We start from the raw sequence: 55,785 nt of genomic DNA on the forward strand, positions 1-55,785 counted from the left end.
GCGATGCCGACCATCATGGCCGGCGTCAACCAGGTCATCATGCTCGCCCTGTCGATGGCGGTCATCGCCGGAATGGCGGGTGCCGACGGCCTCGGGAAGATGGTGGTCGAGGCGATCTCGACGATCAACATCCCCAAGGGTGTCGAGGCCGGTCTCGGTGTCGTGCTGATCGCCGTCTTCCTCGATCGGGTCACCGCCGCACTGGGCGCCCCGGGCGAGAACCGCTCGTCGCTGCTCGGCATGATCGAGCGGCGCCGCAAGCCGCACGGCGGCGGTGGTGGAGCAGCATCCACCCCCGCAGCCGAGGCGCCCTTGGCGCAGGATGCCGACCCGGCACTCGTGCACTGAGTTTCACCCCTACGGAACAACACCCATACGGAACTGAGAGAGAGAAATCACATGAAGAAGAAGATCCTCGCGATCACCGCCCTCGGCGCCGCAGCGGCGCTCACCCTCGCGGGTTGCAGCAGCGATGGCGCCGGCGGCACGGGCGGCGGCGACAGCAACGCCGACGACAAGGGCACCATCACCCTGGGCTTCCTGCCCTCGTGGACCGACGGCCTGAGCACCGCGTACCTGCTGCAGGACCAGCTCGAGAAGATCGGCTACACGGTCGAAATGAAGACCCTCACCGAGGCGGGCCCGCTGTACACGGGTCTCGCGCAGGGTGACGTCGACATGTACCCGTCGGCCTGGCCCGAGCTCACGCACGCCGAGTACATGGAGAAGTACGGCGACGACATCGAAGACCTGGGCAAGTACTACGAGAACGCCAAGCTCACCCTCGCGGTGCCGGAGTACTCGGAGCTCACCTCGATCGAGGACCTCAAGGGCAAGGCGGCCGACTTCGACGGCAAGATCTACGGGATCGAGCCGGGTGCCGGCCTCACCGCCCAGACCCAGAAGATGATGCCCGAGTACGGACTCGACAGCGAGTACGAGCTCGTCACCTCGTCGACCGCGGCCATGCTCACCGAGCTGAAGACCGCGACCGACAAGCAGGAGGACATCGTCGTCACGCTGTGGCGTCCGTTCTGGGCCAACGACGCCTTCCCCGTGAAGGACCTCGAAGACCCCAAGGGCGCCATGGGCAAGGCCGAGGGCCTGCACTTCCTGGGCACCAAGGGCTTCGCCGAGGAGTTCCCCGAGGCGGCTGAGCTGATCGAGCAGATCAAGCTCGACGACGAGCAGTACGGTGCACTCGAAGACCTCGTGGTCAACGAGTACGGCGAGGGCAAGGAAGCGGATGCCGTCGACGCATGGCTCGAGGAGTACGGCGACCAGTTCGACTGGACCGTCACCAGCTGACCTGAGCTCACACCGGCTCTGAGGCGCAGCATCCGCTCGGAGTCGGCACGCGATACGAAGGAGATCTCACCCTTCGAAGGCCCTGTTCGCGCAGGGGCTCCTTCGTCGGGTGAGATCTCCTTCGTCGTGTGTGCGGGGGACCCGTGCGCAAGCCCCTTCCCCGCGGCTACCGGCGGCGTAGCCTGTGGGCGTGGACGGGTTCGCGGCGGTCGACTTCGGGTTTGCGCGCGAGGTGCTGCAGCGGGGCATCGCGGCGCTGTACCTCGTCGCGTTCCTGTCGAGCCTGAACCAGTTCCGACCGCTGCTCGGTGAGCACGGTCTGCTCCCGGCGCCGGCCCTCCTCGAGTGGGTCGGCCAGAAGGCGGAGCGGCGGCGGATGCTGCATCCGACCCTGTTCTCGCGCATCCGTTACTCCGACCGCCGGCTCGTCGCGCTGTGTGTGGCGGGGATCGTGGTCGCGGCCGTACTCGTCGTGGGCATTCCGCAGTGGGGTCCGCCGTGGGGGCCGATGCTGTGCTTCCTCGCGCTGTGGCTCGGCTACATGTCGATCGTCAGCATCGGGCAGACCTTCTACTCGTTCGGCTGGGAGATGCTGCTGCTGGAGGCCGGGTTCCTCGCGGCTTTCCTCGGCTCGAACGATCAGCCGCCGCCCACGGTCGTGATCGTGCTGTTCTGGTGGCTGGTCTTCCGGCTGGAGTTCGGTGCCGGGATGATCAAGATCCGCGGCGGCCGTGAGTGGCGTGATCTGACGGCTCTCATGTATCACCACGAGACGCAGCCGATGCCGGGGCCGCTCAGTCGGCAGGCGCATCTGCTGCCGCGCTGGTTCCATCGCGGCGAGGTGGTGGGCAATCACTTCGCGCAGCTCGTGGTGCCGTTCTTCCTGTTCGCCCCGCTGCTGTCGCTGTGGGTGGATGGCCCGGTGCCGCAGATCGTGGGCGCGGTCGCGGCATCCATCGTGATCCTGACGCAGGCCTGGCTGGTGCTCACGGGGAACTTCGCGTGGCTGAACTGGGCGACGATGGTCATCGCCTTCTCGGTGATCGGGCTGCCGGGGGTGGGGGCGGCCGAGGCTACGCCGCCGACCGACGCGCCGTGGGTCCTCTCCGGCCTCCCGCTCTTCTGGGTGATCATCACCTCGGCCGTCGGGCTGCTGTACGTCGTGGTGAGCGCGCCGGCGATGCGCAACCTGTTCGCGCGGCGGCAGCTCATGAACGCGAGCTTCAACCGCTGGCAGCTCGCCAACGCCTACGGCGCCTTCGGCACGGTCACGAAGGAGCGCATCGAGATCGTGGTCGAGGGGTCAGCCGATGAGGAGGGCGTCGAGTGGCGGGAGTATGAGTTCCGGGGCAAGCCCGGGGACGTGCGACGGATGCCGCGGCAGTTCGCTCCATACCATCTGCGCCTCGACTGGCTGATGTGGTTCCTGCCGCTCGGGCACTCGTTCGACGACTGGTTCACGGCGTTCCTCGTCCGACTGCTCGAAGCGGATGCTCCGACACTCGCGCTGATCCGGGTCGATCCCTTCGACGGCGAGCGGCCGCGGTGGGTGCGCGCCGTTTCGTACCGCTACCGCTTCGCGACCCGCGCCGAGAAGCGCGCCGACGGTGTGATCTGGGTGCGGAGTCGTCGCCGCGTGGTGCTCGGCCCATTCGGGCTGCGGTGAGCGGGTGCCCCTACCCGCTTCGTGCAGCATCCGTCCCGCATCCGTCCCGCCCACCCAACGCGAAGGAGATCTCACGTTCTGAAGGAACCTTTCCGCACACGGCTCCTTCAGAACAGGAGATCTCCTTCAGAACACGTGGGTCGGATCAAGCGACTCCCGCCGAGCGCGGCGCCAAGGATTGGGCTTGCCAGGCCGGGGCGCCGATTGACAACCAGATCCATAGCTCCTATAAGGGCTACATGTCCGATCCGCGAGCGTCTGTCCGACACATGATGACTGACTTCTCATGACCGAGACGAGCCAGTGGGGGGCGATCCAGCGCATGCCGCGGCGACGTTACGTCGCCGCGGGGCTCTGGGCGTTGGCTCAGATCACAGTTGCCTGCGGTGGCATCCTTCTCGTCGATCTCACTGCGATGCGAATGGATGGGTGTGCATCTTCCTGCAGGGACGATGTCGCCAACCTGGCGATCGACGGTCTGAGAGTGGCGCTCATCGTCATCCTCGTCGCACACCTCGCCCTGCTCGTCATCGCACTCGTCAAGAGGAGATCGCCGCACGTGATCGGTGGTGTGGCAATCGGTCTGAGCCTCGTGGCCATCGCCGTCGCCTATGTGCTCATCGTTGCCGCGTACCCGGTTCCCACGTGACGTGAAGGAGATCTCACGCTTCGAAGGAGCCTTTCCGTACACAGCTCCTTCAGAGCGTGAGATCTCCTTCACAACGCGCGACGCGCAACGCCGAACCACCGCCGAGCGCGGCGAAACGCCCCGGCCGGGTCGAGTGACCCGGTCGGAGCGTCCCGTCTCGCTGGGCGAAGATCAGCTGACCTTCTTCCGGTAGGCGATGATCGCGAACACGTAGGCGACCACGAGGATGCCGACGCACCAGGCGAGGGCGACCCAGATGTCGCTGCCGACGGGCTGTTCGGCGAACAGCGCCTGGATGGTGTTGACGATCGAGGTGACGGGCTGATTCTCGGCGAACCACTGCACCGGTCCCGGCATCGTCTCGGTCGGCACGAAGGCCGAGCTGATGAACGGCAGGAAGATCAGCGGGTACGAGAACGCGGTCGCCCCGTCGATCGTCTTCGCGCTGAGCCCCGCGATGATCGCGAGCCACGTGAGGGCTAGCGTGAACAGCAGCAGGATGCCGATGACTCCGAGCCAGGCGAGCGGGCTCGCCCCGGTGCGGAAGCCCATCAGGAATCCGACGCCGAAGATGATCGCCAGGGTGATGGCATTCGCCGTGAGGGAGGTGAGCACGTGGGCCCACAGCACGCTCGATCGGGCGATCGGCATGGAGTGGAACCGCTCGAAGATTCCGCTCTGCAGGTCGTTGAAGAGTCGGAACGCCGTGTAGGCGATGCCGGATGCGACGGCGATGAGCAGGATGCCGGGGAGCAGGTAGTTCACGTAGTTCTCGGCGCCGGTGCTCTGCTGCAGTGCTCCGCCGAAGACGTACACGAACAGGAGCATCAGCGCGATCGGGGTGACCGCCGTGGTGATGATCGTGTCGGGGCTGCGGAAGATGTGCCGCATGGAGCGGCCGGTGAGTGTCGCCGTATCGGCGGCGAAGTGCGTGCTCATGCTGCGTTCTCCTTTCCGGGGGCCTGGGGGCCGATGAGGGTGAGGAAGATCTCCTCGAGGGTGGGCTGCTTCTCGACGTACTCGACCTTGGCGGCCGGCAGCAGGCGCTTGAGGCCGGCCAGCGTGTCGTTGGCGATGATGCGGCCCTCGTGCAGGATCGCGATGCGGTCGGCCAGCTGCTCCGCCTCGTCGAGGTACTGCGTGGTGAGCAGCACCGTGGTGCCGGTGTTCGCGAGTTCCTTGACCACGTCCCACACCTCGATGCGGGCTTCGGGGTCGAGGCCGGTGGTCGGCTCGTCGAGGTAGATGACCTCGGGGTGACCGACCAGGCTCATCGCGATGTCGAGCCGGCGACGCATGCCGCCGGAGTAGGTGCCGGCCTTGCGGGCTCCGGCATCCGTCAGGCGGAACTTCGCCAGCAGGTCGTCGGCGATGTTCCCGGCGTCGGGCAGGTGCCGCAGCTTTGCGACGAGCACGAGGTTCTCGCGTCCGGTGAGGATCTCGTCGACCGCGGCGAACTGCCCGGTGAGGCTGATCACCTCGCGGACGCCGACGGGGTTCGCGGCGACATCCACTCCCTGCACGGTCGCCGTACCGGCATCCGCCTTCAGCAGGGTGGAGAGGATGCGCACCACCGTGGTCTTGCCGGCGCCGTTCGAGCCGAGGAGGGCGAAGATGCTGCCCTTCTCGACCTCGAAGTCGACGCCGCGCAGCACGTGCAGATCTTTGTACGACTTCTCGATGCCGCGCACCGAGATGGCTGCATTCGTCATGACTCCTCCTTCTTCTTCGCGTCGTCGAACGCCTTGATGAGGCGCGAGCGCTCCTTGTCGATCCACTGGCGTCCGCCGTACGCGGCGGCGTAGTTCTCGGCGAACTCCACGGGGTCGTCGCCGACGATGGCGCTGACCGGGGTGCCGTCGAGCGCGGCGCGCTCCCAGAGGTCGGCGATGTCGAGGAACATCTTCACGATGGTGTCGCCGTCGGTGACTCCGCCGTAGTACATGTTGTAGCGCTGCTGCGCCTTCGCGACCTCGCGGTACGGCTCGGGGAGCGCGTTAATGCGGGCCTGCGCCTGCTTGTAGAGCTTCTTCTCTTCGAGGGATCCGGTGATCGCTTCGATCCACTTCGCGGCCATGGTCAGTTCTCCTTGTTCTCGGTGTTGCGCTTTTCCAGCTGTTCGATGTGCGTCTTGAGGAAGCTCCAGGTGGTCCAGAACTCCTCGAGCTCCTGCCGGCCCTGGGCATTCAGGGTGTACACCTTGCGGGGCGGACCCTTCTCGCTCGGAACCTTCTCGACGTCGACGAGGTTCTTCTGCTCGATGCGCACGAGGAGTGCGTAGATCGTGCCCTCGGCGATGTCGGTGAATCCGTGGTCGCGGATGCGTGTGGTGATCTCGTACCCGTACGCCGGCTGCTCGGCGAGGAGGGCCAGAACGATGCCCTCCAGAGTGCCCTTGAGCATCTCGGTCATCTGCTTGCCCATCAGGTCCTCCTTTCGTTTCGGTTGGTACTCAGTGTTGCTGGGTACCGGTACAAAGTAACACTGAGTACCGGTACTTAGCAACACCGAATACCGAACTTTTTCGGAGAGGTTCGGGAGGGGTTTCCGGGCGCGCGGGAACGACCGCCGACGTACCGGCGGGGAGAGCGCCTGCTGCTACGGGAACATGCGGCGGAGCAGCGGCAGGTCCTCGTCGCTCAGCGCCTGCGTGATCACGGCCGCCGTCTCCGGGGGCATGTCCTTCTCCAGGCGCTGCCACAGGAACCGCGCGGCACCCAGGTCTGCGGTGGCGACGGCGGTCGAGAACGCCGCCACACCGTCGTAGTACGGGATGGTCGACGACCCGGGTGCGGCGTTGTACGGCGAGTAGATGTCGACGAACGGAAGCGTCGGATCCGGGCGCAGGTAGAGGACGTCCCCGGGTGCGATCGGCTCAAAGCCGCGCACATGGTTGAAGCTGCCGACGGTGACGTAGTCGACGCAGAAGCGCTCGCCGATCGCGATGAGGCTGTCGCCGGCCTGCACCTCGTAGGAGAAGATCTCGCCGTCGGCATCGAGGGTCACGGGTCCGCTCGCCAGCTCCGACTCGCCCATCTCGACGAGTTCGCCCAGGAGCTTGGCATGCATCGTTTCGCCGTCGTCGCTTCCGATGTTGATGAACGCGTTGGTGGTGCAGTCGCCGGGACCGCCGGCGGGAACGCTGATGCCGTCGCCGAGAGAGACGAGGCTCTCTTGGGCCGGATCCTCGGGCGCCGGCGTCGGGGCCGTGGAGGGTTCGGCGGCGAAGCGCTCCGACGCCCAGGAGGCGACGCCGAACACCGCGGGGGCGGCGCTGACCACGGCAGGGGCCGCGGCGGCGAACAGCCCGGCGACGGCCACGACGACGACGGCGGTGGTGATCTTGGTGGAGCGTTTCATCCCCGTCAGCATGGCATCGAAGCGCGCCTGAGCGCCAGGGCGGATGCCGTCAGGTGCGGAGGTACGCGAGCACGGCCAGCACGCGCCGGTGCCCGCTGTCGCTGGACGCGAGCCCGAGCTTGCCGAAGATGTTGCCGATGTGCTTGCTCACCGCGGTCTCGGTCACGAAGAGTCGCCCGGCGATGGTGCCGTTGTCGAGCCCCTCGGCCATGAGCCCGAGCACCTCGCGCTCGCGCGGGGTGAGCGTCTGCACCGGATCGTCGGCGCGACGGCGGCTCATCAGCTGCGAGATCACCTCGGGGTCCATCACCGTGCCCCCGGCGGCCACGCGGTTCAGGGCATCGATGAACGAGGCGACCTTGCCCACGCGCTCCTTCAAGAGGTAGCCGAGACCATCGGCGCCGGCTGCGAGGAGTTCGCCGGCATAGCGGTCCTCGACATAGGCCGACAGCACCAGCACGGGGAAGCCGGGTCGGCGGGCGCGCGCCTCGGCGGCGGCCTTCAACCCCTCGCTCGTGAAGGTCGGCGGCATCCGCACGTCGACCACCGCGGCATCCGCCTCGTCGAGTCGCTCCAGGAACCCTTCGGCGTTGTCGACCGCGGCCACCACGTCGAAGCCCTCGCTGCGCAGCAGCAGTGCCAGGCCCTCTCGAAGGAGGGTGTCGTCTTCGGCGATCACGATCCGCATGGCAGCTCCGCTCTCAGGATGGTGGGCCCGCCGGCCGGGCTCGTGAGCTCCAGCGTGCCCTCGAAGGCTTCGATGCGACGACGGATGCCGGCGATACCGCCGCCCGGACGCTCCGCGGCTCCGCCCCCACCGTCGTCCTCGACCGTGATGAGCAGCACCTCGCCCTCGCGGGCGACCTCGACGGAGGCCCGTGTCGCCGCGCTGTACTTGCTGACGTTGGTGAGGGCCTCGGCCACGACGAAGTAGCTGGCCGACTCGACCGCCGCCGGCACACGCCCGACATCGGCCGCCTCGATCGTGCAGGGAACGACGCTGCGCCCGGCGAGCGAGGCCAGCGCGCCTTCCAGCCCGAGCTCGTCGAGGATCGGCGGGTAGATGTCGTGCACGGTGCGGCGGAGTCCGGCGAGGGCGTCGGTCGCGGCATCCTGCGCTCGCCGCAGCGGTCCGAGCACGTCGCCCCCGGTCTCCTGCGCCCGCTCGGCGATCCCGAGCATCATGACGACGTTCACCAGGCGGTTCTGGGCCCCGTCGTGCAGGTCGCGCTCGATGCGGCGGAGTTCGGCGGCGTGCGCGTCGAGGGCGGCGGCCCGGCTGAGCGTGAGGGCGTCGACTCGGGCGGCGAGGCGCGACTTCTCGGGAGTCGCGAGCAGCTGGGCGGAGACGAATGAGACCAGCCGCGCGACGGCCGGGATCAGGAACACGGCGAGGATCGCATACGCCAGAGCGACGAGCGGCATCGTCGCCGCGAGCTCCCACGACGTGACCGGATACACGGAGCTGACGGGGTCGTCGGCGGGCGCGAACTGCCAGTAGTAGGTGATGGCGAGCGAGTTGACCGCCGCTACCGGGAGCGAGATCGTCAGCATGGAGAGGAACAGCACGGGGATCCCCTGCACCGCCAGCCACAGGAGGTCGCGACCCGTGGCGCGCGAGAACGCGAAGCGCAGACGGTCGTCGATGGTCGATGCGGGCGGCAGCACGTGGCCGATCGGCGGCAGCTCCTCGCCCCGGTAGGCGCCGACGCGACGGCGGTTCACATCCGTCCACCCGTGCAGGCCGCGGACCGCCTCGGGCATCAGCAGCACGCCGCCGGTGATGATCATGAGGGGGAGCAGGGCGAGCCCGAGGCTGAGGAACACCACGGACGCGATCGAGACTCCGGCCTCGACGGCCAGGTATCCCCAGGCGCGCAGCCAGCGTCGCATCCGTCCGTCCTTCACTCTCACAGTCTGCCGGAGGGGTCGGCCGAGCACGGTATAGCCAGCACCACCATCGATGCGGCAGCGGGCGGGATGGGATGCCGGATCGGCCGTCCCTAGCGTCGAATCATGACCTCCACACCACTCGCCCCCGCCGTCGATGCGGGCCCCGCCGAAGCGCTGCGCCTGCAGTCCGTCGTCAAGACCTACGGCGCAGGCGCCAGCCGCGTCACCGCCCTCCGCGGCGTGAACCTCGCCATCGCGAAGGGCACCTTCACCGCGATCATGGGCCCCTCCGGCTCGGGCAAGAGCACGTTGCTGCACAGTGCTGCGGGACTCGACCGGCCCAGCAGCGGCACCGTCCACCTCGGCGGAACCGAGATCTCGAGCCTGAAGGCACGTCAGCTCACGGCCTTCCGGCGCGACCACGTGGGCTTCGTGTTCCAGGCGTACAACCTGCTGCCGGCTCTGAACGTCGAGGACAACATCACCCTCCCGCTGCGGCTCGGCGGCCGGAGCCTCGAGGCGCGGTGGCTCGACTTCCTGCTCGACGCGGTGGGGCTCGCGGAGTTCCGTCACCGCCGCCCCTCCGAACTCTCCGGTGGCCAGCAGCAGCGGGTGGCGATCGCGCGCGCCCTCATCACCCGGCCGCACGTCGTGTTCGGCGACGAGCCGACCGGCGCGCTCGACTCGCGCTCGGGCAAGCAGGTGCTCGATCTGCTCGCTCACACGGCTCGGGAGCTGAACCAGACCGTCGTGGTCGTGACGCACGATCCCGTCGTGGCATCGCACGCCGATCGCGTGATCTTCCTCGCCGACGGCGCCTTCGCGGGATACCTCGACGGCGCCGACCCCGCGCAGATCAACGACCGCATGAGCGCATTGGGGGAGTGGTGATGTCGGGGCCGCTGGGTTTGGGCCGACTCGTCCGGGCGGATCTTCGCCACCACCGCCGGAGTTTCATCGGAGTCGCGGTCGCCGTGTTCGTCGCGAGCGCTCTGGTGACGGGCCTCGGCGTGCTCGTCGAATCCGGCATGCGCGGCGGGCTCGCCCCCGAACGCTATGCCGCGGTGGATGTGGTCGTGGGTGCGCCGCAGCAGGTGGATGTGCCGGAGGACCTCCCCGTTCCGTTGCGGGAGCGCGCGTCGCTGCCCGCCGACGCGGCGCGTGACATCGCCGCGCTGCCGGGGGTCGACCGCGTCGTGGCCGACGTGACCGTTCCGCTCGTGCTGCAGGGCGCAGGTACGGATGCGGATGCCGATGGCGCCGCGCCCGTCGTCGTCGAAGCACACCCGTGGGAGGCCACGGCGCTGACCGGTTTCGAACTGCGCGAGGGGCGGGAACCCGCGGCGGCCGACGAGGTCGTCGTCACTACGGGCAGCGGCCAGGCCGTGGGTGGCACGGTCGTCCTAGCTCACGGCGGCATCCCCTCGGAGTACCGCGTCGTCGGTGAGGTCACAGCCCCCGCGGCACCCGAGCGGAGCGCACACGTGTTCCTCACGGAGCAGCGCATCGGCCGACTCGACCCCCACGACGGTGCCGCGCAGGCGCTGGGTGTCTTCGTCGCCGGGAACGACCCCGAGCAGACGGCCACCGCGATCCGCGAGGCTTTCCCCGAGCTCGTCGCCCGCACGGGAGACGCCCGTGGCGATGTGGAGTTCCTCGACTCGGGGGCGGCGCGTTCGATGCTTGTCGCCATCGGCAGCGCCTTCGTGGGCACCTGCATCCTCGTGGCGATGTTCATCGTGGCGGGCACGTTGTCGCTGTCGGTGCAGTCGCGCCGCCGCGACTATGCGCTGTTGCGGGCGGTCGGCGCGAGTCCGTCGCAGGTGCATTCGCTCGTGGCCCGCGAGGTGCTGTGGGTGTCGGCGGTCGCCGCGCTGCTGGGCATCGCGCCCGGATACCTGCTGTCGACCGTGCTGCAGTCGGCGTTCGTCACGGGAGGCGTCATCCCCGGCGACTTCGCCCTCGCCTTCAGTCCGCTTCCCGCGGTCGGCGCGGTGCTGCTCGTACTCGCCGCCGCCTGGGGTGCGGCGCGCATCGCGGCCTCGAGGGTCGCGAAGCTCGACCCGGTCGAGGCGCTGCGCGAGTCGGCGACGGGTGCTCCCGCGATCGGTCTGACGCGGATCATCATCGGGATCGTGCTCGCCGCTGCCGGCATCTCGGTGTCGACGGTGCCGCTCGTGCTGCGTGGACAGATCGCGGCGGGCGCCGCGGCCGGTGCGGTGATGCTGCTCATCATCGCGCTCGCCATGCTCGGCCCGTGGCTCGTGTCGCTGAGCATGCGCCTGATCGGCAGCGTGCTGCGGCGGCTGTCGTCCGCGGGCTTCCTGGCTTCGGCGAATGCCGCGGCGAACAGTCGGCGTCTGGCCTCGGCCATCCTGCCGATCGCTCTTGGCATCGGGCTGGGACTCGTGCAGATCGGGGCCCCGTCGATCATCGCCGCCGAGGCCGCGACGCAGGCCACCGCCGGAGTCATCGCCGACCTGCGGGTGACGGCGCCGACCGGGCTCACGCCGGAGGCGGTCGAGGTGATCCGCGAGACCCCGGGCGTGACCGAGGCGTCGGGCGTCGCGCTCAGCGCCGCAGTGATCGATTCCTACGATTTCGAGGGGAAACTCGAGCGCGACGAGCACGTGCTGCAGGGCATCGATCCGGAGCGAGCGGCGCAGAGCCTCGACCTGCGCGTGCGTGAGGGGGCGCTCACCGACCTCGACGGCGCCACGACGGTGGCCGTGAGCACGGATGCCGCCCAGAGCCTCGGGCTCGACATCGGCAGCACGGTCACCGGCCACCTCGGCGACGGTTCGCCGTGGGAGGCCACGGTCGTCGCGGTCTACGAGCGCGGTCTCGGATTCGGGGACCTCACCATGGCCGCCGACGAGGTCAGCGCGCACACCACGGCCGGCCTGGATGCGTTCGCGCTCGCGACGGTCGATCCGGGTGCCCTCGATGACGTGCGTGCGGCGCTGACCGAGCGCGGTTTCGTCGTGAGCGACGGGTCGGGCCAGGAGGCAGCCGGTGCGGGTGCGCAGTCGCAGCAGGGGTGGGTGAACCTCATCGCGCTGCTGGTGATCCTCGGTTACATCGCGATCGCCGTAGTGAACACGCTCGTGATGGCGACCGGAGAGCGCTCGCGGGAGTTCGCCCTGATGCAGCTGATCGGCTCGTCCCGTGGTCAGGTGCGTTCGATGATGCGGATCGAAGCCGTGCTGGTGGCCGCGATCGGCATGGTGTTCGGCGTCGTGGTCGCGATCCCTCCGCTCATCGGAGTGAGCATGGGCATCTCGGGTCGGCCGATTCCCGCGCTGCCGGTGCTCGGGTCGCTGGCGATCATCGGTGCGATGGGAGCTCTCGCGCTCGTGGCGCTGTGGGCGGGAACCACCGCCGCCATGCGCACCCGTCCGATCGACGAGATCGGGTCGCGGCAGTAGGGCACCCAGGCCCCGGGGCGGTGTCGAGACCCCCTCCTCCCGATGTCAGGAGCCGGGGGTTTCGACGTAAGCGGGAATCTCGAGGATGGGAGTCTGGGTCTTCTGTTTCTCTCTTTAGAGCGTTTTATTGATATCTAATAAAGCGAGATCGCTCAGGAGCGTGAACGAGGAATCGCCATCCTGATCGACGAGGTTCAATTCCTCAGCACTCGGCAACTCGAGGCCCTCATCCAGGCTGTGCATAAGACCGTGCAACGGAAACTGCCGATCACCTTCGTGGGGGCAGGGCTGCCGCAGATCGCAGAGCTTGCCGGCGATGCCAAGTCCTACGCCGAACGCCTCTTTCAGTTTCCGAAGATCGACTCCCTCAACGAGCCTGACGCACGTCAAGCACTGATCGAACCGTCCCGAGCGGAGGGAGTCACTTTCGAGAGCGGCGCCATCACTCTTGCGCTCGAGATCTCCCAGGGATATCCGTACTTCATTCAAGAACTCGGGTTCCAGGTGTGGGAGATTGTGGAAAGCTCTCCGATCACTCGAGACGACGTCGAAACGGCTCGGGAGGGCTACGAGGCAAAACTCGACAGCTCGTTCTTCCGAGTCAGACTCGACCGCGCAACGCCGCTCCAAACCGCCTACATGCGTGCCATGGCCGAGCTCGGGCCTGAGGCTCAGAAGGCTTCCGACGTCGCCAAGGTCATGGGGCGAGAGTCGACCCAGCTCGGCCCCACCCGGGCCGAGCTCATCGACATGGGACTCCTCTATACGCCAGAGCACGGCTACGCCGCATTCACCGTGCCCGACTTCGACAAGTTCATGATGCGCGCAGTACCTACCCTGGTTGTTCCTGAACTGCAGAAGAGAACACGAAAGAAGAAGCAGGACTGAATCGGCAAAGGTGTCCGCGTCGCCTACCTCCGGCGATCCGCCCGGTTCCGGCCCAGCCGCCGCAACGGGGCAGTGACCCGCGACCAGAAGCTCGGCTCCCTCTCCGCTTCCGGTGCGGGCAGCGCCACGGCGAACTGCACGAACTCCTCGGCCCCGTGGTGCACGACGCGATACAGCGCGGTGCCGATCAGCACACCGAGGGCGATCGACATGATCGAGGTGAGCGCCGCCGTGAAGTCGGCGAGCCCGTTGTCGGTCGCGAACGCCTCGGTGAGACCCACGAGCCCGGCAGCACCCGGCACGAGCAGCCAGAACGCCGGGAGGAAGGTGAGTTGCGACGGAGCCCCGTGGCGCAGTCCGGCGATCCAGAACACGACCGGGGTGACGGCGACGGCGCCCACGAAGCCGCCGATCGTGGGGTCGATGAACTCGCTGCCGACCCACTGGCCGACGTACGCGACCAGGAGCGCGATGAGTACCCATCCGAACGTCGAGGCGGGAGCGGAGAAGTGCAGGTAGTTCCCCACCGCGAACACGAGTACGCCGAGCAGGCCGACCCACCAGGGCAGGAAGGAGGAAGCGGCAAGCGGCTCATACGACCGGGACTCCACGCCCACGATCGCACCGGCGGCGAGGATCCCGAAGGCCAGCAGCGCGAGCTGCACGAAGCCGTAGACGAGCCGCGCGGCCCCCGAGATCATCTGCCCTGCGGCGAGTTCGACCGTCGCGGTGGTGAGCACGCCTCCGGGCAGGAAGGTCACCAGCGGTGCGATCAGCAGTCGGATGGGGTCGCCGATCTCGATCACCTCCGCGAGCAGGAAGACCGCGCCCGCACACACGAAGGCGGCGGCGATGGGCAGGATCAGCTGCAGAGTCGGGGAGCGCACGAGCTTGAGGAGTCCGATCCCGAAGCCGAGGACGAACGCGACGATCACGCCCTGCCAGGTGGGGGCCAGCAGCAGCGCCAGACCGGCCGTGAGCACGCCGTGCCCGAGCGTCCGGGTGAACCAGCCCAGCCGCGGCCGCATCGCCCCGATCTCGTTCAGCCGTCGTATGCCGTCGAGCGGCGGGACGGCACCGGTCCGTGCTTCCCCGATCAGGTCGTACAGTGCGGCGATCTGATCGAACCGGAAGGAGGCGTTGGTCGCCGAGCGGATGGCGACCCGGGACTCATCCGATTCGCCGGTCTCGACGAGGATGATGGTCGGCAGCACGACGAAGTCGGTGTCGTCTCCGCCGTAGGCCCGAGCGACGTCGGCGAGGGTGTCGCGGATGCGGTCGACGGACTCCGCCGAGGCGTTCATCCCCTGGGCCAGCCCGAGCAGGAACTGGCGGAGCGCCGAACGGTCGACGGTGTCGGTCATGTCAGCTGATCAGGAAGGAGAGGCCCACCCCGACGACGATGGCGACGCCCACGTAGACGAGGTTCGGCAGCTGGAACGAGTGGTCGAAGACGTACTTGCCCATCTTCGTCGTGCCGGTCTGGTCGAAGGCGACGGTGGCGACCTGGCTGCCGTTGGCGGGCAGGGTGTAGATGCCCATCGTCGACGGCCACAGTCCCACCAGCAGCGGCGCCGGGAGCCCGATCGTGATGCCGATCGGGACGATCGCATTGGTCGCACTCGATTGGCTGGTGGTGAGCATCGCGACCGCGAACAGCGCCATCGCGAAGAGCAGTGCCCCGAGGAACGCCGACGATCCGGAGACGACGGATCCGAGCCCGTCGACGATGAGCGTCTGGTTCGCCGCGACGAACGTGTTGGCGAGCCACGCGATACCGAAGAGGGCGATCGCGCCGACGATGCCGGCGGGGAACGTGGGCTGCTTGGGGACGTCGGCGGCCTTGACCTTGCAGAAGACGAAGATCAGGGCGGCGATGATGCCCATCGTGACCTCGATGATAACGGTCACGCTGAGACGCACCGGGTCGCCGGCGTCGTCGGTGCCGATCACGGGACGCAGCCCTTCGAACAGGCCGAAGAACACGATCACCCCGACGCCGATGAGGAAGAGCGTGGCCGAGAGCACGGCGGTCTTCGGAAGCTTGTTCTCGTGCGCGTCGGTCTGCGGCGGCTTGATCTGCCCCTCCTTCAGACGGCGCTGGAACTCCGGGTCGTCCTCGAGGTCCTTGCCGTGGCGCATCATGACGAGCGCGGCGACGAACAGCCCGGCGATGGAGGCCGGCCACATGATGAGCAGCAACTGGCCGAGGTCGACGCCCTGCGGCGCGAGCAGCACGACCATCGAGGCGGTAGCTGCCGAGACGGGAGAGCACAGGATGCCGACCTGCGAGGCGACGGCCGAGACCGACAGGGCGCGCTCGGGGCGGATCTTCTGCTGGTACGAGACGTCATAGATCACGGGCAGCAGCGGGTAGAAGATGTTCCCCGTACCGGCGCCGACCGTGAAGAGGAACGACATCGCCGGGGCGAGGAACACGACCGATTTCGGCTTGCGTCTGATCACCTTCGCCGCGACCGACACCATCCAGTCGATGCCGCCGGCCGCTTGCATGGTGGATGCCGCGGTGATGACCGTGATGACGATGAAGACCGCGTCGACCGGGGCGTTGCCCGGCGCTTCGCCGAACACGAAGATGAGCACGGCCACGCCGACCAGGCCCCAGACGCCGAGGCCGATCCCGCTCGTGCGGGTGCCCATGTAGATCGCGCCGATGACGACGATCAGCTGCGCGATGAGGATCCACACGTTGTCGTTCATGACGACGGCCCCTTCACGATCGGGGCGTTCCCCGTGAGTACCTTCGTCGCGAGCTGCGTCTCGACGATCTTCCCGTCGATCGCCTCGACCCGCAGCGCGAGAGCATCTTCGACCGGGCTGATCGCGGTGACGAACTCGGAGTTCTCGAAGTGCAGCGACTGCAGGTTTCCGACCGCGTATCCAGTCGAGAGCTCGCCGCTCAACAGCGAGGCGTGGAAGAGGGGGCGCCGCTGATCCTCGGCGTCGTAGTGCGGGCAGAAGCTGCCGTGCAGGAAGCCGAGCCCCTCGGGCAAGACCTGCAGGGTCGGCCCGTAGCTGTCGGTCGTGCCGCCCTCGAACCAGCAGATGCCGCCGGCGCTGCCTCCGGTGAACACGACGTTCGAGTCGGGGTCCTCCCACATCTCGCGCATGATCTCGTCCAGGCCCTGCCGCTTCCACACGTCGAGCATGTTCGCGGTGTTGCCGCCGCCGACGTGGATCACGTCGAAGCCCTTCACGAAGCCCGCGAGGTCGTCGACCGCGCGATGGAACAGCGGCAGATGGTGCGGCGCGCACCGGTCCGAGTCGTACGTGGAATAGAAGCTCAGGATGTACGCGGCGTCATCGCCGGTCGCCGTGCCGACGAAGAGGACCCGGGGTCGCTCCTTGCCGGTCAGCTCGAGGATGTAGTCGTGCGTCGGATCGTTCCGACGCTCCATCATGGCCTTGCCGGCCCCGGTTGCCACCACGTGAGACATGCCCCCACCTCTCGACGACTGCGAATGCGCTCAACCTAGTGGCGCACCGAGGCCAGCGTCCAGAGTGCTTTCACCCCGGAAGGGCGACCCGTCGGCCGGGGTGTTCAGCCGTTGACGCGCGCGGTGGCGACGAGGCCTTCGAGGAGGGCGTGCGTGCGCGCCCGAGGCCCGTCGGGGCGCAGGCCGAGCACGTTCGCGAGTTCGAGGGCCAGGGCGGCGTGTCCGGTCGCGCTCGGGTGGAACGGGTCGTTCATGAGCCCCCAGGGGACTCCGCCCGCGCCGAGCTCGGCGAAGCGCGCGAACTGGTCGACGAGGATCACGTCTTCGCTCGCGGCGACCTCGCGCACGGCCTGGGCGAACTCGCCGATCCGCGCGCGCTCCGGGGCATTGCGGGTGTCGATCGCCGGCGGGGTCTGCAGCACGGGGATCGCCCCGAGCGCGCGCACCCGCGCCACGAAGTCCCGCAGCGATGCGGCGTAGTCCGCCGCCGAGATCACCTCGCGGGGGCCGCCCTCCGAGGCGTCGTTGGTGCCGATCATGAGGGTGACCACATCCGGCCGCCAGGACGCGACGCGGCGGTCCCAGTCATCGAGCAGGTCGACGATGCGGTTGCCGCTGATCGCCGTGTTCAGCACGATGTCGCGCACGCGCTCCAGCTCACCGCGGATCAGCTCGTGCAGGTGCTCCGGATAGCTGCGTCCGCCCTGGGTGTGCACCAGGCCGTGCGTGATCGAGTCGCCCGTGATGATCCAGTTCAGCGGAGCCGGATCGGCCAGTGCGGCGGCGAGGCGACCGAGGTCGGAGGCGGCGGATGCGGGGGCGGAGGATGCGGCGTTCGACACGGCTCGAGCCTATCGGCGCAGCAGCTCCCGTCGACGAATGCCGGAACGTCGATATACGTGCCCGGATCCACGCGCTCGGCGGACGCGGCGACACGTACTGTCGGTGCGGACCCACCGGAAATCACTCATCATGTCGGCCACGGGAAGCCTCCCGGGGGCCGATCGAGGTACCCATGAACAAGTGCTCGACACCGACCGCACCCGCCCACCTGCCGAAGTCCTCGGTGATGATCGTGTTCGGAACCCGTCCCGAGATCGTCAAGCTCGCCCCGCTGGTCCGCAGCCTCGGCGATGCCGCTTACGTCGTCCACACCGGTCAGCACTATGACCGCGACATGTCGGCCGTGTTCCTGAAATCGTGCGGAATCACGCGGGTGCACCGCCAGCTTCGCGTGGGCGGGCTCCCGCGGGCCGCGCAGATCGGCCGCGGGGCCGAGTAGATCGCGCAGGCGATCGACGAGGTCGAGCCGAGCTACGTCGTCGTGCAGGGAGACACGAATGCCACGATCGCGGCCGCGCTCGCCGCGAACGCCTCGGGTGTGCGGCTCGGGCACGTCGAAGCGGGGCTGCGCGCCAACGATCGCCGGATGCCCGAAGAGCACAACCGGATCATGGTCGACCACATCGCCGACGACCTGTTCGCGGCGACCCAGGCGAACCGCGCCAACCTGCTCGCGGAGGGCATCGACGAGGAGCGCATCCATGTGACCGGGAATCCCGTGGTCGAAGCCGTCCGCACGCAGCGCGCCGCCGCCGGCTCCGACGTCGACGAGCTGGAGCGCATCGATGTCGAGCCTGCGGAATACGTGCTCGCGACCCTGCACCGGCAGGAGAACGTCGATTCTGCGGACAACCTCTTCGCGACGCTGCACGCACTCAACGACATCGCCGCATCGGGGTGGCCGGTCGTCTTCCCCGTGCACCCGCGGACCCGGGCGATGCTGAGGGCACTCGACGCGGAGCACCTGCTCGACGCGCTGATCGCCGAAGAGCCGTACACCTACGAGCGATTCCTCGCGCTCGCTTCGCACGCCGCCGTGCTGGTCTCCGATTCCGGCGGCATCCAGGAGGAGGCGACGGTGCTCGGGCGCCCGGTCCTCGTGGTCCGGGACTCGACCGAACGTCCCGAGGCGCTCGGTTCCTTCACCCGTCTGGTCACCCCGCAGACCCTCGCGACAGAGACCTCCGCCCTGCTCTCGACGGTGACCCGCACCCTCGCCGACCTCGATGCCCTGCCGTCGCCGTTCGGCGACGGCCATGCCACGGAGCGCATCGCGGAGCACATCCGATCCGCCGTCTCGACCGCCCGTGACGAGAGCGCATGATGCGTCGTCGGCTATCCGCCGCTGTTCGAGGTCGCGATGCTCGTCGCCGCTAGCGCCATATCGTTCATCGTCACGCTGACGTTCCTCGTCTACGTCTTCATGATCATCGTTCCCTTCCTCCGCCGCACTCCGGACCCCGATGGCCGCGTGGATGCCTTCGCATGGCACGTCTTCGTGCCGTGCCGGGATGAGGAGGTCGTCATCTCGCGAACCATCCGGATGCTCCGCTCCACGGTGCCGGAGGCGCACGTCTGGGTGATCGACGACGACAGCGACGACCGCACCGCGTCGATCGTCCAGTCGGCCGCCGAGGCGGACTCCTTCGTGCATCTCGTCCAGCGCCGGCGCCCCGAGGCGAGGACCGGCAAAGGGGATGCGCTCAATGCCGCGTACTTCGCGCTGAACGCGTTCCTTCCCGCCGACGCCGACCGTTCGCGCGTCGTCGTGTGCGTCGTCGATGCGGATGGCGAGGTGGCCGAGAACATCCTCCGCAAGGCCGCCTCGCCCCACGCGTTCGGCGATCCCGAAGTCGGGGCGGCGCAGGTCACCGTCTACATGAAGAACCGCGACGATCGGCGCCCGGTCCCGGACGCCGGGTGGGCCCGCAACACGTTCGGACGATTCCTCATCCGGATGCAGGACCTCGAGTTCCGCGGGCCGATCGCCGCGATCCAGTCCCTCCGCGGCTGGACCGAGACCGTGGGCCTCGGCGGCAACGGCCAGTTCACGCGCCTGTCGGTTCTGGACGACATCGCCGCGAGATCCGACAGGCCGTGGCACGGCTCTCTTCTGGAGGACTACGAGCTGGGCATCCACGTGCTGCTGGCGGGGCATAAGAACCGTCACCTGCACGACACCTACGTCGCCCAGGAGGCGCTGCACGATTTCCGACGGTTCACGGTCCAACGCACGCGCTGGGCACAGGGGAACATGCAGTGCATCCGATACATCCCCGAGATCGTCCGATCTCCCGTGCTCACGAACGCCGGCATTCTCGAGATCTGCTACTACCTGCTTCTCCCGGTCTTCCAGGTGGTGGCCAGCCTCGCCGCTGCGACCCTGGTCGTCGGGGCGATCGTGGGAGTGGTCTCCGGGGCATTCGCCCTCCCCTGGGGCTTCCTGCCCGTCCTCGCCATCCTCTTCCTCCTCTTCGGCATCGGCCCCTTCTTCATCTGGGGGCCGCTCTACCGCCGGTACAGCGAGCCCGATGCCGGATTCTGGACGGGCGTCCTCTGGGGATTCGGGATGTGGGTGTACGACTACTACGTCTATCTGACGGGTGCCCGCGCGCTCTATCGGATCGTCCGGGGCCGGAACGGGTGGGCGAAGACCCGCCGCAACGCGGAGATCGATGTGGCCGGTCCGATCGCGAATGACGCCTGATGTCACGCACCGCTTCGCTGCCTCCCCCCGTTCGCGTCTGGACTCCTCGCCGCTCTTCGCTCTCGATGAAGGTACGGCTGTTCGTGGGAGTGGGGTTGATCGCCGCCGCTGTCGTGCTCGTCTTCCTGGTGCCGCAGGTCGTCTCTCTGGAAACGGAGGTCGCTCGCCTCTGGCTGCCCACGATCACCCCTGGCGCGTTCACCGCGGCGGTCGAGTCCCCGGTGGTTTTCCTCGCCGCGCCGCTGTGGGGGCTCGGGGGTGTGATCCTGGCGGCGACCCGCGTCAGCGGGGTGCGGGTGTGCGTGTCGGTGGTCCTCTCCACCGTGCTGATCCTGGTGACGAACCAGGTGCGACTCGGCGTCTTCGCACGGGCAGCGGTGACGGCGGGATCCGCTGAGGGTTACGAGGTCGCCCTGCGTCTGGGTGGGTCCGTACTGAGCATCGTCGGATTCAGCGCCGCCTACCTGGTCTTCGTGATCGTGATCGCCGACCTGCCCCTGTTCGGCCGGAGGCGGATGCCGACAGGCTGAGCCTCGTCGGATACGCTGGGCGGGTGAGCCCTGAGTCGGATAGACGCTAGATCGCGGGTGTGAGCACACGTCGTGTGCTCCCCGCATCCTCGTCGACCTCACTCACCCGCCGCTCGGCGCGTTTCGCAGCGCCCGCGGCTCTGCGCGTCTGGATGCTCCATGCCGTTCCTCATCCCCGTCCTCGCTCTGGCGATCTTCGCCCAGGGCACCAGCGAGTTCATGCTCGCCGGTCTTCTCCTCCCCCTGTCCGCCGATCTCGACGTCGACCCTCCGACCGCCGCCCTGCTGACCTCCGCCTTCGCGGTGGGCATGGTGGTGGGCGCGCCGCTGATGGCGGTGTTCGCCAGCCGCTGGCGTCCGCGGCAGACCCTCGTGCTGCTCCTCGTGATCTTCATCGCCGCGCACGTGGTCGGCGCGATGGCCTCGTCGTTCTCGCTGCTGCTCCTCACCCGGGTGCTCGCCGCCCTGGCGAACGCCGGCTTCCTGGCGATCGCGCTGGCCACCGTGCGGGGCATCGTCGCGCCGGCGCAGACGACCAGGGCCGTCGCGGTCCTGCTCGCGGGCACGACGCTCGCGACGATCGTTGGCGTCCCCGCCGGCGCGATGCTCGCGAACGCCTTCGGATGGCCTTCCACCTTCTGGGCCGTGGTGCTGCTCTGCCTCCCGGCCGTCGTCGCGCTGCTCTTGGACCGCACGCTCGGCGCCGTTCCGCGCTCGCCGCGGATCGACGTGCGCGCCGAGGTCGCCGAGCTGCGTCGGCGACCGGTTCTCGTGGCCGTGGTGCTCGCCGTGCTCGTGAACGCCGCGACCTTCGGGGTGTTCACGTTCCTCGCCGTCGTCGGCGCGGATGCCGGGATCGATGCCGCCTGGATCCCGCTGCTCCTCGCCGTGTTCGGAATCGGCGCCTTCCTCGGGGTGGCCGCCACCGGTCGATGGGGTGCCCGCTGGGCGCGCACATGGATCGTGGTCGGTGCCGCGGCCACGACCGTCGTCTGGGTGGTCTTCGGCCTCGCTGTCGCGTCGGTGCCGGCCGTGTTCCTCGGGGCGCTGATCGGCGGGCTGCTGTCGTTCGCGGTCGGCTCCGCCCTGATCGCGCGCATCGTCGGTGAGGCCGAAGGTGCACCGGTGCTCGGCGGTGCCTATGCCACGGCGGCGTTGAACCTCGGCGCGGTCGGTGGTCCGGTGCTCGCCGGGATCGGGTACTCCGGTGTCGGCACTCCGGGCGTGCTGTTCGTCGCGGCGGGGATCACCGCCGTCAGCGTCGTGCTCACGCCGTTGCTGAGACGATGATCGCCCCGTAGCGCAATGGATGCGAAAGACTGGGGGCATGACTTCGCCTGTGCTCGACTCGCTCCTCGCCCGCATCGTCGAGAGCGGGCTGCTCGAAGACCCGATCGCCGAGAACGGTCTCGTCTACGGACGGGCGAGCATCGATGCGGCCGGCACCGTCGTGAACGTGAACGTCGACCCGGAACTCGACGAGCACCCGGAGGACGTCGATCACGAGGCGCTGATCGCGGCGGTGTCGCGCATCCTCTCGGTCGGCGAGTCCCGGTGGCGGGCCATCGTCGACGAGGTCGCCACCGACATCGATGACGCCGTCGACGACGAGCCCGTCATCGAGCAGATCGATCTGCGCGACGACCTCGAGGCGACATCGGTCGTCGTCTTCGCCGATGCCGTGCTGCTCGCGTTCCTCGCGCCGAAGCAGTTCCCGGACTCGCGGATCCTCGTGCAGCTCGACGAGGAGCTCGAGGTCGAGGGCGTCGAGGTGCGCGAGCTCGACGGCACCGAGACCGTCGACTTCGACACCCTCGACGAACTCCTCGATCACATCAGCCGCGCCGACGACTGATCTCGTCGCGTGGAAGACATCGCCGCTTCTCGCTCGGCCTCACCGCCTACATCTCGCCGGCCGGGACGCGGGAGCATCCTGCTGTCCGCGATCGGCGCGGCGGCGGTCGGCGTCGTGGTGACCTGGTGGATCACGACCGCGCAACGCGTGTCCGTGGCATCCGATGCCGACCTCTCATCCGTGCCGTTCGGCTTTCCGCTGCCCTGGATCACGCAGGACCACTCGTCGAACCCCTTCACGGCGTATCCGGCCGACGTCGCCCTACGGCTCACCGGTCGCACCGGCATCCCCTATCCGACCTCGTACGAGTGGCTGCCCTTCATCGGCGATGCGTTGATCTGGGGCGCGGCGGCCTGGGTGCTCGGGATGGTCATGCTTCCGGCCGTGGTGCGTACGATGCGCGCGAGGTCAGGCCGTCAGCTTCGATCCTTGAAGTAGACGAAAAAATGGTGCTGCCGGATCGCCGCCGCCATCGCCCATGCCCCCGCGATGCAGCCGGCGAGGACGGCGACCGCGCCTTTGCCACCTTCAGCGATCAGTGCGAACTGATCCGCCGGTCGCCCGCTGTGGTCAGTGGCGCACTCGAACACGTGGCGTAGAGGTCGGGGCCTTCATCGGTGAGGAAGGGGAATGCGAATTCTGGATTGTCGCGAAGATAATTCTCCAGAGAGTATGACGGATCGAGAGCGCCTAAGCGGATGAGGCAGTCGTAGATGAGTTCATTGGGGTCGCGGTTGCTCGGATTCTGCCGCTGGCTGTGCCACAGGCGGCCGAGTACCGTCTCGCCGGAATCGCCTTCGCATTCCGTCATCGCGTCCTGCACGCGTTCGTCCGAGAGACCGGCGCCGCGTTCGACACCGTAGGCGCCGTCCTCTTCGTACTCCACGAGTTCGATGTCGTGCTCATCGAGGCAATCGTCGAAGCGCTTGACCACCTCCGCCCACTCTTGTTCGGTGATCTCCTCATCGCGGATCACATCGCGGACAAAGCCGATATCGGCACTCAGCCACGTCTCTCGGTACTCGTCCGCATAGGTGCCCGTGAAGCGCGGAACGTCCCCTTCGGCGATGGAGGCGTCGGGTGTTGACCCACCAGGCGAGCAGGCGGTCAATGACGCCAGGCTGAGCGCGACACAAGCAGCAGCCATGCTCAATCTGGGAATGCCTGACATCACGACTTCGAACCTCACCCTGGGGTCAGTAGGAGCGCCAGCGATCCCTGGCGCTCCTCGAAGCTAGCCCGACGTGCGCTATTGAACCAGTGTGCTGAGAGCCGCAATATCAATACTCTGAGATGCGCCACACAGGTGAATGTGTTGCAGCTCGGATGCAGGCGGAGAACTCCGCGTCGGGCGGAAGAATGCACCTGGATCCTCCGCCCGACGGCGAGTTCTCCGCCCGTCGCGGTGGCGCTACAGCCACTTCTTGTAGCGGAAGACCCCGTAGAGCGCGACGGCGAACGCGGCCATCGCACCGATAGCCATCGGATACCCGAAGGCCCAGTGCAGCTCGGGCATCACGTCGAAGTTCATGCCGTACACCGTGCCGACCAGTGTGGGCGCGAAGATGATCGCCGCCCAGGAGGAGATCTTCTTGATCTCGTCGTTCTGTGCGAGCCCGGCCTCGGTCTGGCGGCGGGCGACGAGCGCGGAGTGCACGGTCAGCGCGTTCTCGAGGATCGCCCGGAACGAGTCGACCCGCTCGTTCACGCGGATCGTGTGGTCGAGCACATCGCGCAGCGACCGCTGCAGCTCTTCGTCGATGCGGTACTTCTCCGACCCGCGGCGCAGCCACTCCAGCATCCCGCTCAGGGGGTGCACGGCGCGCTGGAAGTTGATGACCTCGCGGGAGAGCTCGTAGATACGGCGGGAGAGCGCGCTGTCGTCGTCGCCGTCGCCGAAGAGCTGATCCTCGATCTCGTCGATGTCGTTCAGCAGGCCCGCCACGATCGGCTCGTACCCGTCGACGACCTCATCGAGGATCGCGTAGAGCACCGCCTCGGGGCCCATCGCGAGCAGCTCGGGGTTGGCCTCCATGCGCATCCGCACGGCGGCGAGGTTCGGCGACTCGGCATGGCGGATCGTCACCACGAAGTCGGGGCCGACGAACAGGTGCAGCTCGCCGAACTCGATCGACTCCTCCTTGTCGCGGTAGCGCGCCGGCCGCAGCACCGCGAACAGGGTGTCGCCGTAGCGCTCCACCTTCGAGCGCTGGTGCCCCGAGAGCGCATCCTCGACCGCGAGGGGGTGCAGGTCGAACTCCCGCGCGACGGACGCGACCTCTTCCGGGCTGGGTCGATACAGGCCGATCCAGGCGATGCCGCCGGCGGCATCCAGCATCCGGTAGGTCTCGTCCAGGTTCTTCGGGGTCTCCACGCGACGTCCGTGGACGTACACGCCGTTGTCGATGAGCGCCATGATGCGGCTCCGTTCTCGCAGGTGCACGGCAGCAGAAGCTCCGTGCGCGGATTCGTCAGGGGGCGGATGACGCCGCCGACGGCTGCGGGAAGGACGTGCGAGAGTGGACCCGAGGGTCAACGCGTGAACGCAGGGAGTCTCGACGCAGCGAGGGCGGCGTCGTAACTATCACCGGACATCGCCATCACCGCCTTTCGGGACTCATTCGGGTCGAGCGACCCAACGGGCCAGCATACCCCTGTCGCCTGGGAAGACGCGCCTGCCGCGAGTGCGGGGGGCGGAGCACCGGTCGGACGGATGCACGCGTGCAGGCCCGACGAGCGGCGTGTCTCCCGACATCCGTCCGTTCTCCCGACATCCGTACCGCGGAGCCCGGAGGAGGTGCACACCCGGGCGGGTGACACCGGCGAACATAGGCTTTTGCTGGATGAATCCTATGTATATGCTGCACGCGGGGGAGCAGGATGACCAGGAGGAATCATGGTACGAACTGTTCTGGAGGGGCCCGAGCGCGCTGCTCAGACCCGGAGAAAGATCTACGCCGTCCTCGCCGGTGGGCTCGTCGTCGGCGTGGGATCCGCGCTGACACTCGCCGCGTGGAACGACTCGGAGTTCGCGACGAGCGACTTCGCCGCAGGAACCTTCGAATTCCAGGGATCGACCGACGGTGCGGCCTGGGCCGACCACGCCGTGGAGGGCGACGCGGCGGTGCTGACGTTCAGCACCGGCTTCGACAACCTCGCGCCGGACGACGTCGTGTACGCGCCCTTCGCGCTGCAACTGACCGCGGCCAGCACGTCTCCCGCGGGACTCACCGCCGTCGCGCCCGTCGTGACGGGCGACCTCGCCGGTCAGCTGACGTTCGGCGCAGTGTCCACGACGACCTTCGGATGCGATGAGACCGCGTTCGCCGGGGGGACGGCCGTGCCCGCCACCATGGATCCGGGCGACATCGTCTACCTGTGCCTGCAGGTCACCGCCGGTGCGACGATCACGCAGGGCGACACCGGCACCGCGGTCTGGCAGTGGGACGCCGTCTCGCAGTAGTCACCTCGGCACAGCCATCGTGGTCCGACAGGCGCGGGTTCGCGGCCTGAAGACGCTCACGCGTGTTCAGGCGCTGCTCGCGTGCGCGCTCCTGCTCGGCGTGGGCGCAGCGGGGAGCCTCGCCTCCTGGTCGGACAGCGAGCTGGCGGGCTCGCCGTTCACGGCGGGCAGTTTCGCCCTCGCATCGCGGACGGATGCCGGTGCCTTCGCCGCGCACCCCGAGGATGCTGCCGCGGCGCTCAGCTGGACGCTGTCGCCGCTCTTCCCGGGGGAGAGTGCGGCCGCATGGGTGCAGGTCCAGGCGACCGGATCGGTGGACGGAGAGGTGCTTCTCAGCGGGGTGTCGCTCGCGACCGAGCCCGCCGCGGGCAGCCCGGAGGAGGCGCTCCGGGATGCGCTCGTGGTCAGGGCATCGGTGACCTCGTCGACCGATCCCGCTCCGCCCGAGTGCACCGTGAGCACACCGGGGGTCGAGGTGACGGGGCTCACCCAGATCCCGGTGCTCCCCGCGCAGCAGGTCGAACCGGCCGGCGGCTCCACCGTGACGTACTGCATCGTCCTGACGCTCCCGCCCGATGCGCCGGCGGCCGCCCAGGGCGCACAGCTCACGCCGACCTGGGTCCTCACGGGGAGCACGGGATGACGGCCTTCTCGCGCGGTGCTGCACGGGCGGGCCGCCTCGTCCGGGACATCCTGCTGGCCGCGGCGGCCGTCGGCGGAGCGGCCTGCCTCGTGTTCGCCCTGCTCGCCTTCACGGGCGGGTACTCGCTGATGATGTTCAAGACCGGCTCGATGTCGCCCACGATCCCGGCGGGTTCGGTCGCACTGGTCCAGCAGATCCCCGCGTCCGAGATCGTCGTCGGCGACGTCGTCACGGTCGACCGGGCAGGGACGCTGCCGATCACGCACCGGGTCACGAGCGTCGGCGAGGGGAGCGACGCAGCGGAACGCGTGATCACGATGCGCGGAGATGCCAACGCCGTAGACGATCCGATGCCGTACACGCTCACCGAGGCACGGATCGTGCGCGGGTCGGTGCCGTATCTCGCACCGGTGATCGCACAGTTCGGCAACCCCTGGGTGCTCGGATCGCTCACCCTCGCCACCGCGTTCCTCGTCGGCTGGGCCTTCTGGCCGAGGCGGCCGCGGACTGACGACGCAGAAGCCCCGCCCCCGGATCCTGCCGACCCACTGGACCCGCCCGGCGACGGCGAGAGCGCGGGCCGCGCGGCGACGGGAGCGCGCGTGCTGACGGCGCTCTTCGTGCTCGCGGTCTGCGCGTCGAGCACGGCTCTCGCTCCGGCGCCGGCATCCGCGGCGACCGGTTCGGACTACCTCACCGTGCGCTCCGACCTCGCCGGTGCCGGTGTGCAGGCGCTCGACCCGCTGGTCCCGCTGCGCTGGCACCTCGATGTGGATGCGTCGAGGGCACCCGCCGACGGCGACCTGGCCATCGCCATCTCGTCGGCGGGCGACTCGGAGTTCGGACTGCGGGCCGAGGTCCGCGCCTGCGCGCAGCCCTGGGGCCCCGACGGTACGTGCCCCGCGGGAGAGCGGATGCTGCGGCCGGAGGGGCCGCTGCCGGTGGACGGCGTCTGGCAGGAGCTGCTCTCCGCCGTGACGCCCGCCGTCGTCTATGTGCAGGTCGCTCTCACGGCGCAGCCGCAGTCTCCCGAAGCCGGCGCGGCGGGCGCCTCGGTCACGGTGCGGGCCACCGCGGCGGGCGACACCGTCGACACGGGGATCGACGGCGAATCGGAGCTGCCTCCGACCGGTGGCTCCGGCCTGGCGCTGCTCGCCGCGCCCGCTGCGGTGCTGGTCGGCATCGGCATCGCGCTCCTCGCCCGCCGGCGCCCGGACCCGAGGGGGCGGCGATGAAGGCGCTCCGCAGGTTCCTCGTCCTGGTCACGGCCGCCTGCCTCGTCGCGATGACCTTCACCGCATCGCCGGCCGCGGTGCGTGGTGACGCGCTGCTCGGGATCACGGAGGCGGCGTGGGTCGACGCGCAGTACGCGCGCGGACCCGTCGAGGCCGGCACCCTTGACGTTCCTGTCATCACCGCCTGCACGACGGAGAACGAGGGAACGAACGGCGCGATGAGCGGCGTCACGCTGACGTGGACGTCGGTGCTCGACGACCCGGCGCGGATGCTGCTCGCCTTCTCGGTGACGGCGGGAACCGTCTTCGAAGCGCCGACCGATCGCATCGTGGTGACCGGGCCGGCCGCCGGCCTCTACACGTTCACGTTCACCGCGACGGCGTCGGAACTCGACGCCGCGCTGGGGCCACTCGCGGGCGCGAGCGTGGGGGCGGCGGTGTCCACGCGTGCCGGGACGGAATGGCGATCGGATGTCGCGACGCGAACCGTCTCGGTCGGGACACTCAGCGGAGGGCTCGGCTCGGCGACCTGCGACCTGGGTCACACCGTCACGCTGACCGGGTTGACCGCGGCAACGCTGCCGATCTCCCGCGTGATCCCCGTCGGCACCTCCGCCACGTCGTCGCTGCCGCCGGCGCTGCAGGACCGCCGACGCACGCCGGTGTACACGGTCACCGTCCGCGACATCGCCTCGAATGCGGTCGTCCCGAACGCCGAGGTGACGATCGTGCTCCCGGATGGCCTGGCGTTCGAATCGGGCACGTTCGCCGACCTCGGGGAAGGCACATTCACCACCAGCGCGACCGGAACCGTCGACTTCCGCGTCGTCGCCAACCGCTCCGAGCCCGCGCAGGGAGCGGTGCGGGTCGAGTCCCCTCGCGCTTTCACGATCCTCTCCGGCCAACCCGTCACTTCGGTGCCGCTCGTGGCGTGGGGATACTCGGTGGAGGGCCAGACGGGCTCGGACAACCTCACTGTGGCACGCACCAGCGCCGTGCCCCTCTGGGACAACCTCGCCATCACCGGCGCGACCGCGGTCGGGTCCAGCTATGCCACGATGCTGTACGCCGATCAGGACGGCAACATGTGGGGGCGAGGGTACAACGCCTCCGGAATCATCGGAGACGGCACAGTCACGACCCGCACGAGTGTCGTCGCCGGGCTCACCGCGCCCGGCGTCCAGCTGGCGAACATCACCCACATCGGCACGGGCACGGAACAGCTCTCCTCCGTCGCGGTGGACTCTTCGGGCGGGGTGTGGGCGACCGGCGACAACGAGCTGAGCGGCTTCGGAGCGGCCTACGCGAACACCCGGTACTGGCAGCGGGTGAGCAACAACTACACGATGCCCGCCGGCGCTCTCACCGCCGAGGTCAATCCCTGGGGCGCCGTGATGATGGTGCTGAACAACGGGCAGGCGATGGTCGCGGGAGCCGACAGCTACGGGTACTCCGCGCAGGGGAGTGCGGTCAGTGCCGCCGCCGGATCAGCGGGACTCCTCATGGTCACCGCGCCCGGCACGCCCATCACGGGTGTCGTCTCGGGAGGGATCGGCTGGCAGTCGTCCGCCGTCGTCACCGGCGACGGGCGGCTGTTCACGGCGGGCGCGTCGGCCTACGGCGGCAGCGGCAACTTCTATCTCACCGAGAAGGCGCTCCCCGCGGGGAAGACCGCCGCGAAGGTGGTCGTCCGCCAGTACCGGATGCTGGTGATCATGACCGACGGATCGGTCTACGCCCTCGGCGCCAACACGAGCAGCGCCCAGGGCATCGGAAGCACGGCCACGCCGGGTGCCACCCTGACGCCGGTCGTGATGCCGGTGGGCGCCGTCGTGACCGACGTGACGATGGGGAACGACACGACGCTGTTCCTCCTCGAGTCGGGTGCGGTCTACTTCGCCGGTCTCAACGACACCGGTGGTGCGGGCGCCGGTGCGACCGGAGGGGCGATCAGCACTCCCGTACGGGTGCCGCTCGCGCACACCGCAACCAAGATCATCGCGTCCTGGTACGACAGTTTCATCGCGGTGCTCGGATGAGCCCTGCGCGTTCGGGCGGAGGCGGCGTCGCGTCAGGGGACGATCGAGTCGATGTAGCCGCCGTCGACCCGGACGGCGGCGCCGGTCGTCGCGGAGGCGAGCGGTGAGGCCAGGTAGACGACCATGTTCGCGATCTCCTCGGGTTCGATGAGCCGCTGCAGCAGCGACTGCGGGCGGTGGAGCCGCATGAACTCGCGCTGCGCCTCGTCCCACGGGAGCTTCGGGTCGACGAGCTCGTACACGAAGTCCTCGACGCCGCCGGTGTGGGTCGGACCCGCGAGTACCGAGTTGACGGTCACCCCGGTGCCCGCCGCCTCCTTCGCGAATCCGCGGGACACCGCGAGAAGGGCCGTCTTCGACATGCCGTAGTGGATCATCTCGGCGGGGATCACCACGGCCGAGTCGCTGGCGATGTCGAGCACCCGACCCCAGCCGCGCGCGGTCATGCCCGGGAGCGTCGCGCGGATGAGGCGGACCGCAGCCAGCACGTTCACGTCGAAGTAGCGGCGCCACACGTCGTCGGTGATCTCGAGTGCGGGCGTCGCGCCGAAGATCCCCAGGTTGTTGACGAGGATGTCGACGTCGCCGGTCGCGGCCAGCACCGCATCCGCTCCGCCCTGATCGGTGACGTCACCTGCCGCGGCGACGAGATCGCGGTCCGGGTTCTGGGCCTGCATCTCGGAGATGACGGAGGCGACCGTGTCGGGCCTGCGTCCGTTGATCGCCACGCGGGCGCCCGCGTCGGCCAGTGCTGCGGCGATCGCCCGCCCGATGCCCTGCGTGGAGCCGGTGACGAGCGCGGTCCTGCCCGTGAGATCGATGCGCATGGTGGTTCCCTCCGTGACGGATGCTGCCTGCTGATGCAACGGTAGTCGCGACGATTCCATGCCCGTGGGGTCGAATGTGTGACGTTCCGAGGGTCTGCGGACACTATGGAGTATGGGATCAGTGGATGATCGGAGCGCCTGGCATCGAGTGCTCTCGGGCGACAGCGATGCGTTCGGGGTCGTGTGGGATCGGCATCGCGACCGCGTCTTCCGTCGACTGCTCAGCGCGGGGAACACCTCCGCCGACGCCGAGGATCTGACCGCGGCTGTGTTCCTGGAGCTCTGGCGCAAGCGGGCCACGGTCCGGTTCGTCGACGGATCGTTGTTGCCCTGGCTCCTGGTGACCGCGCAGAACGTGCACCTGAACGCCAGCCGCGCCCGGCGCCGCCACCGCAAGTTCCTCGAGCGCATTCCTCGCCCCGAAGCCGCACCCGACCCCGCGGACCTGGTAGCCGAGCGGGACTCCGCCCGTAGCCGGCGCGTGCGGGAGGTGCTCGGCCGAGCCCGCGAGCAGGACCGCCATCTGGCCGTTCTGACAGCGCTCGAAGGGTTCACCGTCCGCGAGGCCGCCGAGGCCATCGGCATCAGTGAACCGGCGGCGAAGATGCGGTTGTCCCGGCTCCGGGCCCGTCTCTCGGCCTCCACGCCCGATCTGACATCGACGGAAGGAAGCGCATCATGACTCCCTCGTTCTCCCCCGAGCGTTCCGAGGCTATTCGTGCGGAGTTGATCACGACGGTGGCGCGCACGCGACCGGGCAGGAGCCGGGGTCTCTGGGCTGCCGTCCTCGTGCTCGCCGGCACTCTCGCGGGTGCCGGCATCTCTACAGCTGCCTTCGCGGCCACCGGGTCGTTCTCCCCGACGCCGACCCCCGTAGATCAGCCTGCTGTCGACTCTGGAGAGGGCATCATCGCCCCGCCAGGGACCGAGCCGGGGAGCCCGGTGATCTCGCTGCTCGGCACCCCGCAGAGTCTTGTCGTGGAAGACGACGTCGATGTCGCCCTCGACCGACCGCCCCGTGAGGCCACGCACGTGCGGGTGACGGTCACTATGACATCTCCGGGCACCGTGACGTGGGGCCCGGATCCTGAGGGGAACAACCCTTCGTCGCACGCCTCGACCGCGGACATCGGGGTCACGACCGCCGTTGCGTGGTACGACTTCCCCCTCGACGGCACCGCGATGCGGCTGTACTTCCAGGCGGCGGCCGGTGCGTCGGCGACCGCCGTTCTGCAATACCTGAACCAGGTGCCGACACGTCTGGGGGTGAACGAACACGGAGACACCTTCGGCGTCGAGGGCGGGCCGGACGGAACGCCTGATCTCGTGCGGGTCACCGGCGTCGCGGACGACGGACGCGAGGTCGAGGGGTATGCCTGGGCCTCGAAGCTCTCTGCCTTCTCGCCGGAACACGATGCTCAGCCGTCCACCCCGAAAGAGGCCGTCGAGTGGCAGGAGGAGCGCGACGAGAAGTACCCATCCGGTTGGGACATCCGCGTCTTCGAGAGTGATGGGCGAACGGGCATCGGCACCTTCCACGTCGGTTAGCGGGCGGAGGGCTGAGCAAGCGCTCCCACTTCGGCCGAGCGAAACCTGGACAAAGGTAAAACGTTAGCTGGTCGAATGTCATATAGGGTGGAGTCATCGTCGTTCGAGCACGGCCCTGGGGAAAGGCCGGATCGAACGAGACGCGGATCTCGATCCACTCGAGACTCCGCGACGGACCGCGGCGAAAGCCGCTTGTTCTCGGTGCGCCTCCCCCTCCCGCACCGGGCTGCGCCCCCCGACGTGGGCCTGTGAGGGTTCACGCCGGGGGGACGTGCGAACGCGGGGGCACCGCCCCCGCGTTCGCCTCGTCTCGTCTCGTTGAGCCTCGACGGACCAACGTGTAACATTTCACAGGGCGGGGATGGGTGCGGCAATGGATTGCGGGGGCTTCATGGACGACGATGCGGATCGGACAGAGCGACTGCGGGCCCGCCTGCGATGGCTCGCCGGATGCTCCGCGGTCGCGATCATGCTGATCGTCGGATGGTTCGCCTACGGCGCCATCGTTCGGTCGCCCGTGATGATGACGGCCGCAGCCGGAGGATTCGCGGCCGTCGTGACCGGATGGAGCAGCCTGCACGCGTCCCTCACGACACAGCTCGACCTGATCGCCGCACAGGCTGACCTCGTCATCGACGCACCCGGCCTGTTCTCCGGGCCGCGCACCGACAGACGTACCGACATCCGGAACTTCCCCATCGGCTGACCGTCGCGCATCGGGTGTGCGCGCGGCGTCAGGTGAGCATGACGGCGGCGTTGCCGGACGCGATCGCCCGCATCGCCGGTCCAGGAAGCGCGGAGGCTGCGAGCTGCAGCGCCGTGGCCTCCGGGACCTGCACGGGGAAGCCGCTGCCGAAAACCCAGCGCTCCGGATCGGCGCCGAGACCATCGGCGACACCGGTGGGGCCGTTCACATGCCAGAGGTCGAGCCGCAGCCACTCGGGCGCGGCGTCGCCGAGATGCCGCTTCAGCTCGATCCCATCCGCGCGGTTGAGGCCGCTCAGCAGCAGCGGAGCAGCCGGACTCTCGCGCACGAGGTCGGCGATCCGGTGCGCCTCGAGGTCGACGGCGGGGGAGAACGGATGCCGCACCCTGGCGTCGTCGAGCCGGGCGATCAGCTGCACGGGGAGCCCGCGGTCGGCGCACGCGTCGAGGACCGGGCGCACGGCGGAGACCTCGTACCGATGGAAGCCCGGGGCGACACGCACTCCACGCGCGCCGGCGGACACGGCATCGTCGAGCTCTTCGCGCCAGGTCGGGTCGCGCGGATCGATCGTCGCGAACACGCGGAAGAGCGGGTCATCGGCACACGCGGCGAGCGCGGCCTCGTTGCCGGTTCGGGTGTCGAACCCGAACAGGGATGCCAGGTGCGAGACCCAGACGGAGCGCAGGCCGAGGCGTTCGGCGTGGGCGTGCAGGGTGTCGGCATCCGCGGCGGCGGAGAGCCGGTGGGGCCATTGTCCGAGGAAGCACGTGGTGTCGGTCGCACCGAGGTCGGCGAACGCGCGGAGCGTCCGTCGCGCCTGGGCGGTCATGCCGCCACCTCCGCAAGCCAGCGGGCGACCGTGCCGCCGAACACCCGCTCCTCGGCATCGGGGTCGAGCCCTGCACCGAGCACCTTGCCGACGTTGGCCGCGAGGTCGATGTGGGGCAGGTCGGATCCGAACACCACCCGGTCGGGGCCGAGGCGCTCCACGGCGAGTGCCACTTCTCCGGCGCCGATGATGGTGCCCGAGGTGTCGACGGCGATGTTCGGCACGGAGCCGACCGTGTTCACGGCCGACTCAGGCTGGCCGCCGAGGTGCGCCATCAGGAAGCGCACGTCGGGATGACGGCGGGCTGCGGCGGCGATGTGGTCGGCCGTCGACTCGTAGGGGAACTGCCCGACGGTCTTGCGCCACGCATGCGCGAGCACGATCAGCCGGTGCTCGGCGGCGTACTCGAGGATCGGATCGCTCAGTGGATCGTCGGCCAGAGTCGCGATCCAGAGCTTGATGCCGATCATCCCGCGGTCCTCGACGTTGCGGCGCAGATCGTCGAGACTGTCGCGGCCGAAGCGCGGATTGACGTAGCAGTAGCCGCGCAGGCGGTCGGGGTATCGGCGCAGCTCGCCGGCCAGCACGTCGTTCATCTCCCGCACTTCATCGAGGCTCGGGTGGGCCTGGAAGCTTCCGAGGTTGCTGCACAGGAACAGCTCGATGCCCAGGCGGTCACCGGCCTCGAAGACCGCGGGGTCGAAGCGCCCTTCGTCGAGGTGCGTGTGCGCGTCGATGCCGGTCATGCCGTCGCCTCACGCACGGCGAACGCCGCGCGGCGCAGAGTCTCGTCGATGTCGGCTTCGGTGTGCGCGGCGTTGACGTAGACGACCCGATAGAAGGAGAGTCCGTGGCGGAACGCCGCCCGTAGGAAGGCCTGGACCTCGGCGTCGGCGCCGACGAACTGCGGGCACGCCGGGTGCCCCACGAGCCGGATGCCGGAGCCGGCCTCGGCGAACACCGCGTTCAGGCCGTTCTGCAGTCGGGTGCCGGAAGCGAGCAGTCGCGCGATCACGTCGCGGTCGCGCATGGCGGTCATCGTCGCGGTGGCGGCTGCGAGCGACAGCGTCTCACCGCCGTAGGTCGACGTGACGACCACCTCGCCGCGGTCGAGCACGCCGAGCACCTCCCGGCGCCCGCAGTAGACCGCGAGGGGCATGCCGTTCGCGATCCCCTTGCCGAAGACCGACAGGTCGGGGAGCACGCCGGTCGCCTCGGCCATCCCGCCGATCGCCACTCGGAAGCCGGTGACCATCTCGTCGTAGGCCAGCAGGGCGCCGTGCCGGTCGGCGAGGTCGCGCAGGTAACGGTAGAAGCCGGCCGCCTCGGGAATGGCCGGGTAGTCGGCGGCGATGAGGATGAGCGCGATCTCCGAACCCCGGGTGAGGAACAGGCGGTCGAGGGTGGCACGGTCTTCCCACTCGACCGCGTGGTGCAGGGCCGCGAGGGCTGCCGGAACGCCGGGCACGGCATCCGTCGTCGCCCCGGGCAGCACCCGCGCGCCCGCCGCGAGCGAGTTGAGCCAGCCGTTGTAACCGATCTGCACGACCCGGTCGCGACCGGTGTGCGCGCGGGCGATGCGGATCACGGCTGCCAGCGCCTCGCCGCCGGTCTTCAGGAAGCGCGCAGCCTCGGCACCGGGCACGAGGGAGCAGAACAGCTCGGCCGTCGTCGTCTCGAGCGGATGCGGGTGGCCGAACAGGATGCCGTCGTCGAGCTGGGCGCGGATCGCGGCGTCGACGGTCGGATCCGCATAGCCCAGAGTCACGGGTCCGAGCGCGCAGCGGTAGTCGAGGAACTCACGGCCCCGGTCATCCCACACCCGGCATCCGTGCCCGCGAACGATGACCTCGGGCTCCTCCGGCAGCAGCGTCGGCGCCTTGGAGTTGGTGCTCGACCCGACCGGCATCACGGCCAGCGCGCGCTGTCGCCATCCGGTGGTGCTGTGCGCGGTGTGCATGCTGGCCTCTCTGCCGTGCGGATCCTGCGGTGCGGTGTCTAGCCGAGGGTGATGACCTCGCCGGCGCGGGCCGCGGAGAGCTGGGCGGCCTTGGCGATCTCGACCGTGCGGATGCCGACGCCGGCATCGGGCTGCGGCTGCCGGCCCTCGCGCACGGCGCGGACGAACTCCTCGAGCAGCAGAGCGTCGAGGTCCGCCCCGACGGGACTCCACGTCTCGCCGAGCGCATCATGCCCGGCCACACCCTTCGCGAAGGGGCTGACCGTGACGGTGCCGCGCTCGGCCACGACCTGCAGCGTGAGGCCGCCCCAGGTCGCCGAGCTCATCGGCCAGCTCCACGAGCAGTCGATCGTGGCGATCACCCCGCTCGGGTACTGGATGGTGACGAGTCCGCCGGTCTCGACCGCGAGCTCGCGCTGCGCGTGCAGGATGCTGTTCGACATCGCGCGGACCGACTGCGCCCGCTCGCCCAGGAGCTCGTCGAGCAGGTCGGCGCAGTGCACGACGTGGTCGACGAGAGCGCCGCCGCCCGCCAGCTCGGGATCGGTGAACCAGGCGCGATCCTCCGGGAGCTTGCCGTTGTTGATGCCGGTGACCCCGAGGACCTTGCCGAGACGGCCGCTCTGCAGCTCGGCGATCGCGTCGCGCACGCTCGGCGCGAAACGCACCGGGTAGGCGACCATCAGGATCACTCCGGCCTGCTCGCACGCCTCGCGCATCGCGATCGCGTCGTCGACGGTCGTGGCCAGCGGCTTCTCGCACAGCACGTGCACCCCGGCGGCGGCCGCGCGCTCGACGAGGGCACGGTGCCGGGAGTTCTCGGCGGCGATCACGACGGCATCCGGGTTCCAGGCGAACGCCTCGTCGTAGGTGTCGACGTACGCGACACCCAGCTCCGCAGCCAGTGCGGCGCCGCGGGGGGCGTCGTCCGGAGCCGTGGCGCCGTCGGGGTCGGCGGCGATCAGCTCGACGCCCGGCATGTCCTTCAGCGCGTGCACGTAGCTCAGGGCGTGCGTGTGCGCGAACGACAGCACGGCGATCCGCAGCGGGGTGGGGGCGGTCATCGGACGGCCTCCTCGGCCTCGGTGCGGTCGGGGGTGGGGAGCGCGACGGGGGCGCCGGCGGCGATCGAGGCATAGGCGGCCTCGGCGACCGCGACGGCTTCGATGCCATCCGCCGGGGTCACCCTGGCGTCGCGGCCTTCGCGCAGCGCGGCCACGAAGTCGACGATCTCGGCGTAGTAGGGGCTCTCTTCGGGCGACATCGGCGGCAGGTAGTCGGTGGCTCCGGCGTCGAGCACGGCATCCGTGCGCAGCGACGCGTCTTCGGCGCTGTCGTATCGCAGCCGGCCCTCGGAGCCCGCGACCTCGACGCTCGTGCGGAACGGCATTCCCGAAGCGACCCAGCTGGCGTGCAGGTGGCTGATCACGCCGCTGCGGTGCGTCAGCACGACGTGCGCGGTGACGGGTGCCGGAACCCGGTCGTCGACGGTCGGCGGGTTCTGCACCGCGAAGACCATGGCGACGGGGCCGGCGAACCAGACCGCCTGATCGATGTCGTGGATCATCAGGTCGCGGATGACCCCGCCACCGGTGCTCTCCGAGAAGAACCAGGGCGTCTGCGGGGCGGAGCCGGCGCGGCTGAACCGCTGCACCGCGAGGGTGCCGATGCGCCCGGCGTCGATGCCGGCCTTGATCTGCGCGTACTCGCCCATGTACCGGACGACGTGGGCGGGGAAGAGTCGCACACCGGCATCCTCGGCTGCTCGGGCCACCGTCGCCGCGGCCTCGGCGGTCGCCGCCAGCGGCTTCTCGCAGATGACGTCGCGCCCGCGCTCGATGGCCCGCAGGGCGAAGTCGGCGTGGGTGCTGCTGGGGGTCACGATGTCGACGATGTCGACCAGCCCGATGAGCGTGTCGACGTCGGAGACGAGCTCGAAGCCGTACTCCTCGGCGATCTCCTCGGCACCGGCCAGAGAGGTGACGTACCCCTCGGCGCCCAGCGCCCGCCAGGCGTCGGCGTGCACGCGCGAGATGCCGCCGGCTCCGATGAGTCCGACCTTCAACGTGCTCACTGCTTCTCCTCGGTGCTCTCGGCGGTCGTGTTCTCGGTGGTGGTGTCGTCCGCCCCAGCCGACTCGACCGGCAGCGGGGTGATGGGCGGGGCCGGCATGTCGTCGATGCCGTAGATCTCGGCGGCGTGCCGCTGGAACGCGTGCACGACCGCGCCGTGCGCCGCGGCCTCCGCGCCCAGGCGGGCCTCGGCGAGCGGCACCTGGAACGGCAGCCCGAGGTGTCCGGGGAGCGCTGCCCGCAGCGGGTCGAGCAGCTGCTCGTGTGCGGCGGAGAGTCCGCCGCCGATCACGATCATCGCGGGGTCGACCGTCATCGTCAGGGTCGCGATCCCGTGGGCGAGTTCGTCGATGAAGCCGTCGAGCTCCTGCTGCGCTGCGGCGTCTCCGCCACGTGCCTTCGCGAAGACCTCGGCGGCGGTCGGGGCGGTGCGCCACGAGATCTGTCCGGTCTCGGTGTTCAGCCCGCGGAAGGCGAGGCGGCCGATGTCGCCGGCGGCGTTGTGGATGCCGCGCCGCGGGCGACCGCCGAGGATGAGGCCCATCGCGATGCGGTTGCCGACCGAGAGGTAGATGACGTCGTCGACGAGCTGTGCGACACCCAGGTGGTGTTCCGCCACGGCGGCGAGGCGCACGCCGTTGTCGACCGCGACGGGGCAGCCGAACGCCTGCCGCAGCTGCGATCCGATGTCGATGCCCGACCACTCGGGGATGACGACCGAGGTGGTCACGCGCCCGGCGTCATCGACGATGCCGGGGAGGGAGACGCCGACCGCGCGCAGCTTCGACGCGGGGATCCCGGCGTCGGACAGGGTGCGGCGCACGTCGTCGATGACGGCGGCGAGTTTGGAGGCGCCGTCGGGCTGCTCGGCGACGCCGGGGTAGCTGCGCTGCACGATCACGGCTCCAGCCAGGTCGGCCAGCACGACGCGCACGCTGGCGACGCCGATGTCGACGCCGACCACGGTGCCGGCGGCCGCGTGGAACGAGTAGCGGCGGGCGGGTCGACCGGCTCCGCCGCCGTTCTGCGCGGGGGCGTCGACGATCAGTCCGGAGTCGCCCAGGGCGGTCACCGCGTTCTCGACCGAGGTGCGCGAGATCTCGAGCGAACGGGAGAGGTCGTTGACGGTCGCGGGGCCCGCGTCGCGCAGCTGCAGAGCCGATCGCGCGACGATCGAGCGTGGACTGTTCACGGCCATGTGCTGCCCCCTCTTCTTCTCCATCGTCGGGTGCGATCAAATTAGCACACCGAATTCTCAGATCAAGCTTTGTTGTTCTCGAACGGGAAACACGCCTGAAACAACCGTCTGGGAACTTGTACTTGACGAATTATCCCATCCCAGTGTCATAATGAACCGTACTCAGCACGGTTCAAGCAAAGGAGCACCATGCGCGTCAGCAAGTTCATCGGCGTCGCCGCGGGAGTCGCGGCCGCCACCCTGTTGGCCGGATGTTCGGCCGGCGGAGGCAACACCGCAGAGGGTGAGCAGGACATCACGGTCTGGCTCTACCCGGTCATCGCCGACGAGGCGGTGCACAAGGACTTCTGGGACTCGACGATCGCCGACTTCGAGAAGAAGAACGAGAACATCAACGTCAAGTACGAGATCTTCCCGTGGGCCAACCGCGACGAGGCCCTCCAGACGGCGATCGCGGCCGGCAAGGGTCCGGATGTCGTCTACCTCATCCCCGACCAGCTCGCGGCGTACCAGAAGTCGATCGCGCCGCTCAACGACCTGCTGAGCGAGGAGCGTCAGGGCGACCTGCTGCCGAACGTGAAGAAGTCGGTCACGCTCGACGGCGACATCCTCGGGGCTCCGCTGCTCACCAGCGCGCAGCCTCTCCTCTGCAACGCGGCCGCGTTCGAGGCCGCCGGCGTCACCGAGTACCCCGAGACGTGGGACGACATCGCCGAGATGGCGCCGAAGTTCACGGAGAAGGGGATGTACGCCCTCAACTACCCGGCATCCGCCGAGAACACCCTGAACCTCACCTACTACCCGCTGCTGTGGCAGGCCGGTGGCGAGGTCTACACGAAGGACGGCGACATCGGCTTCGACAGCAAGGAAGGCGAGAAGGCGCTCACCTTCCTCACCGACCTGGCCGATGCCGGAGCACTCGACCCCGAGGCCCTCACCACCAACGTCCCGCTCGAGCAGACGGCCGTCGCTCAGGGCAAGGTCGCCTGCACGTGGAACAACGCGGTCCCCGAGGTCCTGCCCTTCTGGGGCGAGGAGAACGTCAAGGTCCTCGCTCCGCTGACCGAGAAGGAGACCGTCGCCTACGGCACGGTCGGATCGCTCTCGGTGCTCAAGGGCTCCAAGGCGCAGGATGCCGCGGCGAAGTTCGCGGAGTACGCGACCGGCGCCGACGTCATCGAGCCGTACCTGAAGGCCGCCGGCTTCTTCTCGGCGCTCAGCACCACCGAGCCGCTGTACGCGGATGACCCGCTGCTCGGCGAGGTCGAGAAGTACGTGCCCGACACCACGGTCGGCGAGCTCAACGCCTCGTCGCGTGCGCTGATGGGTGTGCTCGCTCCCGAGATCCAGGCGGCATTGCTCGGGGACAAGTCCCCGGAGGATGCTCTGAAGGATGCCGCGACCGCTGCGGCACCGCTCATCAAGAAGTAAGCAGCACCGGGGGCGTGCGGAGCCCGAACTCCGCACGCCCCCGTTCCCTTCACTCCCCCACGTGAGGAATCACTGATGACGACGGCAACCACGGCCAAGAGGCCCGCAGGGCGGGTCGCACGGGTGCTCGCACGGCGAGAGGCACGCATCGCGTTCCTGTTCGTGCTGCCCGCGTTCCTCCTCTTCATCGCCTTCCGCTTCGGCCCCAGCATCGTCGGCGTCGCCCTGAGCTTCTTCGACTACGACATCACCGGCGAGATCTCGTGGCGCGGGCTCGACCACTTCCAGCGCATGATCGCCGACCCGCTGTTCTGGCGGGCGATGGGCACCACGCTGATCTACACCGTGTTCGCGGTGCCGATCGCCCTCGTGCTCTCCACCGTGATGGCGCTCGGCGTGCGCCGCGCCTTCCGGGGCGCACGCTTCTTCCGCTCGATCTTCTTCCTCCCCGTCATCACCTCGCTGGTGCTGGCCGGCTCGATCTTCGTCTGGATCTTCTCCGCCAACGGTCCCTGGTCGGCACTGATGACCCCGCTGGGTCTCGGCGGATCCTGGCTGGGCAGCACCGTGCTCGTCATCCCGGCCATCGTCGTCGTCGGCGTCTGGTCGCGATTCGGCTACGGGATGATGATCCTCATCGCCGCGCTGCAGGACGTGCCGCGCGAGCTCGAGGAGGCCGCGCTGGTCGACGGGGCCAACGCCTGGCAGCGGTTCCGGTACATCATCATGCCGGTGCTGCGCCCGACCTTCTTCTTCCTCGCGGTGATCGAGACGACCGCCGCGTTCCAGGTCTTCGACGTCATCTACGTGATGACCCAGGGTGGTCCGGCGAACGCCAGCTACTCACTCGTCTACATGCTCTACGACCAGGGCTTCCGCTACTTCGACTACGGCTACGCGGCCGCCATCGGTGTGGCCCTGTTCATCATGACCCTCGTCGTCGCGCTCATCCAGCGCCTGGTGATCGGAAAGCAGAAATGACCGCTCTGTTGCAGCCTCCGACACAGCCGCCGACGCAGTCGCCGGTGATGCCGCCGAAGATGTCGACCAAGCAGCGCCGCGCCTACCGCGCGCTCCAGCCCACCGGCTGGGGGATCGTCGGGCGATGGATCTGGCTGAGCCTGGCCGGCATCCTCAGCTTCTTCCCCTTCTACGCGATGGTCGTGCTGAGCCTGAAGCCGGGCATGGTCGTCGAGCTCCCCGGCTCGCTGCTGCCCTTCCAGGACATCTCGTTCGAGGCCTACGAGCAGGTGCTCGCCGGGCAGAACATCCTCGGCTGGCTCGGCAACACGCTCATCTACTCGCTCGTCTCGGTCGTCGCCGTCCTGTTCCTCTCGGCGCTCGCCGGCTACGCCTTCGCCAAGAAGCGCTTCCGCGGCAAGGAGGTGATGTTCTGGTCGTTCCTCGCGATGGTGATGGTCCCGTTCCACGTCACCCTCATCCCGACGTTCATCCTCATGGCGAACCTCGGCGGCGTCGACACGTACTGGGGCCTGATCCTGCCCTCGCTCGCGAACGCCCAGGCCGTGTTCCTGATGCGGCAGTTCATCTCGGGCCTCCCGGACGAGCTGTTCGAAGCCGCCCGCATCGACGGTGCGGGTGAGTTCCGCATCTTCCTGCGGATCGTGCTGCCGCTGTGCAAGCCGATCCTGGCGACCCTCGGCATCTTCGTCTTCCTGTGGCACTGGAACGACTTCCTGTGGCCGCTCATCATCGCGAAGTCCAACGCGATGTTCACACTCACCGTCGGCATCTCGTCGCTGCAGCAGCAGAACGTCCCGCTGAGCACCATGCTCGCCGGTTCGGTCGTGGCACTGCTGCCCATCTTCCTCGCGTACCTCATCGCTCAGCGGTACGTGCAGGAGGGCGTGGCCGGTACGGGCATCAAGGGCTGAGAAGAAGGGAAAGCACCACATGACTCAGCACAGTTTCACTTCAGAGGCCGATCTCGAGGAGGCGCTCGCCACACCGAGCGCCGGCTTGATCGACGACCTCGCGCGCGGGGCGGGCGACCTCGTGATCCTCGGCGCGGGCGGCAAGATGGGCCCGACCCTGGCGATGCTCGCGCGCCGTGGAATGGATGCCGCCGGGCGCCAGGACGACGCGGTGTATGCCGTCTCGCGCTTCGGCGATGCCGCGATCCGCGAGCGCCTCGAGGCCGCGGGCGTGAAGGTCGTCCCGTTCGATCTGATCGAGAACGACGACTTCTCCGCGCTGCCGGATGCTCCGAACGTGGTGTTCATGGTCGGCGCGAAGTTCGGCGCTGCGACCAACGCCTCCTGGGCGTGGGAGGTCAACGCGGCCCTGCCCGACCGTGTCGCCCGCCGCTACCGCGACAGCGCCATCTCGGTACTCTCCACCGGCAACATCTACCCGTTCCTGCCCGCCTCCTCGGGCGGAGCATCCGAAGAGGTGCAGCCCGCACCCATCGGCGAGTACGCGCAGTCGTGCCTCGGCCGCGAGCGCGTGTTCGAGTTCGGGGCGCAGGAGCGCGGCACCAAGGTCGCGATCATCCGCCTCAACTACGCGGTCGACCTGCGCTACGGCGTGCTCGCCGACATCGGCAGCGCCGTGCACGCGGGACAGCCCGTCTCGGTCGCCACCGCCAACGTCAACGTGATCTGGCAGGGCTACGCGAACGAGGTCGTGCTCCGCAGCCTCGTGCACGCCTCGACCGCCCCGTTCACCATCAACCTCACCGGTCCCGAGCTGCTGAGCGTCGAGTCGATCGCCCGGCGCTTCGGCACCCTCTTCGACCGTGAGGTCGAGATCGTCGACGAACCGCAGCCCACCGCGCTGCTCAGCGACGCCCGCCGGTGCATGGCCCTGTTCGGCTACCCGGCCGTCTCCGCCGAGACCCTGATCGGCCTGCAGGCCGACTGGATCGAGAAGAGCCTCCCGATGATCGCCAAGCCGACCAAGTGGGCAGTCCGCGACGGGAAGTTCTGATGACCGTTCCCACCCTGCGACCGGAAGCCGCGGCCACCCTCTCCCGCGGTGCCGTGATCCCGGCGCATCCGCTCGCGCTCACCGCCGAGCGGCGCATCGACGAGCGTCGCCAGCGCGCGCTCACCCGCTACTACCTCGACGCGGGTGCCGGCGGCGTGGCGGTCGGGGTGCACACGACCCAGTTCGAGATCCGCGATCCGGAACACGCCCTGTTCGAACCCGTGCTCGCGCTCGCCGCGGAGGAGCTGGATGCGCGGGCGAGTGCCGACGTGGTGCGCATCGCCGGCGTCGCTGGTGGCACCGCCCAGGCGGTCGCCGAGGCCGAGCTCGCCCGCGGGCTGGGCTACGACGCCGTGCTGGTGAGCCCTCGCGTGGCCGGCGCCGACGAGCGAGCCCTGCTCGAACGCGCCCGCGCCGTGGGCGAGGTGCTGCCGGTGGTCGGCTTCTACCTGCAGACCGCGATCGGCGGCCCCGTGCTCGACCGGGAGTTCTGGCGCGAGTTCGCCTCGATCCCGGCCGTCGTCGCCGTCAAGGCTGCGCCCTTCGACCGGTACCGCACGCTGGAGCTGGTGCGCGGGGTGGCTGCCTCGGGCCGCGCCGACGAGATCGCGCTCTACACCGGCAACGACGACGCGATCGTCGCCGACCTGCTCTCCGAGTTCCACGTGGAGTCGCCGTCGGGCCCGCGCACGCTGCGCTTCGTCGGCGGACTGCTCGGACAGTGGGCGGTCGGCACGCGTGCCGCGGTCGCGCTCCTCGAACGTGCACAGCGCGCGATGGCCGGAGACGCGGGGGCGTATCGCGACCTGGGGCTCGTCGCCTCCGACATGGTCGACGTCAACCAGGCCGTGTTCGACCCGGGCAACGACTTCCACGGGGTGATCGCGGGCGTGCACGAGATGCTCCGCCAGCAGGGGCTGCTCGAGGGCACCTGGTGCCTCGACCCCGCAGAGGGGCTGTCGCCCGGCCAGGCGGAGGAGATCGAGCGGGTGCGCCACGCGTACCCCGACCTGAACGACGACGCCTTCATCGCCGAGAACCTCGAGGCCTGGTTGCGATGAACGTTGCGATGAGCGCGGCGGCGAGCGGGGGAACGGTGGCGCCGACCGTGGTCGCGGTCGTCTCCGAGGAGCTCTTCGCGGAGTTCTTCTCGGGTGAGGATGCGGAGCGGCTGCAGGCGGTCGCCGCCGGTCTGGGCGGGTCGTTCGTCCGGGTGGATCGGCTGTCCGATGCGGAGCTCGCCGAGGCGCGCATCGTGATCACGAGCTGGGGCGTCGGCCCCTTCGACGCGGCCGTGCTCGCCTCGCTGCCGAAGCTCGAGCTCATCGCGCACACCGGCGCCACGATCAAGCCCTTCGCGACGGATGCGCTGTTCGATCGCGGTGTCGTCGTGACCCAGGCGGGTGCGGGCATGGCGCGGCCCGTCGCCGAGGTGTCGTTGACGTTCACGCTCGCGCTGCTGCACCGGGTGCCCGAGATGCACAACGCCCTGCGCGCCGACGACGGCTGGTACGACGCGGATGCCGTGGGCGTGCAGCGCGAGATCCTCGGCACGCCCATCGCCGTGATCGGTGCCTCCCGCACCGGACGGGCGTATCTCGAACTGATCCGTGCGCTCGGGGCCGAGCCGCTGCTGGTCGACCCGACTCTCGATGCGGCCGCCGCGGCGGGGCTCGGGGCCGAGCTGGTCACCCTCGACGAGGCGCTGCGGCGTGCGCAGATCGTCGCCGTACACGCGCCGACCCTGCCCGAGACGCATCACCTGATCGGCCGCCGGGAACTCGCGCTGCTGCGCGACGGCGCGGGGCTCGTGAACACGGCACGGTCGTGGCTGGTCGACGAGGCCGCGCTGATCCAAGAGCTGGAGCGCGGCCGTCTCAGTGCGGCGATCGACGTCTTCGACGAGGAGCCGTTCGCCGCGGACAGTCCGTTCCGATCGCTGCCCGGCGTGCTGGTCACCCCGCACCGGGCGGCCGGCACGAGCCAGGGACGTCTGCGTCAGGGGCGGATCGTCGTCGACGAGGTCGAGGCCTTCGCCGAGGGGCGCACCCTCACGCACACCATCTCCCGCGACCAGCTGTCTTCGATGGCATGACCGGGGCGGCGGGATGCGCGGCCGCCGCGCGGGCATCGTGAGCGCGGCGACAGTCCGTGCCGCCCGCGCCACGGACCAGCAGGCGCTCGGGGCGCTATGGGCGACGGCGTTCACGCCCCCGCTCGCTCCCGACCAGTGGCTCGTCGACGACGAACGGCTCGCGCACACGCGGGTGGCCGAAGATGACGATGGCCTCTGCGGGTCGATCTACGGACTACCCAAGCGGCTCCGGGAATCCGACGGCGGGATCGCCGCGGTGCACGCCATCGGCAGCGTCGCGGTCGCCGAGCGGGCGAGGGGGCAGGGGCTCGCACGCCGGCTGGTCGCCGCGACCCTGCAGGCGGCGGGCGACGCCGATTGGGCACTGCTGTTCACCGGTACACCCGAGGTGTACCGCTCCAGCGGGTTCGAGACGTTCTCGATGGCGCGGACCGTGGCCGGGCCCTGGCGCGCTGCGACGCCCGCCGGAGACGAGGGTCGCGTCGTGCGCGAATCCCTCGGGCTCGGGAGCCTCCGCCCGGTGCGCGAGGTCTACGAACGTTCACGGTCCGATCTGGTCCTGGCGCCGGTGCGCGGCGATCGGGACTGGGCGATGGCGGAGGTGCGGCTGCGAGGCGCCATTCTGTACCGCCGGATCGAAGGATCGACCGTGGTCGGCTACGCGGTCGCCGAGCCTCGCGGCGGGGTCGGCGTGCTCCTCGAGAGCGCCGTGCTTCCGGGTGCCGACGGTGCGCGGGATGACCTGCTCGCCGCCATCGCGGTGGACTGGGCATCCGCCGGGGTGACGTCGTGCGAGCTCGCCGTGCCCGCCCTGCCGGAGGAAGACCGCGCGCTGCGTGCGTTCGCGCCCGAGGCCGTGCGGCAGGACGACCGCACCGGGATGATCCGCCCGCTGCGGCGCGCGGCGCGACTGCACGGCATCCGCCACTTCACGGCGGGCGACTACTTCTGAGCACCGGCTCGGAGAACGGCACTGGGGACTGGGGATCGATCGGATGATGCGGCTCGGCCGGACGGCCGGACGCCTGACCGCGGTGATGACGCCGCACGGAAGGATCAGCATGACCCCGCAGGAGATGACCCAGACCGAAACCGCCGCGCTGCGCAGTCGGCGCATGCTGCTCGCCGGTTTCGGCGCTGCCGCGATCGGTGGAGTGGCCGCCGTCGGCATGCCCGCAGCCGCGCAAGCCGCCGGCCCCGTGGCACCGCAGAGCTCGTCGGGTTCGGCGAACGTCGCCAACGGCGGCACCGCGACCGAGCTCGCGAAGCGCAAGGGGAAAGACGGCGACCTCGTGCGCACGACCGGGTACGCGGCGGCCGGGGACGGCGGCGACGGGCTGTACCGCTTCGTGAAGAAGGATGCTCCGGCGGCGAACGGCGGCACCGTGCTCGCCGGTCCGAAGGGCGGTGCGTGGCTGCTCCTGCACGACGGCGTCGTCGACTTCCGCATGTTCGGTGTGATGAACGCGAAGGTGAATGCCGACGACGCGCTCGACGCGATGGTGAACGATGCGAGCATCCACCGCATCGAGGCCCACAGCGACCTGAACTTCGTGCGTCGCCACAAGTTCTCGCGGTCGCGCATCGCCTTCGACTTCGGCGGCCACCTCATGACGACGGTCGGCATCGAGAACGCCGGCAAGGACGACCCCTTCGCCGCGGTCATGTTCTTCCGCGGCGAGGTGACGGATGCCGTGCACGAGGCGCGACTGAACGAGGTGGTCCCCGACCTCGGCGACGTCTTCCCGGTCGCCGACTCCTCCTTCTTCGCGGTCGGTGACTGGTACGCCGCCGAGGTGAACGCGCTGTCGGGGCGGTGGGAGCGCGAGCTGCAGCGGCTCGTGCAGGTCACGCAGATCGTCGACGGCACGCACATCCGCATCAACTACAAGAACGGCTGGCCGCTCGGCAAGGACCGCACGATGACGTGGCGCCGGGTGGTGCCGGTGCAGGACGTCACCGTGTCGAACCTGAAGTTCCTCGGCACCGGGAAGGACGAGTACACGGGCTCGCACCCGCTCGCCTTCGAATACGCGGTGCGCTGCGACGTCGACCACATCGACGGGACCGGCACGTTCTGGCCGCTCATCCAGCGCCGCTGGAACACCTACTACTCGACCGTGAGCTGCACGCTCAAGAACCCCACCTCGGTCACCTGGGGCGGCGCCGGCTACCTGACGCAGCAGATCTACTGCCTGTACGGATACGTCGCCAACTGCCACACCGCCAACTCGCGGCACCTGAACGACTTCACCGCGAGCGCCTACTGCCTCGTCGAGAACTGCCACGGCGACGGCGACGACCAGGGCCCGTTCGTCACGCACGGCCAGTACGAGCACGACCTCACCTACACCGGCAACTCGGGGCTGATGACGTTCGCGAACTCCGGTGCGGCCTGGGGATCGGCGGCCAAGCGCATCACGGTGCGCAAGCACGTGTGCTCGTGGTTCGTCGCCCGCGTGCGCATCACCGACCTCACGCTGGAAGACGTGCAGGTGATCGGCAAGCCCTCGCTCGCCGGCTCCGGAATGCTGTGGATCAATGCCGACGGCGCCCAGCTGCGGGGGTGCACGGCATCCGACACGCTCGTGATCACGCAGGCGTCGGACAACTCCGGGCGCCCGACGGTGATCGCCGACTCGCACTTCACGTTCGTCGCTCCCGGCGAGCTCACCAATGCCACCGTGAAGACCCCGGTCACGTTCGTCGACACCGTGCTCGACCGGGTCGGCGGCATGAAGATCGCGGGCTCGGGTGCGGTCACGTTCCGCGGCTCGACCCTGAACGCGGCGGATGACGCGGCGCCGATCGTGTCGTCGTCGGCGCAGCTGCGATTCGAGGGGTCGACGCTGCGCAACGCCCGCATCGAGGCGGCGCGGGGTGAGCGCCAGGTGGTCGAGGTCGCGGGTTCGGATGTGTCGATCAAGGGCGGCACCGGTGTCTCGCGGACCGGAGACGGCGAGTTGCACCTGACGCTGTCCGACAGCAGTTTCCGCGCCGAGGGATCATCCACCCACGTCGCGGTCACGAAGGGGGCGACGCACTACCGCGCGGTCGGCAACCGCTTCGAGGGCGGTGCGCTCGAGCTGGCGGATGCCGCGTTCGGCGGCTCGTCGACCCTGCTGCACACCGGCAACGTGGAGTCGGGCGTCACCCGCACGGCCTTCCCCGCCGAGGGCGACCGCGTCGTCGACACCGCCAACCTCGTGGTCTGACCCGCCCGCGCGCACCCGTCCCGGTCGCCGAGTGCACGGGCTACTCGCGAGTGCACGGCTTCTCGACGTGAAGAAGCCGTGCACTCGGCGGGAGGTCGTGCACTCGGCGGCCGCGCAGCGCCCATAATTCGCGCCCGCACACCGCGGCCGCATCGCATGAAGGAGAACTCCCGTTATGAAGGAGGATCCGCTGATCCTGGTCCTTCATAACGGGAGTTCTCCTTCATAGCGGGCTGCGGGCTGCGGGCTGCGGGCTGCGGGCGACGGGCGACGGGCTGCGGCGACAGGGCGTCAGCGGCGGCGGCGGGGGCTGTCGGGGTTCATCAGCGAGTGGCGGCGGCCGTAGGCGAAGTAGACGACGAGTCCGATCACGAGCCAGACCCCGAAGCGCAGCCAGGTCTCCCAGTGCAGCTGCGAGATGAGGAACAGCGAGAAGGCGACGCCGACGATCGGCACCACCGGCATGAACGGCAGCCGGAAGGTGCGCGGCGCATCCGGCTTCGTGTACCGGAACACGACGACGGCGATGCATACGACGACGAACGCCGCCAGGATGCCGATGTTTGTCAGGTCGGCCACGGCACGGATGGGGAAGATCCCGGCGAAGAACGCGGAGCCGATGCCCGCGATCCAGGTCACCCGCTGGGGCACGCCGCGGCCGTCGACCTTCGAGAACCAGCCGGGGAGCAGCCCGTCCCGGCTCATCGAGAACCACACGCGGGTGGCGCCGAGCAGGAACGTGAGCATGACCGTGAGGATCGACAGCACCGCGAACACGGAGATGATCGAGGCGATGACGGGCAGCCCGACGCTCGAGAACGCCGAGGCGAAGCCGGCCTTCGGGTCGATGTCCTGGTAGTTCTGCATCCCGGTGAGCACCAACGTCGCGGCGACGTAGAGCAGCATCGCGATGATGAGCGACAGGATGATCGCCTTCGGCATGTGCTTGCGCCCGTCCTTCGCCTCCTCGGCGGCGGTGCTCATCGCGTCGTAGCCGAACACGGCGAAGAACACCGTCGCGGCCCCGGTGAAGACCGGGCCGAAGCCGGACGGCATGAACGGGGTGTAGTTGTCGGTATTGATGTAGAAGATGCCCAGGCCCACGATGAACAGGATCAGCAGGATCTTGATCCCGACCGCCACCAGCTCGAACCGGCCGAAGGTCTTGGTGCCGCGGCTGAGGAGGAAAGTCACGAGCAGGCAGATCAGGATCGCCGGGATGTTGACGACGCCGCCGGGCTGGTCGAACGTCTCGGTGACCGCGGTCGGCAGGTGGACGCCGAAGCCGGAGAGGAACGCATCGAGGTAGCCGGAGATCCCGATCGCGACGACGGCCACGATGGCCACGTACTCCAGGAGCAGATCCCAGCCGATGAACCATCCGGTGATCTCGCCGAGCGCGACGTAGCCGTAGCTGTACGCCGATCCGGCCCGGGGGATCATTCCCGCGAATTCGGCGTACGAGAGAGCGGCGGCCGCAGACGCCAGTCCGGCGATGAGGAACGAGATGACGACCGCGGGCCCGACACCGGGGTTCGTGGCATCGCCGTGCGCGACGAGGCCCGCGAGCGAGAAGATCCCGACGCCGACGATGCCGCCGACGCCGATCGCGGTGAGCTGCCACAACCCGAGGGATTTGAAGAGACCACTGCTCTCCGCCTCTTCGTTCAGGTCGCCGACCGGCTTGCGCCGCCAGACGGAATACGCCGGATTCTTCGGATTCGTGCGGGGCATCCTTGCCTCCCTGAATGGCCGCCCGGGTGCGGGCGGCGAGCGATGGCTGAGCTTTTGACCGGTAACACGTTACGCCCGCCTCGCCCCCCTCCTCAATCAGACTTCTGGCCAGGATCCTGCGCCCGGCGTGCGCCCACCTCTCGGCGCCCCTTTCCGCCACCGCCACCGCCACCGCCACCGCCACCGCCACCGCTGCCGCTGCCGCCACCGCTGCCGCTGCCGAGTGCACGGGTTGCTCGCGAGTGCACGGGGTGTTCGCGTGAGGGAGCCGTGCACTCGGCGGGAAGCCGTGCGCTCGGCGAAAGGGGGGAGAGGGAGGGGGTCAGGGGGACGGGATGCCGACGAGGGCGGCACTGCGCTGCCAGAGGGCCTCGGCGAGATCCGGGTCGTTCACCTGCGGGTTGACCTTCGTGGTGAGGGTGCGCTCGTCGTAGTACGCGCCGGAGATCCACGTCTCGCCGGGGGTGCCCTCGATGAACCAGCGCAGAGTGTCGCCGCCCTTGTCCGCCCCGATCAGCAGGAGGTGTTTGAGCGGCGTGCGGTAGAGCAGCCGCATGATGCTCGACGAGTCGGACGCGAAGTTCGTCTGCACGGTGCCGGGGTGGAACGCCACTGCGCTGAGTCCGTCGGCGTGGAACTTCGTGTGCAGGCTCTCCGCGAACAGCACGTTGGCGAGCTTCGCGTCGCCATAGGCCTTGTTCGGGCTGAAGCGGCGGGCGTTGTCGAGGTCGTCGACGTCGATGTGCCCGAAGAGGCGGTGCGCGATGCTCGAGGTGTTGATGACCGCGCCGCCGGATGCCAACAGCTGCGGCAGCAGCAGGTTCGTGAGCAGGAACGGCGCCAGGTGATTGACCTGCATCGTCTTCTCGAAGCCGTCGACGGTCGGGGTCTGATCCCCGAAGATGCCCCCGGCGTTGTTCGCCAGGACGTGGATGCCGTCGTCCCCGACGGCGTCCGTGATCTTCTGGGCGAGTGCTCGCACGTCGTCGAGGCGCGCGAAGTCGGCGGTGAACCAGTCCGATCCGGTCTCCTCCGCGACGGCGCGGGTCTTATCGACCGATCGGCCGACCAGGATGAGCCGGTTCGACGGTGAGGCGAGGTGGCGGGCGGCCGCCGCGCCGATCCCGTCAGATGCCCCGGTGAGGACGATCGTCTTCTGGGCCACGGGTCGCGTCACTCGGCCTCGGCCGAGGGCGTGATGCGCCGCACCGCGCGGGTGACGTGCTCGGCGATCACGGCCTGCGCCCGGTCGGGGTCGCCGCTCGCGATGGCATCGACGATCTGCTGGTGGCTGCGCACGTGCTCCTCGAGCTCGGCGGGGTCGAGCGCCGCGTTCGCGGCGTGCAGGAATCCGGTGATGCGTCCGCGCAGCTGACCACTCACCTCGTCGAGGAAGCGATGCTCGGCGAGGTCGGCGAGGGTCTCGTGGAACAGGCGGTCCTGGCGCAGCACCTCGTCGATGTCGCCGGGTGCCGCATCCGACATCGCCTGGATGATGGCTCCGAGGCGGGCGGCGGATTCCTCGTTCCAGCGCTCCTGCACCCGGATGGCCATGAACTGTTCGAGCACGATCCGCAGGCTCGAGATCTCCTCCAGGTCCTGCGCGCTCAGCTGCGCGACGCGGGCCCCGCGGCGGGGCTCGCGGGTGATGAGGCGCTCCTCGGCCAGGCGGGTCAGGGCCTCGCGCACCGGGATGTGACTCACACCGAGCCGGTCGGCGAGCTTGCGTTCGACGAGGCGCTCGCCGGGCGCGAGCTCTCCGGAGTGGATGGCAGCGCGCAACTCGTCCGTGACCTGTTCGGCGATGTTCTGATCCGAGACGCTGCGCACCGTGGCTCTCCTGTCTGTGCCGGAACCCGCGAGCCGTTCTCGGCCGAGTTCCTGCATCGACCGATGCTATGGCAAATTCACCGCCGTGGCGGGATACGGGTCCGGGTGGGCGTAACGAGAACGTAATCGCATTCGCTCGATTCGCACTAGACGCAGCCGGGGGTTTGCTACATGCTATAGCGAAACCCTTCCACCCGAATGCATCACCGACACTTGGAGGCACCCATGTCGCGTCGTCGTGTATTGCTCGGCGGAGCAGCGTTGCTCACCGCCGCGCTCCTCATCGCTGGCTGCAGCAGCACCCCCTCGACTCCTGACGGCCAGACGCAGGACGGCGGCACCTTGACCGTCGCCGCCGCTCAAGGCATCCCGCAGCTGAACCCCGCCATCCGCACCTTCGCCTGGGAGGAGGTGCTGTTCCCCCTGCTCTGGAACGGTCTGACCAAGACCGATGAGTCGGGCGAGATCGTCGGCGACCTCGCCGAGAAGTGGGAGGCGTCGCCGGACCAGAAGACCTGGACCTTCACCGTCCGGGACGGCGTCACGTTCTCGAACGGCGACGCCTTCACCGCCGAGGACGCCGTCGCATCGTTCGACTACTACCTCGACCCGGAGACCGCGACCCAGGAGAAGAACAAGATCGACATGGTCACGGACGTCACGGCGCCCGACGAGAAGACCGTCGTCATCACCCTCTCCGAGCCCATCGCGACCTTCGCGGCCGGCATCGTCTGGGTCAAGATGCTCGACGTCGATGCGCTCGCCACGATCGACAAGGAGCCGATCGGCACCGGCCCGTACATCGTCGATGCGTTCACGCCCGACGACAGCCTGACCCTCGTGCCGAACCCCGAGTACTTCGGTGAGGAGCCGGTCCTCGACGAGATCACGATCGTCAAGGCCGCAGAGTCCACGGCCGCGGTCACGGGGCTGCGCTCGGGCGACATCGACGTGCTGTGGTCCGTACCGCAGGGCGATGTGGCCGGGCTCGAAGGCGGCGGCGACATCGCGCTCGTCAAGCCTGACAACCCCAGCCAGTGGCCGTCGTGGGAAGTCGACACCCAGTCCGCGCCGTTCAACGATGTGCGCGCACGCCAGGCTCTCGCCTACGCGACCGACCGCGAAGCGATCCTCGAGGCGGCGTACTACGGGCAGGGCACGGTCTCACCCACGAACAACGCCCTCGGCGAGGTCAACCCGTGGTTCGGCGGCGACCTGACCGACTACTCGTACGACCTCGACAAGGCGAAGGAGCTGTTCGCCGAAGCGGGCATCACCGAGGGCAGCACGCTCACCTGGTGGGGTATCGCGGGGCAGTACCCGGAGTGGAACACGAGCGGTGAGATCCTGCAGGCGAGCCTGAAGGAGATCGGCATCACGCTGAAGATCGACAACAACGACATCGGCACCTGGGTGGACTCGTTCTACCCGGCGGGCAAGAGCTTCCCCGGTTACATCGTGCCGAACTTCCAGTCGACGCCGCCGGAGCCGGCCTATTCGCTGAACTTCTATCTCGAAGGCCGTTGCGAGTGCAACTGGGTCGACCCCGACTTCCAGACCGCGTTCGCGGATGCCGTGGCCGAGCCGGACGAGGCCGCCCGAGCCGAGAAGTGGGGCACGGTGCAGACGATCGTCAACGAGCAGGTCCCGCTGATCGTGCCGCTGCAGTCGACGGTCGTCACGGCGACGAGCACGAAGGTCGACGGCGTGTGGGTCGAGGGCGGCGGACAGCTGCACCTCGAGAACGCCCAGCTCAAGGGCTGACGTGGCTCTGTCCATCCTTCGGCGGGTGGCGATCAGCATCGCGATGCTGATCGCCACCTCGCTTCTCGTGTTCGTCGTCCTGCGGCTGCTGCCGGGCGACCCCGTCATCACGCGCCTCGGCTCGACCCCGGGTGTGGATGCCGAGATGCTCCAGCGCCTGCGCGAGGAGGCCGGCCTCGACGCTCCGATCATCGAGCAGTACCTGCGCTGGATCGGCGGCGTCTTCACCGGCGACTTCGGTCAGTCGTACTTCAACCAGTACTCGGTGTCGGAGCTCATCGCGCAGCGACTCCCGGCCACGCTCGAGCTCACGCTGATCGGCATCGTGCTCGCTGTCATCATCGCGACTCCAGCCGCCGTGATCGCGTCGCTGCGCCCACTCGGCGTGGTCGACCGCGCCCTCACCGCCATCTCGACCGCCGGCATGGCGTTGCCGCAGTTCCTGATCGGCATCGTGCTGATCGTGGTCTTCGCCGTGCAGCTCAAGGTCCTCCCCGCACGCGGCTACACGCCGTTCGGGGAGGACCCCGCAGACAACCTCGTGCGGATGATCCTCCCCGCCTTCACGCTCGCTTTCGCCGCTGCGCCACTGCTCATGCGGTTCCTGCGAGCGTCGATGGTCGAGGTGCTCGACGCTCCCTACATCCGCACCGCTCGCGGCAAGGGGCAGTCGGCCAGTGGTGTCGTGATCGGGCACGCGCTGCGCAATGCGCTGATCCCCGGTCTCACGATGCTCGGTCTCATCGTCGGGTACACCCTCGGCGGCGTCGTGATCGTGGAGTACGTGTTCGGCGTGCCGGGGCTCGGCTCGCTCGCGATCGACGCGGTCTTCAAGCGCGACTACGCGGTGCTGCAGTCGGTCGTGCTTCTGATCTCCGCGATGTTCATCCTCACCACGCTCATCGTCGACCTCCTCTACGGTGTGCTCGACCCGCGTCTTCGTGCTAGGAGCAGCCGTGGCTGACACCCTCACCCTCGCTCTGCGCTCGGCCCGCCCGCGTCGCCGTCTCGCGGTCGCGTCGTGGATTCCGCTCGCCCTCCTCGGCGTGATCGTGCTGGCCTGCGTGCTCGCACCGGTGATCGCGCCCTACGATCCCTCGGCGCAATCGCCCGACCGGTTCGCCGGTCCGTCAGCCGGGCACCTGTTCGGCACCGACGAGCTCGGGCGCGACCTGTTCAGCCGCGTGCTGTACGGCGGACAGCTGACGATCTTCATCGCCGGTGGTGCGACCCTGGTCGCCATGGTGCTCGGCATCGCGTGGGGGATGGCGGCCGCGTTCGCCCGCGGTGTGTGGGACGAGATCCTGATGCGTCTGGCCGACACGGTCATGGCGATCCCGCAGATCCTGTTCGCGCTCGTCTTCATCTCGGCGTTCGGCGCCGATCCGGTCAAACTGGCCGTGATCATCGGCATCCTGCTCACCCCCACCACCGCGCGCCTGGTGCGCTCCTCGGTGCTCAGTGAGCTGCAGGAGGACTACTTCACGGCCGCCGTCGCCTTCGGCTCGAAGCGCAGCCGACTGCTGTTCGCCGAGGTGCTGCCGAATGCCCGCGGGCCGATCGTGGTGCAGGCGGCCATCAACGCCGCGAACGCGATCCTCCTCGAGGCGTCGATGAGCTTCGTCGGCCTCGGCATCGCGCCGCCCGAAGCCACCTGGGGGA

55 protein-coding genes (2 of these 55 running past the window's edge) are annotated in these 55,785 nt (G+C 69.1%); 32 read left to right on the top strand and 23 right to left on the bottom strand.

Annotated features, from left to right (window positions below; all coding sequences use genetic code 11):
- The 4 genes from ACCO44_RS00795 to ACCO44_RS00810 form a co-directional block, all read left to right on the top strand.
- Window positions 1-348: the 3' portion of an ABC transporter permease gene (locus ACCO44_RS00795; RefSeq protein WP_372467859.1), read on the top strand. Its footprint begins 609 nt before the window's first position; 348 of the gene's 957 nt are visible here — the last part of the coding sequence; its start codon lies beyond the left edge, outside the window; it ends in the stop codon at window positions 346-348.
- Between the two features lie 51 nt (window positions 349-399).
- Entirely contained in the window at window positions 400-1,308 is a 909-nt protein-coding gene (locus ACCO44_RS00800) for a glycine betaine ABC transporter substrate-binding protein (RefSeq protein WP_372467860.1), read from the top strand.
- Window positions 1,309-1,498: 190 nt separating this feature from the next.
- The gene (locus tag ACCO44_RS00805) at window positions 1,499-2,974 is read left to right on the top strand and encodes a lipase maturation factor family protein (protein WP_372467861.1); all 1,476 of its coding nucleotides are present in this window, start codon (window positions 1,499-1,501) and stop codon (window positions 2,972-2,974) included.
- 286 nt (window positions 2,975-3,260) lie between these two features.
- Window positions 3,261-3,623, top strand: coding sequence for a hypothetical protein (locus ACCO44_RS00810; protein WP_372467862.1), 363 nt, complete (start codon window positions 3,261-3,263; stop codon window positions 3,621-3,623).
- Window positions 3,624-3,794: 171 nt separating this feature from the next.
- Here ACCO44_RS00810 and ACCO44_RS00815 read toward each other — a convergent pair whose 3' ends face one another.
- From ACCO44_RS00815 to ACCO44_RS00845, 7 genes are all read right to left on the bottom strand, one after another.
- Window positions 3,795-4,562, bottom strand: a complete 768-nt coding sequence (locus tag ACCO44_RS00815; protein ID WP_215068734.1) for an ABC transporter permease — start codon at window positions 4,560-4,562, stop codon at window positions 3,795-3,797.
- Window positions 4,559-5,335: an ABC transporter ATP-binding protein gene (locus ACCO44_RS00820; protein WP_105712186.1), complete on the bottom strand. Its 777-nt coding sequence runs from the start codon at window positions 5,333-5,335 to the stop codon at window positions 4,559-4,561. Before ACCO44_RS00820 ends, ACCO44_RS00815 begins: the two co-directional genes overlap by 4 nt.
- A complete protein-coding gene (locus ACCO44_RS00825; protein ID WP_372467863.1) occupies window positions 5,332-5,700 on the bottom strand; it encodes a DUF1048 domain-containing protein in 369 nt (122 codons plus the stop codon). Before ACCO44_RS00825 ends, ACCO44_RS00820 begins: the two co-directional genes overlap by 4 nt.
- A gap of 2 nt (window positions 5,701-5,702) precedes the next feature.
- Window positions 5,703-6,047, bottom strand: coding sequence for a PadR family transcriptional regulator (locus ACCO44_RS00830; RefSeq protein ID WP_029263195.1), 345 nt, complete (start codon window positions 6,045-6,047; stop codon window positions 5,703-5,705).
- A gap of 174 nt (window positions 6,048-6,221) precedes the next feature.
- A complete protein-coding gene (locus ACCO44_RS00835; protein ID WP_372467864.1) occupies window positions 6,222-6,983 on the bottom strand; it encodes a LysM domain-containing protein in 762 nt (253 codons plus the stop codon).
- Window positions 6,984-7,032: 49 nt separating this feature from the next.
- The gene (locus ACCO44_RS00840) at window positions 7,033-7,671 is read right to left on the bottom strand and encodes a response regulator transcription factor (RefSeq protein WP_029263193.1); all 639 of its coding nucleotides are present in this window, start codon (window positions 7,669-7,671) and stop codon (window positions 7,033-7,035) included.
- The gene (locus tag ACCO44_RS00845; RefSeq protein WP_372467865.1) at window positions 7,659-8,891 is read right to left on the bottom strand and encodes a sensor histidine kinase; all 1,233 of its coding nucleotides are present in this window, start codon (window positions 8,889-8,891) and stop codon (window positions 7,659-7,661) included. Before ACCO44_RS00845 ends, ACCO44_RS00840 begins: the two co-directional genes overlap by 13 nt.
- A 108-nt stretch (window positions 8,892-8,999) precedes the next feature.
- Here ACCO44_RS00845 and ACCO44_RS00850 point away from each other — a divergent pair, with 108 nt between their 5' ends.
- From ACCO44_RS00850 to ACCO44_RS00860, 3 genes are all read left to right on the top strand, one after another.
- Window positions 9,000-9,767 (top strand): ABC transporter ATP-binding protein, encoded by a 768-nt coding sequence (locus ACCO44_RS00850; RefSeq protein ID WP_372467866.1) that lies wholly within the window; start codon window positions 9,000-9,002, stop codon window positions 9,765-9,767.
- The gene (locus ACCO44_RS00855) at window positions 9,767-12,304 is read left to right on the top strand and encodes an FtsX-like permease family protein (RefSeq protein ID WP_372467867.1); all 2,538 of its coding nucleotides are present in this window, start codon (window positions 9,767-9,769) and stop codon (window positions 12,302-12,304) included. The genes ACCO44_RS00850 and ACCO44_RS00855 overlap by 1 nt, the downstream gene beginning before the upstream one ends.
- A 249-nt stretch (window positions 12,305-12,553) precedes the next feature.
- Complete coding sequence (locus ACCO44_RS00860) at window positions 12,554-13,192, top strand: hypothetical protein (RefSeq protein WP_372467868.1); 639 nt, start codon at window positions 12,554-12,556, stop codon at window positions 13,190-13,192.
- A gap of 23 nt (window positions 13,193-13,215) precedes the next feature.
- Here the strand turns inward: ACCO44_RS00860 and ACCO44_RS00865 are convergent, their stop codons facing one another.
- The 4 genes from ACCO44_RS00865 to ACCO44_RS00880 form a co-directional block, all read right to left on the bottom strand.
- Window positions 13,216-14,556: a threonine/serine exporter ThrE family protein gene (locus tag ACCO44_RS00865; protein ID WP_372467869.1), complete on the bottom strand. Its 1,341-nt coding sequence runs from the start codon at window positions 14,554-14,556 to the stop codon at window positions 13,216-13,218.
- Between the two features lies 1 nt (window position 14,557).
- A complete protein-coding gene (locus tag ACCO44_RS00870) occupies window positions 14,558-15,913 on the bottom strand; it encodes an anaerobic C4-dicarboxylate transporter family protein (protein WP_029263187.1) in 1,356 nt (451 codons plus the stop codon).
- On the bottom strand, window positions 15,910-16,650 hold the full coding sequence (locus ACCO44_RS00875; protein ID WP_105712195.1) for a peptidase E: 741 nt from the start codon (window positions 16,648-16,650) through the stop codon (window positions 15,910-15,912). The genes ACCO44_RS00870 and ACCO44_RS00875 overlap by 4 nt, the downstream gene beginning before the upstream one ends.
- Window positions 16,651-16,754: 104 nt before the next feature.
- A complete protein-coding gene (locus ACCO44_RS00880) occupies window positions 16,755-17,492 on the bottom strand; it encodes an SGNH/GDSL hydrolase family protein (protein WP_372467870.1) in 738 nt (245 codons plus the stop codon).
- A gap of 173 nt (window positions 17,493-17,665) precedes the next feature.
- On the opposite strand from ACCO44_RS00880, the gene ACCO44_RS00885 reads away from it, so the two are divergent.
- The 7 genes from ACCO44_RS00885 to ACCO44_RS00915 all read left to right on the top strand — a co-directional run bounded on the left by ACCO44_RS00885 (window position 17,666) and on the right by ACCO44_RS00915 (window position 23,023).
- Complete coding sequence (locus ACCO44_RS00885; protein ID WP_372467871.1) at window positions 17,666-17,932, top strand: hypothetical protein; 267 nt, start codon at window positions 17,666-17,668, stop codon at window positions 17,930-17,932.
- Between the two features lie 12 nt (window positions 17,933-17,944).
- Entirely contained in the window at window positions 17,945-18,817 is an 873-nt protein-coding gene (gene wecB / locus ACCO44_RS00890; protein ID WP_372469432.1) for a non-hydrolyzing UDP-N-acetylglucosamine 2-epimerase, read from the top strand.
- A 36-nt stretch (window positions 18,818-18,853) separates the two neighbouring features.
- On the top strand, window positions 18,854-20,200 hold the full coding sequence (locus ACCO44_RS00895) for a glycosyltransferase (RefSeq protein WP_372467872.1): 1,347 nt from the start codon (window positions 18,854-18,856) through the stop codon (window positions 20,198-20,200).
- Window positions 20,200-20,730 (top strand): hypothetical protein, encoded by a 531-nt coding sequence (locus ACCO44_RS00900; protein WP_372467873.1) that lies wholly within the window; start codon window positions 20,200-20,202, stop codon window positions 20,728-20,730. Before ACCO44_RS00895 ends, ACCO44_RS00900 begins: the two co-directional genes overlap by 1 nt.
- A 159-nt stretch (window positions 20,731-20,889) precedes the next feature.
- Window positions 20,890-22,020 (top strand): MFS transporter, encoded by a 1,131-nt coding sequence (locus ACCO44_RS00905; protein ID WP_372467874.1) that lies wholly within the window; start codon window positions 20,890-20,892, stop codon window positions 22,018-22,020.
- A gap of 37 nt (window positions 22,021-22,057) precedes the next feature.
- Window positions 22,058-22,585, top strand: a complete 528-nt coding sequence (locus ACCO44_RS00910; protein WP_105712201.1) for a cytochrome C5 — start codon at window positions 22,058-22,060, stop codon at window positions 22,583-22,585.
- A gap of 9 nt (window positions 22,586-22,594) precedes the next feature.
- Window positions 22,595-23,023, top strand: a complete 429-nt coding sequence (locus tag ACCO44_RS00915; protein ID WP_372467875.1) for a hypothetical protein — start codon at window positions 22,595-22,597, stop codon at window positions 23,021-23,023.
- Window positions 23,024-23,120: 97 nt separating this feature from the next.
- Here the strand turns inward: ACCO44_RS00915 and ACCO44_RS00920 are convergent, their stop codons facing one another.
- Together ACCO44_RS00920 and ACCO44_RS00925 are read right to left on the bottom strand one after the other, a co-directional pair.
- Complete coding sequence (locus ACCO44_RS00920) at window positions 23,121-23,774, bottom strand: hypothetical protein (RefSeq protein ID WP_372467876.1); 654 nt, start codon at window positions 23,772-23,774, stop codon at window positions 23,121-23,123.
- A gap of 222 nt (window positions 23,775-23,996) precedes the next feature.
- Window positions 23,997-25,001: a magnesium and cobalt transport protein CorA gene (locus tag ACCO44_RS00925; protein WP_091027726.1), complete on the bottom strand. Its 1,005-nt coding sequence runs from the start codon at window positions 24,999-25,001 to the stop codon at window positions 23,997-23,999.
- Window positions 25,002-25,481: 480 nt separating this feature from the next.
- Between ACCO44_RS00925 and ACCO44_RS00930 the strand changes: the two genes are divergently transcribed.
- Genes ACCO44_RS00930 through ACCO44_RS00945 form a run of 4 tightly spaced genes read left to right on the top strand, consistent with a single transcriptional unit; the run spans window position 25,482 to window position 29,965 of the window.
- The gene (locus tag ACCO44_RS00930) at window positions 25,482-26,048 is read left to right on the top strand and encodes a SipW-dependent-type signal peptide-containing protein (RefSeq protein WP_372467877.1); all 567 of its coding nucleotides are present in this window, start codon (window positions 25,482-25,484) and stop codon (window positions 26,046-26,048) included.
- Window positions 26,049-26,067: 19 nt separating this feature from the next.
- The gene (locus ACCO44_RS00935) at window positions 26,068-26,691 is read left to right on the top strand and encodes a SipW-dependent-type signal peptide-containing protein (RefSeq protein ID WP_372467878.1); all 624 of its coding nucleotides are present in this window, start codon (window positions 26,068-26,070) and stop codon (window positions 26,689-26,691) included.
- Window positions 26,688-27,926 carry a S26 family signal peptidase gene (locus tag ACCO44_RS00940; protein ID WP_372467879.1) on the top strand — a complete coding sequence of 413 codons (1,239 nt, stop codon included), beginning with the start codon at window positions 26,688-26,690 and terminating at the stop codon, window positions 27,924-27,926. The genes ACCO44_RS00935 and ACCO44_RS00940 overlap by 4 nt, the downstream gene beginning before the upstream one ends.
- Window positions 27,923-29,965, top strand: coding sequence for a hypothetical protein (locus ACCO44_RS00945; RefSeq protein ID WP_372467880.1), 2,043 nt, complete (start codon window positions 27,923-27,925; stop codon window positions 29,963-29,965). Before ACCO44_RS00940 ends, ACCO44_RS00945 begins: the two co-directional genes overlap by 4 nt.
- A gap of 32 nt (window positions 29,966-29,997) precedes the next feature.
- Here ACCO44_RS00945 and ACCO44_RS00950 read toward each other — a convergent pair whose 3' ends face one another.
- Entirely contained in the window at window positions 29,998-30,792 is a 795-nt protein-coding gene (locus tag ACCO44_RS00950; protein WP_372467881.1) for an SDR family NAD(P)-dependent oxidoreductase, read from the bottom strand.
- A 112-nt stretch (window positions 30,793-30,904) separates the two neighbouring features.
- On the opposite strand from ACCO44_RS00950, the gene ACCO44_RS00955 reads away from it, so the two are divergent.
- From ACCO44_RS00955 to ACCO44_RS00965, 3 genes are all read left to right on the top strand, one after another.
- A complete protein-coding gene (locus ACCO44_RS00955) occupies window positions 30,905-31,474 on the top strand; it encodes an RNA polymerase sigma factor (RefSeq protein ID WP_029263170.1) in 570 nt (189 codons plus the stop codon).
- Window positions 31,471-32,340, top strand: coding sequence for a hypothetical protein (locus ACCO44_RS00960; RefSeq protein ID WP_372467882.1), 870 nt, complete (start codon window positions 31,471-31,473; stop codon window positions 32,338-32,340). Before ACCO44_RS00955 ends, ACCO44_RS00960 begins: the two co-directional genes overlap by 4 nt.
- Before the next feature lie 391 nt (window positions 32,341-32,731).
- Entirely contained in the window at window positions 32,732-33,046 is a 315-nt protein-coding gene (locus ACCO44_RS00965; RefSeq protein WP_372467883.1) for a hypothetical protein, read from the top strand.
- A 28-nt stretch (window positions 33,047-33,074) separates the two neighbouring features.
- Here ACCO44_RS00965 and ACCO44_RS00970 read toward each other — a convergent pair whose 3' ends face one another.
- Genes ACCO44_RS00970 through ACCO44_RS00995 form a run of 6 tightly spaced genes read right to left on the bottom strand, consistent with a single transcriptional unit; the run spans window position 33,075 to window position 39,105 of the window.
- Window positions 33,075-33,875: an amidohydrolase family protein gene (locus ACCO44_RS00970; protein WP_372467884.1), complete on the bottom strand. Its 801-nt coding sequence runs from the start codon at window positions 33,873-33,875 to the stop codon at window positions 33,075-33,077.
- The gene (locus ACCO44_RS00975) at window positions 33,872-34,621 is read right to left on the bottom strand and encodes an amidohydrolase family protein (protein ID WP_372467885.1); all 750 of its coding nucleotides are present in this window, start codon (window positions 34,619-34,621) and stop codon (window positions 33,872-33,874) included. The genes ACCO44_RS00970 and ACCO44_RS00975 overlap by 4 nt, the downstream gene beginning before the upstream one ends.
- Complete coding sequence (locus ACCO44_RS00980) at window positions 34,618-35,835, bottom strand: aminotransferase class III-fold pyridoxal phosphate-dependent enzyme (RefSeq protein WP_372467886.1); 1,218 nt, start codon at window positions 35,833-35,835, stop codon at window positions 34,618-34,620. The genes ACCO44_RS00975 and ACCO44_RS00980 overlap by 4 nt, the downstream gene beginning before the upstream one ends.
- A gap of 38 nt (window positions 35,836-35,873) precedes the next feature.
- Window positions 35,874-36,899, bottom strand: coding sequence for a Gfo/Idh/MocA family protein (locus ACCO44_RS00985; RefSeq protein ID WP_372467887.1), 1,026 nt, complete (start codon window positions 36,897-36,899; stop codon window positions 35,874-35,876).
- Window positions 36,896-37,909, bottom strand: coding sequence for a Gfo/Idh/MocA family protein (locus ACCO44_RS00990; protein ID WP_372467888.1), 1,014 nt, complete (start codon window positions 37,907-37,909; stop codon window positions 36,896-36,898). Before ACCO44_RS00990 ends, ACCO44_RS00985 begins: the two co-directional genes overlap by 4 nt.
- Window positions 37,906-39,105, bottom strand: coding sequence for an ROK family protein (locus ACCO44_RS00995; RefSeq protein WP_372467889.1), 1,200 nt, complete (start codon window positions 39,103-39,105; stop codon window positions 37,906-37,908). Before ACCO44_RS00995 ends, ACCO44_RS00990 begins: the two co-directional genes overlap by 4 nt.
- Window positions 39,106-39,294: 189 nt before the next feature.
- Here ACCO44_RS00995 and ACCO44_RS01000 point away from each other — a divergent pair, with 189 nt between their 5' ends.
- The 8 genes from ACCO44_RS01000 (at window position 39,295) to ACCO44_RS01035 (ending at window position 48,795) form a co-directional block, all read left to right on the top strand.
- On the top strand, window positions 39,295-40,536 hold the full coding sequence (locus ACCO44_RS01000; protein WP_091027550.1) for an ABC transporter substrate-binding protein: 1,242 nt from the start codon (window positions 39,295-39,297) through the stop codon (window positions 40,534-40,536).
- A gap of 75 nt (window positions 40,537-40,611) precedes the next feature.
- A complete protein-coding gene (locus tag ACCO44_RS01005) occupies window positions 40,612-41,517 on the top strand; it encodes a carbohydrate ABC transporter permease (RefSeq protein WP_029263160.1) in 906 nt (301 codons plus the stop codon).
- The gene (locus tag ACCO44_RS01010) at window positions 41,514-42,431 is read left to right on the top strand and encodes a carbohydrate ABC transporter permease (RefSeq protein WP_029263159.1); all 918 of its coding nucleotides are present in this window, start codon (window positions 41,514-41,516) and stop codon (window positions 42,429-42,431) included. Before ACCO44_RS01005 ends, ACCO44_RS01010 begins: the two co-directional genes overlap by 4 nt.
- A gap of 19 nt (window positions 42,432-42,450) precedes the next feature.
- Window positions 42,451-43,485, top strand: a complete 1,035-nt coding sequence (locus ACCO44_RS01015; protein WP_372467890.1) for an NAD-dependent epimerase/dehydratase family protein — start codon at window positions 42,451-42,453, stop codon at window positions 43,483-43,485.
- A complete protein-coding gene (locus tag ACCO44_RS01020) occupies window positions 43,485-44,546 on the top strand; it encodes a dihydrodipicolinate synthase family protein (protein ID WP_372467891.1) in 1,062 nt (353 codons plus the stop codon). Before ACCO44_RS01015 ends, ACCO44_RS01020 begins: the two co-directional genes overlap by 1 nt.
- Window positions 44,547-44,554: 8 nt before the next feature.
- Complete coding sequence (locus tag ACCO44_RS01025; RefSeq protein WP_372467892.1) at window positions 44,555-45,580, top strand: hydroxyacid dehydrogenase; 1,026 nt, start codon at window positions 44,555-44,557, stop codon at window positions 45,578-45,580.
- Window positions 45,581-45,593: 13 nt separating this feature from the next.
- A complete protein-coding gene (locus ACCO44_RS01030) occupies window positions 45,594-46,532 on the top strand; it encodes a GNAT family N-acetyltransferase (protein WP_372467893.1) in 939 nt (312 codons plus the stop codon).
- Between the two features lie 109 nt (window positions 46,533-46,641).
- A complete protein-coding gene (locus ACCO44_RS01035; protein ID WP_372467894.1) occupies window positions 46,642-48,795 on the top strand; it encodes a peptidase C14 in 2,154 nt (717 codons plus the stop codon).
- A 291-nt stretch (window positions 48,796-49,086) separates the two neighbouring features.
- Here ACCO44_RS01035 and ACCO44_RS01040 read toward each other — a convergent pair whose 3' ends face one another.
- The 3 genes from ACCO44_RS01040 to ACCO44_RS01050 all read right to left on the bottom strand — a co-directional run bounded on the left by ACCO44_RS01040 (window position 49,087) and on the right by ACCO44_RS01050 (window position 52,416).
- Window positions 49,087-50,529 carry an APC family permease gene (locus ACCO44_RS01040; protein WP_372467895.1) on the bottom strand — a complete coding sequence of 481 codons (1,443 nt, stop codon included), beginning with the start codon at window positions 50,527-50,529 and terminating at the stop codon, window positions 49,087-49,089.
- Between the two features lie 322 nt (window positions 50,530-50,851).
- Window positions 50,852-51,694, bottom strand: a complete 843-nt coding sequence (locus tag ACCO44_RS01045; protein ID WP_372467896.1) for an SDR family NAD(P)-dependent oxidoreductase — start codon at window positions 51,692-51,694, stop codon at window positions 50,852-50,854.
- A gap of 8 nt (window positions 51,695-51,702) precedes the next feature.
- Window positions 51,703-52,416 (bottom strand): GntR family transcriptional regulator, encoded by a 714-nt coding sequence (locus ACCO44_RS01050; protein WP_372467897.1) that lies wholly within the window; start codon window positions 52,414-52,416, stop codon window positions 51,703-51,705.
- Between the two features lie 168 nt (window positions 52,417-52,584).
- Between ACCO44_RS01050 and ACCO44_RS01055 the strand changes: the two genes are divergently transcribed.
- The 3 genes in view from ACCO44_RS01055 to ACCO44_RS01065 are tightly spaced (at most 1 nt apart) and all read left to right on the top strand, a layout consistent with a single transcriptional unit that may run on beyond the window.
- Window positions 52,585-54,123 carry an ABC transporter substrate-binding protein gene (locus tag ACCO44_RS01055; RefSeq protein WP_372467898.1) on the top strand — a complete coding sequence of 513 codons (1,539 nt, stop codon included), beginning with the start codon at window positions 52,585-52,587 and terminating at the stop codon, window positions 54,121-54,123.
- A gap of 1 nt (window position 54,124) precedes the next feature.
- Window positions 54,125-55,087, top strand: coding sequence for an ABC transporter permease (locus ACCO44_RS01060; protein ID WP_262003622.1), 963 nt, complete (start codon window positions 54,125-54,127; stop codon window positions 55,085-55,087).
- Window positions 55,080-55,785, top strand: partial view of an ABC transporter permease gene (locus ACCO44_RS01065; RefSeq protein ID WP_262003624.1) — the 5' portion only. The gene runs 143 nt beyond the window's last position; the window shows 706 of its 849 coding nt (coding positions 1-706); its start codon is at window positions 55,080-55,082; the stop codon falls past the right edge of the window. Before ACCO44_RS01060 ends, ACCO44_RS01065 begins: the two co-directional genes overlap by 8 nt.

This window comes from Microbacterium maritypicum, assembly GCF_041529975.1.
Lineage (GTDB): Bacteria > Actinomycetota > Actinomycetes > Actinomycetales > Microbacteriaceae > Microbacterium.

Coding starts and splice junctions, on each gene's coding strand:
- ACCO44_RS00800 (WP_372467860.1), top strand. CDS start 400: ATGAAGAAGAAGATCCTCGCGATCACCGCCCTCGGCGCCGCAGCGGCG.
- ACCO44_RS00885 (WP_372467871.1), top strand. CDS start 17,666: ATGAACAAGTGCTCGACACCGACCGCACCCGCCCACCTGCCGAAGTCC.
- ACCO44_RS00835 (WP_372467864.1), bottom strand. CDS start 6,983: ATGAAACGCTCCACCAAGATCACCACCGCCGTCGTCGTCGTGGCCGTC.
- ACCO44_RS00925 (WP_091027726.1), bottom strand. CDS start 25,001: ATGGCGCTCATCGACAACGGCGTGTACGTCCACGGACGTCGCGTGGAG.
- ACCO44_RS00840 (WP_029263193.1), bottom strand. CDS start 7,671: ATGCGGATCGTGATCGCCGAAGACGACACCCTCCTTCGAGAGGGCCTG.
- ACCO44_RS01010 (WP_029263159.1), top strand. CDS start 41,514: ATGACCGCTCTGTTGCAGCCTCCGACACAGCCGCCGACGCAGTCGCCG.
- ACCO44_RS00970 (WP_372467884.1), bottom strand. CDS start 33,875: ATGACCGCCCAGGCGCGACGGACGCTCCGCGCGTTCGCCGACCTCGGT.
- ACCO44_RS01000 (WP_091027550.1), top strand. CDS start 39,295: ATGCGCGTCAGCAAGTTCATCGGCGTCGCCGCGGGAGTCGCGGCCGCC.
- ACCO44_RS00900 (WP_372467873.1), top strand. CDS start 20,200: ATGTCACGCACCGCTTCGCTGCCTCCCCCCGTTCGCGTCTGGACTCCT.
- ACCO44_RS00985 (WP_372467887.1), bottom strand. CDS start 36,899: ATGACCGCCCCCACCCCGCTGCGGATCGCCGTGCTGTCGTTCGCGCAC.
- ACCO44_RS00960 (WP_372467882.1), top strand. CDS start 31,471: ATGACTCCCTCGTTCTCCCCCGAGCGTTCCGAGGCTATTCGTGCGGAG.
- ACCO44_RS01050 (WP_372467897.1), bottom strand. CDS start 52,416: ATGCAGGAACTCGGCCGAGAACGGCTCGCGGGTTCCGGCACAGACAGG.
- ACCO44_RS01040 (WP_372467895.1), bottom strand. CDS start 50,529: ATGCCCCGCACGAATCCGAAGAATCCGGCGTATTCCGTCTGGCGGCGC.
- ACCO44_RS00910 (WP_105712201.1), top strand. CDS start 22,058: ATGACTTCGCCTGTGCTCGACTCGCTCCTCGCCCGCATCGTCGAGAGC.
- ACCO44_RS00875 (WP_105712195.1), bottom strand. CDS start 16,650: ATGTCTCACGTGGTGGCAACCGGGGCCGGCAAGGCCATGATGGAGCGT.
- ACCO44_RS01025 (WP_372467892.1), top strand. CDS start 44,555: ATGAGCGCGGCGGCGAGCGGGGGAACGGTGGCGCCGACCGTGGTCGCG.
- ACCO44_RS01055 (WP_372467898.1), top strand. CDS start 52,585: ATGTCGCGTCGTCGTGTATTGCTCGGCGGAGCAGCGTTGCTCACCGCC.
- ACCO44_RS00940 (WP_372467879.1), top strand. CDS start 26,688: ATGACGGCCTTCTCGCGCGGTGCTGCACGGGCGGGCCGCCTCGTCCGG.
- ACCO44_RS00930 (WP_372467877.1), top strand. CDS start 25,482: ATGGTACGAACTGTTCTGGAGGGGCCCGAGCGCGCTGCTCAGACCCGG.
- ACCO44_RS00855 (WP_372467867.1), top strand. CDS start 9,767: ATGTCGGGGCCGCTGGGTTTGGGCCGACTCGTCCGGGCGGATCTTCGC.
- ACCO44_RS01015 (WP_372467890.1), top strand. CDS start 42,451: ATGACTCAGCACAGTTTCACTTCAGAGGCCGATCTCGAGGAGGCGCTC.
- ACCO44_RS00905 (WP_372467874.1), top strand. CDS start 20,890: ATGCCGTTCCTCATCCCCGTCCTCGCTCTGGCGATCTTCGCCCAGGGC.
- ACCO44_RS00865 (WP_372467869.1), bottom strand. CDS start 14,556: ATGACCGACACCGTCGACCGTTCGGCGCTCCGCCAGTTCCTGCTCGGG.
- ACCO44_RS00815 (WP_215068734.1), bottom strand. CDS start 4,562: ATGAGCACGCACTTCGCCGCCGATACGGCGACACTCACCGGCCGCTCC.
- ACCO44_RS00975 (WP_372467885.1), bottom strand. CDS start 34,621: ATGACCGGCATCGACGCGCACACGCACCTCGACGAAGGGCGCTTCGAC.
- ACCO44_RS00965 (WP_372467883.1), top strand. CDS start 32,732: ATGGACGACGATGCGGATCGGACAGAGCGACTGCGGGCCCGCCTGCGA.
- ACCO44_RS00820 (WP_105712186.1), bottom strand. CDS start 5,335: ATGACGAATGCAGCCATCTCGGTGCGCGGCATCGAGAAGTCGTACAAA.
- ACCO44_RS00825 (WP_372467863.1), bottom strand. CDS start 5,700: ATGGCCGCGAAGTGGATCGAAGCGATCACCGGATCCCTCGAAGAGAAG.
- ACCO44_RS00995 (WP_372467889.1), bottom strand. CDS start 39,105: ATGGCCGTGAACAGTCCACGCTCGATCGTCGCGCGATCGGCTCTGCAG.
- ACCO44_RS00870 (WP_029263187.1), bottom strand. CDS start 15,913: ATGAACGACAACGTGTGGATCCTCATCGCGCAGCTGATCGTCGTCATC.
- ACCO44_RS01035 (WP_372467894.1), top strand. CDS start 46,642: ATGACCCCGCAGGAGATGACCCAGACCGAAACCGCCGCGCTGCGCAGT.
- ACCO44_RS01005 (WP_029263160.1), top strand. CDS start 40,612: ATGACGACGGCAACCACGGCCAAGAGGCCCGCAGGGCGGGTCGCACGG.
- ACCO44_RS00980 (WP_372467886.1), bottom strand. CDS start 35,835: ATGCACACCGCGCACAGCACCACCGGATGGCGACAGCGCGCGCTGGCC.
- ACCO44_RS00950 (WP_372467881.1), bottom strand. CDS start 30,792: ATGCGCATCGATCTCACGGGCAGGACCGCGCTCGTCACCGGCTCCACG.
- ACCO44_RS00955 (WP_029263170.1), top strand. CDS start 30,905: ATGGGATCAGTGGATGATCGGAGCGCCTGGCATCGAGTGCTCTCGGGC.
- ACCO44_RS01030 (WP_372467893.1), top strand. CDS start 45,594: ATGCGCGGCCGCCGCGCGGGCATCGTGAGCGCGGCGACAGTCCGTGCC.
- ACCO44_RS00895 (WP_372467872.1), top strand. CDS start 18,854: ATGCTCGTCGCCGCTAGCGCCATATCGTTCATCGTCACGCTGACGTTC.
- ACCO44_RS01020 (WP_372467891.1), top strand. CDS start 43,485: ATGACCGTTCCCACCCTGCGACCGGAAGCCGCGGCCACCCTCTCCCGC.
- ACCO44_RS00830 (WP_029263195.1), bottom strand. CDS start 6,047: ATGGGCAAGCAGATGACCGAGATGCTCAAGGGCACTCTGGAGGGCATC.
- ACCO44_RS00810 (WP_372467862.1), top strand. CDS start 3,261: ATGACCGAGACGAGCCAGTGGGGGGCGATCCAGCGCATGCCGCGGCGA.
- ACCO44_RS00850 (WP_372467866.1), top strand. CDS start 9,000: ATGACCTCCACACCACTCGCCCCCGCCGTCGATGCGGGCCCCGCCGAA.
- ACCO44_RS00945 (WP_372467880.1), top strand. CDS start 27,923: ATGAAGGCGCTCCGCAGGTTCCTCGTCCTGGTCACGGCCGCCTGCCTC.